This is a genomic window from Collinsella sp. LCP19S3_A6 (genome assembly GCF_052122015.1).
In the GTDB taxonomy this organism is placed as follows: Bacteria; Actinomycetota; Coriobacteriia; order Coriobacteriales; family Coriobacteriaceae; genus Collinsella.
The window spans coordinates 57,511-106,297 of the sequence record NZ_JBQKDD010000008.1; the positions used below are offsets into that span (position 1 = coordinate 57,511).

Consider the following 48,787-nt stretch of genomic DNA (forward strand, 5'->3'; position numbering starts at 1 on the left):
GATGCTGCCGTTGGCGCGGGACCAACCCGTGGGATAGAATGGCACGGTACGAACAGGAGAGCCTGCGGGAGGGGAGCGCGATGTCTGAAACCGGTCTGCTGCCGGCATATCTGATCGTCGGTACCGACGGAGTCAAGCGCGACCACGCCGTCTCGCGTATGAAAGCACGTCTGGAAAAGTCGGGTATGGTCGAGTTCAACCTCGACGAGCGAGACATGACCAAGGACCCCGATATCGAGTCCATTATCGGATCGCTCAACACTTTTCCCATGGGCAGCGAGTTTCGCTTGGTAATCCTTGACGGCTGCTCAAAGCTCGCCAAGGCGGTCTCGGAGCCGCTTGTCGAGTATTTAGCGAGTCCAAGCCCCACAACGGTCTGTCTCATCATCGCCGACTCGCTTGCCAAGAACACGCGCCTGTATAAGGCGATCGCCAAGATCGACAAGAAGGCCGTGATCGATTGCTCCGGCACCAAGCGCTGGGAGCTACCGCGCCGCGTGCAGCAGATGGCGACGCAGCACGGCAAGTCGATCTCGACGGCGGCCGCCGAGGAACTCGTCTCGCGTTCGGGTGAAAACACTCGCATGCTCGATAACGACTTGGCCAAGCTTGCCCAGATGGTCGATGCGCCGCAAATTGAGCTTGCCGATGTGGAACGCTGGATCGTGCGCACGGCCGAAGTTCAGCCCTGGGATTTTCTCAACGCGGTCTCGGCTCGTGATATGCGCCGCTCGCTTGAGCTCTTTGGGCTGCTACCCGCCAAGAGCTATGTGTGGACCTACACGCTGCTGTGCGGACGCATTCGCGAGCTTATCGTCGCCAAGGCGCTCGATGCGCGTGGGCAGGGTCGCGAGCTTGCCGCGACGCTCAAGCTTCAACCCTGGCAGGTTAAGAATCACCTGACCTGGGCACGCCGCTTTTCGATGGCGGAGCTCGTCGCGGCGCTCGAGGGCGCGGTCGATGTTGAGCTCGCTCTTAAGGGTTCGGCCGATTCTCAGAACGCGCTTTTGCTCTGGATTACGAACATCTTGAGAAAATCGTGATGATACCTGTCTATTTGACAAATTCGTTCTATCCCTTTGAGGGGGAGCGTGCTATAGTAGGCGCTTGCATGACCTCACCGTGTCTCAGAGGTGTCATACATTTTTTGCAAGGAACTCGAAAGGAACTCCAGAAGTGGCAAACATCAAGTCTCAGAAGAAGCGTATCCGCACCAATGAGGCAGCTCGCATGCGTAACAAGGCTGTCAAGTCCGAGCTCAAGACGCTGACCAAGCATGTCCAGTCCGCCGTCGCCGAGGGCGACGCCGAGAAGGCCCAGGCTGCCCTCAAGACCGTCACCAAGCGCCTCGACATGGCTGCCGCCAAGCATGTTATCCACAAGAACCAGGCTTCCAACCGCAAGTCCGGTCTTGCCAAGCTCGTGAACAGCATCAACGCCTAAGTTGTAAATTTCACACCACATAGATTACGCGCATAAATGGAGCCTGTTTTATGGAACAGGCTCCATTTTTTGTACCGCTCGGGTAAGATAGTCCGCATGAATACTTCAATTGACATTTCCCACATCCGCAACTTCTCGATCGTTGCGCACATCGACCATGGCAAGTCCACGATCAGTGATCGCATCCTCGAGCTCACCCATACCGTCGACGAGCGCGACATGGAATCGCAGCTGCTCGACACCATGGATATCGAGCGCGAGCGCGGCATCACGATCAAGTCCAATGCCGTTCGCGTTTCCTATGACGCCGACGATGGCGAGACGTATCAGTTCAACCTGATCGATACGCCGGGCCACGTGGACTTCACCTACGAGGTCTCGCGTTCGCTTGCCGCCTGCGAGGGTGCGGTGCTCGTCGTCGACGCCACGCAGGGCGTCGAGGCGCAGACCGTCTCCAACGCGACGCTCGCCATGAACGCCAACCTGGATATCGTGCCCGCTATCAACAAGATTGACCTGCCGTCGGCACACCCCGACGAGGTTAAGACCGAGATCGAGGATGACCTGGCGATTCCTGCCGACGATGCCGTGTGCGTATCGGGCAAGACCGGCGAGGGCATCCATGATCTGCTGGAGTCCATCGTCTTTTTGATCTCACCGCCCAAGGGCGATGCGACGGCGCCGCTCAAGGCGCTCATCCTGGATTCGTATTTTGACGAGTACCGCGGCGTCGTCGCCACGGTCCGCGTCTTTGACGGCTCCATCAAGAAGGGCGATACCCTGCGCATGATGCAGGCCGAGGGCGACTTTTTGGTCGATGGCGTGGGCGTCAAGCGTCCCGCCGAGACTCCGGTCGACGCGCTGACGGTCGGTGAGGTGGGCTACGTGGTCACGGGCCTGAAGAACCCTGAGGCCGTTCGCGTGGGCGATACCCTCACGTGGGCGTCGAATCCCTGCCCTGAGCCGCTTCCCGGTTACCGTGAGGCCAAGCCCATGGTCTATACGGGCTTGTTCCCGATCGACAACAAGGATTATGAGAACCTGCGTGACGCTCTCGATAAGCTGCATGTCAACGACCCGTCGTTGGTGTGGGAGCCCGAGACCTCGGTGGCGCTCGGCTTTGGCTTCCGCGTTGGCTTCTTGGGCCTGCTGCATATGGAGGTCGTTAAGGAGCGTCTGGAGCGCGAGTTCAACCTGGACCTCATCGCCACGAGCCCTTCGGTGGACTACCACGTCTACAAGACCGACGGCGAGATGATTGATGTCCGCAGCCCGCAGGACCTGCCCGAGGCTACGCGCATCGAGCGCATTGAGGAGCCCTACCTCAAGGCCAAGATTATCTGCCCGCCCGAGTATACGGGAGCCGTCATGCAGCTCGCTATCGAGCACCGCGGCATTACGACCGACATGATCCACCTCACGAGCAAATCGGTCGAGATGCGCTTCGACATGCCGCTCGCCGAACTCATCCTGGACTTCTTTGACCAGCTCAAGAGCCGCACCAAGGGCTATGCGTCGCTCGATTATGAGTTCAACGAGTATCGTCCCTCCGAGCTCGTCAAGCTCGATATCCTGCTTTCGGGCGACGAGGTGGACGCGCTTTCGTTTATCGTGCACAAGGACAAGGCCTATGGCCTGGCCCGCGGATTGTGCGACAAGCTTAAGGAAATAATTCCGCGCCAGCTGTTCGAGGTGCCCATTCAGGGTGCCATCGGCAACAAGATCATTGCCCGCTCGACCGTCAAGGCGCGCCGCAAGGACGTTTTGGCCAAGTGCTATGGCGGCGATATCTCGCGTAAGCGCAAGCTGCTCGAGAAGCAGAAAGAGGGCAAGAAGCGCATGAAGGCCATCGGTTCGGTCGAGGTCCCGCAAGAGGCCTTTATGGCGATCCTCAAGGTGGACGAGTAGTTCCATGGCGCTTTCCGAATACAGTACGCGGCTGCTGGGTGCCTATGCCGAGCAGCCGTTCCTTATGGCTCCCATGGCCGGCGTGACCGATCCCGCCTATCGCATCATGTGCCGCCGCCGCGGCGCCAATCTTGCCTATAGCGAGATGGTGAGCGTGGCGGGCCTTGCCTATGCCAGCAATAAGACGTGGCGCCTGGTGCTGCCGGCCGACGAGGAGCGGCAGATCTGCGTACAGCTCTTTGGCTCCAAGCCCGATCAATTTGCGAGCGCCGTCGCTGCCGTCGAGGAACGTGTGGGCGATCACCTGTCGCTGATCGATATCAACATGGCCTGCCCGGCTCGCAAGGTCGTCACCAAAGGGGAGGGCTCGGCGCTCATGCGCACGCCCGAGCTGGCCGAAAAGATCGTCGAGGCGGCGGTGGGCGCAGCGCACGTGCCCGTGACCGTTAAGATCCGCAAAGGCTTTTACGCCGAAGATCGCAATGCCGCGACGTTTGCCCAGATGCTCGAGGGGGCGGGCGCCGCTGCTGTGGCGGTGCATGGTCGCTGTGCCACGCAGCTCTATACGGGTCAGGCCGATTGGTCGGTCGTCGATGAGGTGGCCGATGCCGTCGAAATTCCCGTTATCGGTTCGGGCGACGTGTTCTCGGCCGAGGATGCCGCGGAGCATCTGCGCAACTCGGGTGCCAGCGCGGTGTTTATCGCACGCGGTATCTACGGTAATCCCTGGGTCTTTGGTGATGCTCGCGCCCTTGCGCTCAATGGCGTACCGGTGCCGGTGCGCAGCTCTGTCGAGCGCCTGGACGCCCTGCGCGAGCATCTCACGCTGACGCATGAGCTTCTGCCGCTTATGTCGCGTGCCCGTACGTACGCGAGTTGGTATCTAAAGGGCATGCCCCATGCCGCCGCCTGGCGCGCCCAGGTGGTGCGTTGCTCCACATATGAGGAGTTCATGGCATTGGTCGATGATATCGAGCGCGATGTGGTGGCCTGCGAGGCAGCGCTTGCCGCTGGCGAGTCGGTGCCCGCTCATCCGCTGGAGGCCTAACGGTGGCCGTTAGCGCGCTGTACGTGCATGTGCCGTTTTGCGCTCAAAAGTGTCGGTACTGCGACTTTGACTCACGCAGTTTTGCTCCGTGCGACCTGAGCGCTGCACTCGATGCCTATTTTGAGCAGCTGTATGCGCGCCTTGATGCCTTTGGAGACACCGGGGCGCTTGCGCAAGTCCGCACCGTCTATGTTGGCGGCGGCACACCGTCGCTGGCGGGAGAGCGTCTGGTGGAGCTTGCCCGGCGTATTTGCATGTGGTGCAAGCCCGTTGAGTTTACCTGCGAGGCTAATCCTGAGTCGCTGACCGCCGAGCTTGCCGCTGCGCTTGCCAAGGTTGGTGTCACACGCGTCTCTCTGGGCGTGCAAACGCTCGATAACACCGAACTCACTGCCATCGGCCGCATTCACGATGCCGATCGGGCGCTCGCTGCCATCACGACGGTTAAGGACGCTGGGCTCGACGTGTCGTGCGACCTTATGTGCGGCCTTCCCGGGCAGACCGCAGCGAGTTGGAAGCGCACGCTCGATGGCGTGTTGACGGCGGCGCCGCAACATGTGTCGGTGTACCCCCTCACGCTCGAGCAAGGCACGCCGCTCTACCGCATGGCGTGTTACGACGAGTCGCTCGAGCCCGACGAGGATTTTCAGGCTGCGTGCATGGAAGCGGCGCGCGAGCGTCTGGGCGCGGCCGGCTATCACCCGTATGAGGTGGCAAGCTATGCACTCGACGGACATGAGTGCTCGCATAACATCGCCTATTGGACCGGACGGGGCTATCTGGGCCTGGGTCGCTCTGCCGCCGGTATGCTCGACGCCGAGGATTTCGATCGCTTGGCCGGGCTTTATCCCGACGTGCCCGCTCGCGGCGATGCGTATCGCGTGCGTCTGGTACAACGCGACGATGCCGCGACGACGTTTGATGCCGAGTATCTGTCGCAGCGCGAGGCGGCGGCGGAGGATTTGATGCTTGCCTGCCGCATGACGCGTGGCATTGGGCCCGACCTGTTGGTTCGCTCGGCAAGCGTGATTCCTGCAGACGAGCTGGCGGCGTCCTGCGACCGTGCGCTCGAGTTGGGCCTTGCCACCTGGGTACCCGATAATGTCGAGGGGCATGCGGGGCGCATCACCTCAAAAGATGTTGTAGCGGGTCGCGCCCGCGCCCGTTTAGCGCCCACCCACTTGGGCTGGCTCGATGGAAATATGCTGTTCGAGCTGTTTTGGGGTCTAGCTTAGGCCGCTCGGGTAGAATTACCGCAATATATACGCTGCTGTGAGCAGGAGGTTGCCGCGCATGGCGACGATGAACGAAAAAGATTACTACGAGATCTTGGGTGTCTCCAAGGACGCCACCTCGCGTGATATCCAGAAGGCCTTTCAGCAAAAGGCCCGCAAGCTCCATCCAGACGTCAACAAAGAGCCGGATGCCGAGGAAAAGTTTAAAGAGGTTTCCGAGGCCTATGCCGTGCTTTCGGACGAGCAGAAGCGTGCGCGCTATGATGCCATGCGCTCGGGCAACCCCTTCGCCGGCGCTCCTTCTGCTTCGCCCTATGGCGGCGGCTACGCCGGCAGCGCAGGCTATGGCAATCCCTTTGAGGGCGGCTTTCCCTTTGGTGGCGCCTGGGGCCAGCAGCGTCGCAGCCAGGCTGCCTATAATCCCGAGAACGGCGCCAACGTGGTCGTCGATATTAGGCTCGACGCCAAGGAGGCCAAGGGCGGTGCCCGCAAGACCGTCCGCTATACGCGCTTCGATACCTGTGGTCATTGCGGAGGCTCGGGCTCTGTCTCGTCCGAGCATGCACATACCTGTCCGAGCTGCGGCGGTCGCGGCCACATCGACGTCGACCTGTCCTTCCTGTTTGGTGCCGGCACGTTCCAGTCGGTCTGCCCCGAGTGCGGCGGTTCCGGTAAGGTCGTCGCCGACCCCTGCCCCGATTGCGGTGGCAGCGGGCGGACCCGTGTGACCTCCGAGCAGACGATTGAGTTTCCTGCCGGCACGCATGATGGCGACGAGGTCCATATTGACGGCATGGGTCACGCCGGCACCAACGGTGCCTCGGGCGGCGATTTGGTCGGGCGCGCCCATGTCGAGGCCGAACGCCTGGAGGGCAAGGCTCGTACCGGTTTTTACCTGATGGGCATCGTGGCGCCTTTTTTGGTGCTGTCGGCCATCTCGGGCGTGTTCTCGGCCTTTGCCATGATGTGCTTTGTTCCGTTTGCTATGGGCTTGTTCATGGTGCTCTCGGACGGCGTGCTTCACCGCAGCCTGCTGTGGTGGAAGCGCGGCGCGATGCAGTTTGCCAACGGTTTTGCCAACGGATTTATGTTTGCTCTCGTGTCGGTTTGGTTTGCGAGCTGCTCGCAACGTGCCATGCTTTCGCCCTACGCAATGCAATAACATCAAACCCTTTGTTTGCGGTCGGCCCAGCTTGGGTATAGGACGCACTGTGACAATAATGAAAGTCGGAAGGATTCGGTCGTGTCGGAAAATAGGGATTACTACGAGGTACTTGGCGTCGACAAGGATGCCGACGCGCGGACGATTAAGCGCGCGTTTCTAAAGAAGGCCCGTATCGTACACCCGGACGTTTCGGACGACCCCGATGCCGAGGCCAAGTTCAAAGAGCTCAACGAGGCATATTCCGTTCTTTCCGACGAGCAGAAGCGTGCAAACTACGATCGCTACGGTTCGCCCGACGGCCCCGGTGGCTCCGGCTATGTCGACATTAACGATATCTTTGGCGGCATGGGCATGGATGACCTCTTTTCGTCGTTCTTTGGCGGCGGTGCCGGCGGTGGCGCCCGAAATCGCCGCGAGCGTCGTCGCGGCCGCGATATGGCCATCTCCCTTTCGGTGACCCTTGAGGAGGCGGCGCTCGGTTGCAAAAAGACGATCAGCTATGACCGCCTTGCCCCCTGTGATGATTGCAATGGCACCGGTAGGGCGGAGGGTGCGGCCGAAAAGCAGTGCAGCCGTTGCCACGGCACGGGCTATGTCACGACGGTCCAGCGCTCGTTCCTGGGTCAGGTTCAGTCCTCTTCGCCCTGCCCCGACTGCCATGGCGAGGGCACGGTCATCGACCATCCCTGCGAGACCTGCGACGGTCAGGGCCGCACGCCTTCGCACGAAAAGATCGACATCGATATCCCTGCCGGCGTCTCGACCGGTCGCCAGCTGCGCGTGAGCGGCTTTGGCGAGGCAGGCCTTCGTGGTGAGCCCTCGGGCGACCTGATCGTCAACGTGCGCGTCGCCGATCACGAGCGTTTTAAACGCAACGGCGACGACCTGTACCTCGTGAGCGATATCTCGATTGCGCAGGCTGCGCTCGGCTGCGAGATTAAGGTTGAGGGCATTTTGCCCGACGAGGTCGTCAAGGTGTGCGTCCCCGCCGGTACGCAGTACGGCGACACCGTGAGTGTCAACAACTACGGTATGCCCCGTATCGGCGGTGGCGGCTCGCGTGGACGCTTGATCGTTCAGCTGCGCGTGCTCGTCCCCACGAACCTTTCCGCCAAGCAGCGCGAGCTGCTCGAGACTTTCGCCGCCGAGTCGGGCGACGATGTCGCTTCCGGCAAGAAATCGGTGACCGATCGCATTAAGAGCGCTCTCGACGACATCCTCGATTAAGGAGCCCGCGTGCTCGCACCTCATATCTCTGTTGTCAACCTCGGCTGCCGTGTCAACCGGGTTGAGTCCGACCGTATCACTGCCGATCTTATGCGCCTGGGTTTTGCAATGGTGGAGCCTCAGGATGCGGAGCTGATCGTCATTAACACCTGTGCCGTTACGGGCGAGGCCGAGGCCAAGACCCGTAAGGCCGTCCGCCATGCGCTGGCTCATCCAAAAGAGCCCTATGTGGTCGTGACCGGGTGCGTTGTCAATTTGCACCCCGAGGAGCTTCTGGAGCTTTCGGACCGCGTGATCGCGGAGCCGTCTAAGATCGATGTCGCCGAACGCGTCTGCGAGGTGCTGGGCGTTGATTCCGATAGCGTGGCTGCCTGTAGCGACGGCGACGTGGTCGACGCGCTCGGTCGCTCGCGTCTGGGTGTGAAGATCCAGGACGGCTGCAACCATCGTTGCACCTATTGCATTGTGTGGAAGGCCCGCGGCCCCGAGCGCTCCGTGCCGGTCGAGTCTGTGCTCGAACAAGTTCGTGAGGCTCAGGAGGCCGGCGTGCCCGAGGTGGTGCTGACAGGCGTGAACCTGGGCGCCTACGATGGCAAGAGTGCGACCGACGAACACGTCGAGATCGACGAGCTGCTCGTGGCCATCATGGAGCGTACGTCTATTCCGCATGTGCGTTTTTCCTCGGTCGAGCCCATGGATATCTCCGAGCCCCTGCTTAAGGTCATGGCGCGCTATCCGCAGCGCATCGCCCCGTTTTTGCACCTGCCCGTGCAGTCTGGCTGTACGGCGACCCTGCATCGCATGGGCCGTCCCTATAGCGCCGAGGCATTTGAGGAGACGGTGCGTATGATCCGCGCCAACTTGCCTCAGGCGTCCCTTTCGTGCGACGTCATCGTCGGTTTTCCCGGCGAGACGGACGAGGAATTTGAGGAGTCGCTGGCGTTGTGCCGTCGCGTGGGCTTTTCGCGCATGCATGTCTTCCGCTATAGCAAGCGTCCCGGTACCCTTGCTGCCGATATGCCCGACCAGGTGCCGCCCGAGGTTATGGCTGAGCGCAGCCGTCGTATGCGAGCCGCGGCGCAGGAACTCGCCATTGCCGACGCCCGCCGTCGCGTGGGCACCGTCGAGCGTGCCGTGCTCGAGTATGGCGACAACCTGACGCTCGGTTCGTTCCATCATGCCCGTCTTGACGATACCTGCGGACTCACAGCCCCGTGCCTGCTCGATGTTGCTATCATCGGAGTCGATGATTCCGGCTTGGTCCATGCACGCAGGGAGGTTCATGGAAGCCTCGAAGATTAGACTTACCGTTCCCGATGGAATTGATCCCTCGCGCGTTTTGGGTGCCGGCGACGGCGTCCTTCGTGCGCTCGAGAGCTTGGTTCGCGCCCACGTGGTCGCCCGTGGCGACCGTATCGCCGTGTGCGGTGACCCGGACGAGGTCGAGCTCGTGGCGCGCTTTTTCGAGCATGCTTTTCGCGAGGTTGCCGCCGGACGGACGCTGTCTGTCGACGATGTCTCTCGCTGCCTGGCCGTCTTGCGCGACGGTGAGTACGGGGCTACGTCGCTTCGCGATGATGTGCTGCTGTCGTATCGCGGTCGTGCCATTCGCCCCAAGACGCTCGGTCAAAAGCGCTATGTGGATGCCATCCGCTCGCATACCATCACGTTTGGCTTGGGTCCTGCCGGTACCGGTAAGACCTATCTGGCCATGGCACTCGCCGTTGCCGCGCTCAAGCGTCACGAGGTGGGCCGTCTGATCTTGACGCGTCCGGTTGTCGAGGCGGGGGAGAACTTGGGCTTTTTGCCCGGTACCCTCGAGGAAAAGATCGATCCCTACATGCGTCCGCTCTACGACGCCCTTTTTGACATGATGGATCGCGAGCGCACCGATGAGCTTATGGAGCGTGGCGTGATCGAGATCGCCCCGCTTGCCTACATGCGCGGTCGTACGCTGAGCGATGCCTTCGTGGTGCTCGACGAGGCTCAAAATACCACGCCCGAGCAGATGAAGATGTTCCTGACGCGCTTGGGCTTTAACTCCAAGTTTGTGATTACCGGTGACCTGAGCCAGCGTGACTTGGTAGGTCGTCGCGGCGGTCTTGCCGACGTTGAGCAGATTTTGGGTCGTGTCGACGATGTCGCGTTTTCGCACCTCGAGCGTGCCGACGTGGTGCGTCACGCCTTGGTGGGGCGAATCGTCGAGGCATATGATGCTTATGATGACGTGCGCGAGAAACGCGTGCGCGACCGAAAGGAGTCCCGTTGAGTGTATTGATCAGCAACGATGCCGAGCTCGATACGCTGCTTGACGCGCAGGAGGTAGAGCATATCTGCGAGGTCGTGCTTGCTGCCGAGGGCGTTGAGCGAAAAGTCGAGATTTCCCTTTCGTATGTCGATGAGGATGAGATGCACGAGCTCAACCACGAGTGGCGCGGTATCGACCGTACCACCGATGTCCTCTCGTTTGAATGCGACTCGGCCTTTGACGAGGATATCCCAGCCGACGAGACGCTCGAGCTCGGCGATATCATCTTGGCCCCGCAGGTCATTGCCCGTCAGGCCCCCGGCTTTGGCAATAGCCCTGCCGATGAGTGCCGCCTGATGCTCGTGCATGGCATGTTGCATTTACTGGGCTACGATCATATCGAGGACGACGAGGCCGAGGTCATGGAGGCCCGCGAGGACGCCATCCTGCGCGATCTGGCGCTCGAGCGCGGCGAGGACCCCAAGCTGGTTCACGTCGGCCCCATCACCAACCATGCCCACGACTAGGAGCCGTCTATGATTCCCGGATCGAACAAGGACCATCCGTCCTTTTTAAAGTCGTTCTCCTACGCCATGGAGGGCTTCGTTACCGCCGTCAAGACCGAGCGTAACATTAAGGTCATGCTCGTGGCGGGTGTGTGCACTGTCATTGCCGGCTGCATCGTGGGGCTCGACATTGCCGAGTGGGCTACGATTATCATTTGCTGCGGCCTGGTGATTCACGGCGAGCTGTGCAACACCGCCATGGAGGCGATTGTCGATTTGGCGACCCAGGAGTTCCATCCGCTGGCAAAGCGTGCAAAGGATATCGCCGCCGCCTCCGTATACGTTCTTTCCATCACCGCCGCGATTGTGGGCTTGTTGGTATTTGCCCACGCGCTCGGCTTTATTTAGAAAGGGATCTTCATGTCCGACAATATGCAGCCTATCGATGAAACGCTGGACGACGAGCCCCTGGATGCTGTGGATGCCGAAGCGACTGAGGCTTGCGAGATCGAGGAGTCCGACCCGTTTGAGGGCATGAGTGACGAGGAGCTCGACGCCCTGTGCGACGAGGGTGACAGCCTTGCGGGCTTTGGCGACGTTGAGCCCGGTTTCCGCAGCGGCTTCGTGGCCCTGGTCGGTCGCCCCAACGCCGGTAAGTCCACGCTGCTCAACGCCTGCTATGGCAAAAAGGTCGCCATCACCTCGCCGGTGGCCCAGACGACCCGCCGTCGCATGCGCGCCGTCGTCAATCGCCCTGGCTACCAGCTGGTTTTTGTCGATACCCCGGGTATTCACAAACCCAAGGACGGCCTGGGGTCCGAGCTCAACAAGAGCGCGCTGTTCGAGCTGAACGATGTCGATGTCGTCGCGTTTTTGATTGATGCCACCAAACCGATCGGCAGGGGAGACGCCTGGGTTGCCGAGCGCGTCAGATGCGCCCGTTCCAAGAAGGTCCTGGTGCTCACCAAGGCCGATGAGGCCGATCCCGCACAGGTCATGGAACAGCTTAAGGCCGCCCACGAGCTCATGGAATATGACGATGAGATCGTGACGTCGTCGGTCAAGAACTTTAACGTCGATGCCTTCATCGAGACCGTTGCGCACTTTTTGCCCGAGGGCCCGCGTTGGTTCCCCGAGGACATGGGTACCGACGCTTCCGACGAGACGCTCGTTGCCGAGTTTGTGCGCGAGAAGGTCTTGCGCCGCACCCGTGATGAGATTCCGCACTCCGTTGGCGTAATCTGCGATGCGCTCGAGCAGACCAAGAAGGTGCTGCGCGTGCATGCCACCATTTACGTCGAGCGCGAGGGCCAAAAGGGCATCATCATCGGTAAGGGCGGCGAGATGATCAAGCATATCGGCATCGACGCCCGTCGCGATCTTGAGCGCATCTTTGGCACGCAGGTCTTTTTGGAGCTGGATGTGAAGGTAAAGGCCGGCTGGCGTGACGACGAGGCCCAGATTCGCCGTTTTGGCTACAACGCCGAGGACTAAGGGCGCGCGGCGCTCATGGCAGGCTCACGGACATATCGCACAAAGGTACTCGTTCTCGATAAGACCAAGCTCAAGGAGACCGATCTGATCTTGACGATGCTCGATGAGCGGGGTCGGCAGGTCCGTGCCGTGGCAAAGGGCGCGCGCAAACCCGGCGGGCGCCTGGCGGCGCGCTGCGAGCTGTTCTGTACCGTCGATATGCTGCTCGCGCACGGACGGTCGCTCGACGTGGTTTCCCAGGCCGAGCTTATGGAGGCGCCGCTCGGCGCCGCGCCCGATTACGAGACGACCTGCGCCGCAAGCGCGATCGCCGAGGTCGCGCGCGTGTGCTCGTTCGAGGACGCCGAGGACCCGTTTACCTTTGCCATTACGCAGCGAGCACTTGCCCTGGTGGGCAGCAGGCTCGACACGGCACATATGGACCTGCTTGTGGCGGCATATGTCTTTAAGCTGTTGTCGCACGTTGGCTATCGACCCGATTTTTCGGCCTGCGTACTGTGCGGAGACCCCATGCTGTCGTATTTTTCGCCCCAGGCGGGCGGGCTCATGTGCGGGTCGTGCGCGTCGAGCGTTCCGGGTGCCGAGCTGGTGTCGACCGGCGAGGTCGCATGGCTGCGCGCCCTCATGTCCATGACCTTCGATGCGCTCATGGCCGAGAGGGTCGATCCCCATACTGCCGCCTTTTTGCTGGGGCTTTCGCATGTTTGGGCTGCGACGCACACCGACCAGCGTCTTCGCGCGATGGAATTCATGTTGGGTCGGTGATGATGGGCATACGCGGTCCGCTTGTGGTAACATACCGACCTGTTGGTACCTCGACCTTGGATGCTCGCTCCACCGGCGGCTTCCCAGTCCGAGGCGAATAGAGTCGCCCGCGGGCGACGCGAAACGAAAGGTGAAACAATGACTGTTTCCAAAGAGCGCAAGGCGGAGCTGACTGCCCAGTTCGGTAACACCCCGGTCGACACCGGCAACCCCAAGGTTCAGGTCGCCATCCTGACCGAGCGCATCAAGGAGCTGACCGAGCACATGAAGTCCCACCAGAAGGACTTCCACACCCGTCGTGGTCTGCTCATGCTCGTCGGTCGCCGTCGTCGTCTTCTCTCCTACATCAAGAAGAACGACGTCGTCGAGTATCGTGAGCTCATCAAGGCTCTGGGCATCCGCGACAATATCCAGTAAGGATTTGTACATGCTAAGAGCGTCCTGCGCAGCGGGGCGCTCTTTTTGTGTAAGGGCGTGAACAATCACGCTCTGAAGCGTGGCGGGGGCAGGGGGCCCGCGTCACATGAGAAGCCCGCAGGCAAGGGGCCTGCGGGGTAAAGGAGAACAATGACACTCGTATCCAAGACCTTTGAGCTGTACGGCAAGACCTACACCTTTGAGTCGGGCGAGCTTGCCAAGCAGGCCACCGGCGCCTGTCTGGTCAAGCAGGGCGACACCACGATGCTCGACACCGTGGTCGTCTCCAAGGAGCGCAAGAACTACGACTTCTTTCCGCTGACCGTCGACTTCAACGAGAAGATGTACGCTGCCGGCCGTATTCCGGGTGGCTACCTCAAGCGCGAGGGCCGTCCCAGCGAGAAGGCCACGCTCACGGCCCGTATGATCGACCGTCCTATTCGCCCGAGCTTCCCGGACGGCTTCCGCAACGAGGTGCACATCGTCGCCACCTCGCTCGTCGCCGACCAGGTCAACCCCTTCGACGTCATCAACGTCATGGGTGCCTCCCTGGCCATGACGCTCGGCGGCGTGCCCTTCGAGGGCCCGCTTGCGTGCGTGCGCATCGGCCGCAACGTGGAGACCGGCGAGTTTATCGTCAACCCCACCTATGAGGAGCGCGAGAACTCCGATCTGGACCTGGAGCTGGGCGGCTCTGCCGACTTCATCTCGATGGTCGAGGCCGGCGCCGATGAGATCTCCGAGGACGATATGCTCGCCGCCATGAAGTTTGGCCAGGAGGCCCTCGCTGCCTTCTGCCGGGCTCAGGACGAGTTCGTTGCCGAGTGGGAGCAGGTCAACGGCGCTATCGTCAAGAAGGAGTACCCGCTCGACCAGCCCGTCGAGGAGGTCCAGGAGCGCATCTTCGCCCACTACGACGAGATGGCAGCCGCCCTTCGCGACGCCGACAAGCTCTCCCGTATCGGCAAGGTCGAGGCTCTGAAGGAGTCCATCCGTGCCGAGTTCACCGAGGAGGAGCAGGCCGCTTGGGAGCGCGAGATCCCCGTGGCACTCAAGAAGCTCGAGAAGAAGGCCATGCGCACCATGGTCGTCGAGACCGGTGAGCGCGTCGACGGCCGTGCCGCCGATGAGATCCGCCCCATTATGGTGAAGGACAACTACCTGCCGCTCGTTCATGGCTCCGGCCTGTTCCAGCGCGGCCAGACCCAGGTACTCTCCGTCCTGTCGCTCGGCATGCTCAACGAGGGCCAGCGTCTGGATACCATCGAGCCCACCGAGGGCAAGCGCTACATGCACCACTACAACTTCCCGCCGTTCTGCACCGGCGAGACCGGCCGCATGGGTAGCCCCAAGCGCCGCGAGATCGGCCACGGCAACCTGGCCGAGCGCGCCCTGCTTCCGGTGCTCCCCGACGAGAACGAGTTCCCCTACGCCATCCGCGTGGTCTCCGAGGTCATGGAGTCCAACGGCTCCTCTTCGATGGCTTCGACCTGCGGCTCCACGCTCGCCCTCATGGACGGCGGCGTGCCCATTAAGCGCCCGGTCTCCGGTATCGCCATGGGTCTGATCCAGGAGGAGGGCAAGACCGTGGTCCTGTCCGACATCCAGGGTCTCGAGGACTTCTTGGGCGATATGGACTTTAAGGTCACCGGCACCACCGAGGGCATTACCGCTCTGCAGATGGACAACAAGGCCACGGGCCTTACCTTCGACATCCTTGCCCGCGCCCTGCAGCAGGCCAAGGAGGGTCGCGCCTTCATCCTGCAGAAGATGCTCGATGTGATCCCCGAGCCGCGCCACACCACGCGCAGCACCGCTCCGCGCATCGTCTCCATCCAGGTTCCGACCGACAAGATCCGCGACGTCATCGGTTCCGGCGGCAAGGTCATCCGCGGCATCCAAGACGAGACCGGTGCTTTGGTCGACATCCAGGAGGACGGCACCGTCTTTGTCGGCGGCACCGGCGAGTCCGTCGACCAGGCTGTCGAGCGCATCAAGCTCATCATCAAGGTTCCCGAGCCGGGCGAGGAGTACACCGGTCGCGTGGTCTCCATCCAGCCCTTTGGCGCCTTTGTCAACCTGCTGCCCGGTAAGGACGGCCTGCTGCACATCTCCCGCGTCGCCAAGGGCCGCGTGGAGAAGGTCGAGGACGTCCTCAACGTGGGCGACGAGGTTAAGGTCGTCGTCATCGAGGTCGATGATCGCGGCAAGATCTCGCTCGATCGTCTGGATAAGCCCGAGGTCCCGGCTCGTGCCGAGGGTGCCCCCGAGGGCGATGGCGAGCACTTCCAGCGCCGTGAGCGTCCGCGTCGCGAGCGCTCCGAGCGCAGCGACCGTCCGCGTCGTCCCGGCGACAACGGAGGCCGCAAGCCCCGCCGTCACCACGACGCCGAGTAACAGCTACACATAAGCAGCTCAACAAGGGCGACCCCTGTCCGGAGTCGCCCTTTTGCTATTCCCGGCGGGGTCCGCGGGTAAAGTTTCCTGCTCTACAGTCCTGCTCGCACGGAGAGCACATTAAGTGCTCTCCGGCTCGTGCGGAACTCGCGATAAACTTTACCCGTGGCCCCCGCCGGGAATAGCAAAAGGGCTGGTGGGTGCGGGTTTCGATTTTGTCAGATAGTCTATTCAGTTATCTGAATTCAGATCTTTAGATAATCGCATGTGCGGCATTACCCCAGATAAAACCGACCAAAATAAACCTGTCCCTTTTTGGCTGGTCTGGGGCCATCGGGGGCCGGGGCGGGTTAAGTTTGTCGCGAGTTCCGCACGCAAAGGAAAGCACTTAATGTGCTTTCCGTCTTGCGCAGGACTGTAGAGCAGCAAACTTAACCCGCCCCGGCCCCCGATGGCCCCAGACCGGCGGGATGGACCGGTTTGGATGGGGCTTTGATGCATGGGTGGTCTGTTGGTGGGCAAATGGGTATCATAATGCGGTTACTGCATCGACTCCGTGATGCATGTTTGTACGTTCCCGGCGGTCGGTTTGCCAGAAGCGCCCCGTCGGTTGTTCCAGACCCGTTTCGAAGAAAGGAAACCGCACGAACCTATGGCAGCTAAAAAATCATCTCCCTTGAAGATCATTCCGCTCGGAGGCCTTGACGGCATCGGCAAGAATATGACGGTCTTCGAGTGCGGCGACGACATGGTGCTCGTCGACGCCGGCCTTATGTTCCCCGACGATTCCCAGCCCGGTATTGACCTGGTGCTTCCCGACTACACCTATGTTCTGGAGAACGAGGAGAAGCTCCGCGGCATCATCGTCACCCACGGCCACGAGGACCATACCGGTTCGCTTCCGTACCTGCTGCAGGACCTCAACAACAAGGTGCCCATCTTCTCGAGCAAGCTGACGCTTGGTTTCATCGAGGGCAAGCTTTCCGAGTTCCGCATCCGCGCGCCAAAGTTTCGCGAGGTCAAGGGCGGTAGCCATGTTAATCTTGGTGGCATTTCGCTCGACTTCTTCTCTATGACGCACTCAATTCCGGGCGCTTTGGGCGTATTCATTCGCACCAACCAGGGCACCGTTATGCACACGGGCGACTTTAAGCTCGACCAGACGCCCATCGATGGCGTCACGCCCGATTATGCCGCCATCAGTCGCTTTGCCAAACAGGGCATCGACCTGTTGCTTTCCGACTCCACCAACGCCACGGTTCCGGGCTTTACCAAGTCCGAGGCCGAAGTCGGCCCCAACTTGCTGCACGCCATCAAGAATGCCCCGGGCCGCGTGTTCGTCGCGTCGTTCTCGAGCCATATCCATCGCCTGCAGCAGATTTGCGACGCCGCCCGCAAGTGCGGCCGCAAGGTCGTCGTGACCGGACGTTCCATGCTCACCAACACCCGCGTGGCGCGCGAGCTGGGCTACCTCAACATCGACGATGCCGATATCATCGATGCCTTCGATATCGATAACCTGCCTGACGACAAGATCGTCGTCATGTGCACCGGCTCTCAGGGCGAGCCGCTGTCGGCGCTGTCCCGTATGGCCAACGGCGAGCACAAAACGCTCTCCATCCACGAGGGCGATACCGTCATCCTCTCGGCGACCCCTGTTCCCGGCAACGAGAAGGCCGTCCAGCAGGTCGTCAACAGCCTGGCCAAGCTTGGCTGCGACGTGTGGGATAAGAATCGCGCCCTCGTCCATGTCTCGGGTCACGGCAGCCAGGAAGAGCTCAAGCTTCTGATGGCCATGGCCAAGCCCACCCACTTTATGCCGGTTCATGGCGAGGCCGTGCACCTGCGAGCCCATGCCCAGCTTGCCCGTAAGATGGGTATTAAGGATGATCACATCTTTATCCTCGATAACGGCGACACGCTCGAGATGCGCGGTGGTATTGTCAAGCGCGGCACGCCCGTCGAGTCCGGCGTCGTCTACGTCGACGGCCTGCGCATCGGTGATACCGACCCCATCGTCCTGCGCGATCGTCAGAAGCTCGCCAATGACGGTATGGTCACGGCTGTCGCCATCGTTTCGCTCAAGCATAAGAAGATCGAGGCTATTGAGTTCTCGGGCCGCGGCGTTTCATTTGCCATCGACGATCAGTTCTCCGAGGATGCCTCCGCATCCATCATGAAGACGATCGAGAAGGGCAAGTTTAGCTTTACGAGCAGCGGCTCCGATGCCATTCGCAAGGCCGTGCGCGATTCGCTCTCCAACTTCATTTGGAGCCGTACGCGCACCCGTCCGATGATCATCCCGGTCGTCATGGAGGTTTAGTTTGGCGCGCGGATCTGCACAAAACGCCAAAGGCAATAAAGCCAACAACCAACCGGCATCTACTAAGGGTGCCGGTTCCCATCTTCGTGCCAATAAGGGCCACGAGGCCGAGTTCGACGATGTTGAGCCCCTGGTCGAGCCTTCGGCCAACCGCGATATCGCCGGCGTGGTTATTGCCGTTTTGGCGATTGCGTCTTTCATTGCCGTGATTTCTCCGGCAACGGCACCCGTGACGGCAGTGGTTGCCGGTTTCTACCATCTTGGCTTTGGCCTGGGCGCCTACGTGCTGCCGATCGTCATTTTGCTGTTTGCCGCCACGCTCTTTTTGGGTGAGGACTCGCCGCTCAACATTCGCTCGGTCGCGGGTGGCGCCGTTGTCTTTATCGCCGTCGTCTCCATTCTTTCGTTGATGGTGCCGGGCACGAGCGATTCGTGCGACCTCATGTTTGTGCCGCAAAACCTGTCCGCTTCGGGCGGCTACATTGGTGCGTTTATTGCGAGTGCGCTGCAGAATGCCCTGGGTAAACCTATCGCGATGGTGGTCCTGTTGGGTTTGGCCGTCGTTGGCTTTGTCATCATCGGCTTTTCGGTGGGCGGCGTTTTGCGCTCTGCGCGCGATCGCGCTGCCAATTTCGCCGAGCGTCGTCGTGCCGATGTCAATGCGAGCCCGTGGGGCGACGAAGAGGCCCTGTCGGTTCCCGGCGTCGCCCGTCCGCACCTGAGCATTCTTCGTCAGAAGGGCTCCGATATGGCCGTGACCACGGTCATGGGCAATGATGCGGACCCTGTTCTGGACGATGACGACGAGGACGATGACCCGTTTGTCGACGTGTCCGAGGCTGTGGAGGCCGAGCGCGCCAAGACTACGCTGCTGCCGCGTCGCCATGCCAAGAATGGCAAGTCCGCGCCTAAGCTCAACACGAGTGAGCCCGACCCGTCTTGGTCCGATAGCGAAATCGAACTCACCGCGGGCGATGACGAGGATGACGAGTGTCCGCTCGATACCGCCAAGACAACTTTGCTGCCGCGTCGCCAAGACAGGCGAGGACAGGTCACCGGACAGCTTTCGATGGAAGACGACCCGGACAAGGTCGACGAGTCCGAGCCGCCGTTTGCCGTGAACCCCGTGTCTGCTGCCCCGCAGATCCCCGATTTCCTGAAGCACCCCAAGGTTGCCGACGCCTCCACCCCTACGGCTTCCGCTGCTCCTGTTGCAGCCGGCGATGGGGGAGCTGACGGCACTGCTGCCGATGTCGAGGGCGAGCAAGAGGATGGCCTCAAACTCCCGCCGCTCGAAATCCTGCACGCCAACCCGCAGTCGGCGTCCGCCGCGTCTTCTGACAAGGAGTTGGAGCAGACTGCCGAGTCGCTGCAGTCCACTTTGTTGGAGTTTGGCCGTAGCGCTCGCGTCGTCGGCTGGATTGCCGGTCCCACGGTGACGACCTTTAAGCTGCAGCCCGGCGAGGGCGAGCGCGTGAGCAAGATTTCGAGCCTCGAGGACGATATCGCGCTTTCGCTTGCCGCCCAGTCGGTGCGTATCTTTGCGCCGATTCCCGGCACCTCGCTTGTGGGTATCGAGATTCCCAATCGCAAGCGCCAGAACGTTAACCTGGGCGACGTGCTTCCCTATGTGAAGGGCGGTCCGCTCGAGCTGGCCATCGGCCGCGATGCCGAGGGTACGCCGGTTGTCGCCGACCTCGCCAAGATGCCCCACCTGCTTATTGCCGGTACCACCGGTTCCGGTAAGTCGGTCATGATCAACTCCATCATCACGACCCTGCTCATGCGCGCGCTTCCCGAGGACGTTCGCTTGATCATGGTCGATCCCAAGCGCGTTGAGCTTGCCGGCTATAACGGCCTGCCCCATCTCTATGTGCCCGTGGTGACCGAACCCAAGCAGGCTGCGAGTGCCTTGCAATGGGCTGTTTCCGAGATGGAGCGTCGCCTGAAGGTCTTCGAGCGCCTCAACGTTCGCAAGATCTCGACGTATAACGAAAAGCAGGCCGCCGGCGAGTTCGAACACTACGATAACCCGCCGCAAAAGATGCCCTATCTGGTCATTATCATCGACGAGCTATCGGACCTGATGATGGTTGCCGGCAAGGATGTCGAGGCCTCGATCGTTCGTATCGCCCAGCTGGGGCGTGCCGCCGGTATTCACCTTATCGTGGCTACGCAGCGCCCCAGCTCCAACGTGGTGACGGGCCTCATTAAGGCCAACATCACCAATCGTATCGCCTTTAACGTGGCCACGGGCATCGATTCCCGCGTCATTATCGACCAGATGGGCGCCGAAAAGCTCACCGGTTTGGGCGACATGCTGTTCTCCAAGGTCGACTGGGGCAAGCCCCGCCGTATCCAGGGCTGTTTTGTCTCGGATGACGAGATTAACGAGATCGTCGAGTTCGTTAAGTCGCAAAGCGAGCCCGACTACCACGAGGAGATTCTGTCTGCCGTGGCGCCTGCTTCCATGTCCACGGCTGGTGGCGGCATTGTTCGCACGGGCGTTGCCGAGCCGCAGGATGACGACCCGCTTATCTGGGAGGCCGCCCATATTGTGGTGGAATCGCAGCTGGGCTCCACATCTGGCCTGCAACGCCGCCTCAAGGTTGGCTATGCGCGCGCCGGGCGTATTATGGACATGCTGGAAGAAAAGGGCGTCGTCGGCCCGCCCGACGGTTCCAAGCCGCGCGAGGTCCTGCTGGATGACGAAGGGCTTGCCGCGCTGGAGTCTGTCGACGCCGAGATGGTACGTGAAGATCGTGAGTTTGGAGGATTCTGATGGCTGCACGCTTTGGTGACATGCTGCTCGAGCAGCGTCGCCGGATGGGCCTTTCCATCCAGCAGGTCGCCAACACCATCAAAATCAGGCCGCAGATCATCGAGTTTTTCGAGACTGGTAACTTTGCATCGATGCCCCCGCGTGGCTATGCGCAGGGCATGATTTCGAGCTACGCTCGCTTTTTGGGGCTTAACCCGCGCGAGGTCGTCAACGCTTATTTTGACGACCTCATGGCATATGAACGCGATACCTCGCAGCAGGGCGGTCGTTTTCAGGATGCTGCCGGCTACGTTAACTCGCGTTCTTCGGTCGATAACGGTCGTTTTTTGATGGTTCAGGGTGGTCGTACGACACGGTACGGCCAGCGCCCTCCGCAGGCGGGCTATATCACCGAGACGGGCTCCAGCGAGGAAATTCGTTCTCAGCGAGATCGTTTTCGCAGTACGCCCCTGCCAGATGACCGTGCGCTTCCCGCCGCTCGTGGGTTGAGTCGCGATCCTCGCGCCGGTTACGGCGACGGCGGATACTCCGGTCGTAGCTATCGCGGAGTATCCGCCGGGCGTTCCCGCGATGGCTATTCCGACGCCGATACCACGCAGGTGACGCCGCGCCTCCGTTCGCAATCCCAGCCCTATGGGCAACGCTCTTCGGCGCCTCGCTCTGGTCAGCGCGGCTATCAGGGCCGTGGCGAGCTTGCGCCGCGTCCGGGCCAGCGGGGTTCGCAGCGCCAGAGTAGCTATCGTGGTCGTCCCGATAGCGGTCGCGGCCGCATACCGCAGGGTAATGGTCGTGGTAGCTCCAATCGCGGACGCGGCGTTGGGCGCGCCTCTCAATACAACACGATCGATCCGCGCATTATTTACGTCGGCATCGGTGCCGTGGTGCTACTGTTGATTTTGCTCATCGTGGTACTCCTGCGTGGTTGCGGCTCTGCTGCACCCGAGTCGACGCCCGAGACACCCGTGGCTACCAAGACGACGACTAAGAAATCTTCCAAGAAGACCGAACCCACTGACGAGGATGAAGACGCCGACGAGGCGACGGATGCGGCCAGTTCCGATGCCGCCAAGGCGACGGTGGAAAAGGAAGAGGACGAGGTCACCAAGGTCAAGGTCTCTGTTGCCAAGGGCAAGACCGCCTGGATCGAGGTCAAGGTCGACGGTAAATCGGTCTATGGCGCTCAAGCGACCGGTCCTTTTGAGCAGGAGTACACGCCCGAGTCCTCGATTGAGATCACCACGTCCAAGCCCTCCGATGTCACGGTCACCAAGAATGGTGAAAAGGTTCGCTATGACACCAAGACATCGGGTGTGGCGCGCGTGACCATTACCGTTCCCAAGAAGGAGACCGCCGACTCCGCGAACGGCGATAATGCCGGCGGTACCGATAATGCCGACGGCACCGATGTCCAGTCTACCGTCGGCACCGACACGGCATCCGACGGCCAGACAGTGAACGATTCAGATGACTATTCGTACGACAGCTACTAAGGCTCCCCGTACCGAAAGGAAGAACCATGGCTAAAGATTCCAGCTTCGACGTTGTGTCCGAGGTTAACATGCAGGAGGTCGATAACGCCTTCCAGCAGACCGCCCGCGAGATTTCCCAGCGCTATGACCTTAAAGACTCCGGCGCCACCATCGAGCTTTCGAAGGGCGACAAGCTCTTTACGATTAACGCTCCGGCCGATTTTGTCTCCAAGCAGATCATCGATGTTTTGAGCTCCAAGCTCATCAAGCGCGGTATCGACCTCAAGGCTGTCTCTTGGGACGCCCCGCAGGCGGCTTCGGGCGGTACCGTGCGCGTGCTCGGTCATATCGTCGAGGGCATCGACCAGGCGACCGCAAAGAAGATCAATAAAGACATCAAGGATCAAAAGCTTAAGGTCAAGGTGACCATCGAGGCCGATAAGCTGCGCGTTTCCTCGGCTTCTAAGGACGCTTTACAGACGGTGATTCAGTTCCTGCGCGACCAGGACTACGGCCAGCCGCTGCAGTTTACCAACTACCGCTAATTTACTCGAAAGGACCGCTCTCCAACATGGATACTCCGTTGGGTTCCGTACTCTATATCACGCTTGGCTGCGCCAAGAACGAGGTCGATACCGACCGCATGCGTTCGCTGCTGGCCGCTGCGGGCTACGAGGAGGCATTCGATCCTCAGGATGCCGATATCGCCATTGTCAATACGTGCTCGTTTCTTACCTCGGCGACGTCTGAGAGCATCGAGACCACGCTCGAGCTCGCTAACGAGGTGCAGGACGGCGTTCGCTCCTGCCCCATTGTCATGTGCGGTTGCGTGCCGTCTCGTTACGGCGACGACCTGCCCGACGAGCTGCCCGAGGTCGCGGCATTTGTGAAGGCCGATGAGGAAGACGGTATCGTCTCTGTCATCGATGGCGTTCTTGGTGTGGAGCGTGAAATCGCTGCCTATATCCCGCAGGTCAAGCGTACCGTCGAGGGCGCTGTCGCCTACGTCAAGATCTCCGATGGCTGCAATCGTTTTTGCAGCTTCTGCATGATTCCCTACATTCGCGGTCGCTATCATTCGCGCAATGCCGAAAGCATTATCTCCGAGGTGCGCGACCTGGTTGCCGGCGGTGTGCGCGAGATCGTGCTGATCGGCCAGGACACGGGCATTTGGGGCACCGACTTTGCCGATGAGGACGCCGCCGAGGCTTCACCGCGCAATCTGGCTCAGCTGCTGCGCGCCGTCGCCGAGGCTGTACGCCCGCACAACGTCTGGGTTCGTGTGCTCTATCTGCAGCCCGAGGGCATGACCGACGAGCTTATCGAGACGATTCGCGATACGCCCGAGGTATTGCCGTATATCGATATCCCCGTGCAGCACTGCGACGCGCGCATCCTCAAGGCCATGCGTCGCTCCGGTTCGCGTCAGGAGCTCGAGGAACTGTTCCGCGATCTCCGTGATCGTATTCCCGGCATCGTGATTCGCTCCACGGCCATGGTCGGCTTTCCGACCGAGACCGACGACGAGTTCCGTGATCTTATCGACTTTATGGACACCGTCGGCTTTGACTATACGAGCGTCTTTGCCTACTCGCGGGAGGAGGGCAGCCTGGCCGCCAATATGGAGGGCCAGGTCGATGAGGAGGTCAAGCTCGAGCGCGCCCAGGAGGCCATGGATCTGGCCGAGTCGCTGGGTTTTGCCGCCACAGCGGCCCATGTGGGCGAGCGCGCCCAGGTAATCGTCGACGGTATCGAGGAGACCGAGGACGGCGCCGAGCTGATCGGTCATGCCTGGTTCCAGGCGCCCGATTCCGATGGCGCGGTGCATCTGGACGCCAGCGAGGCGTCCGTGGGCGATATTTTGACCGTCGAGTTTACCGATAGCTTCTGCTATGAGCTTATCGGCCATGTTGTGGAGTAGGAGAGCGTCGTGGCAAACGAGAGCAATAAGGAACTGACGAGCGTTTGGACGCCCGCCAACATCGTGACGTGCGTGCGCATCGTCTTTATTCCGGTGTTCATGATCGTCTCGGCCCTGTCTCACGGGGGCGTTGCCGGTACGGACTGGAGCACCTTCGACGGCCCGCTCGCCGCCGCTGCCTTCATTCTGTATGTGATCCTGTCGTGCACCGATAAGGTCGACGGCTATCTGGCGCGCTCACGCAACGAGATCACCGATTTCGGCAAGTTCTTGGACCCCATCGCCGACAAGTTGCTGGTGTTCTCGGCCTTGCTGTTGTTCTTGGATTTTGGTGCGGTGACCGTGTGGTCCGTGTTCATTATCCTGTTTCGCGAGCTGTTGGTGAGCGCACTTCGCATGGTCGCGAGTGCTGCCGGTGTGGTCGTTGCCGCCGATAAGCTCGGCAAGTACAAGACGGCGACCACGATGGTCTCCATCTGTGGCTATCTGTGCGTCTTTGCGATGGCCGGTCTTCAGCTGGGGCCGGCGTCGCTGCTGCTCGGTGTCTATTCGGTGTCGCGCTTCCTGTACGTCATCGCCGTCATTTTGACCATTATCTCGGGTGCCCAGTACTTCTGGAACTGCCGTAAGATCGTCTTTTCGGTCTAGGTCCTGGTGGGTATGACGGAGCCTTATTTGCAGATCGCCGCAAACAACGAGGAGCTGGCGCGCGATATTGTCGAGCGCGCGAGTGCCCGTGGCGTGACGGTGTCGACGGCGGAGTCGCTGACGGCGGGCATGATCGCCTCGACGATTGCCGATATCCCGGGTGCCTCGGCGGTGCTTCGTGGCGGTGCGGTGACCTACTGCGATGAGATCAAACATCGCGTGCTCGGCGTCGAGCGGGAAACGCTCGATCGGTTTAGCGCCGTGTCGCATCAGACGGCGCGTGAGATGGCCGCGGGCTCGCTGGACCTCTATCAGAGTGATGTCGCCGTGAGCGCAACGGGCTACGCTGGGCCCGGCGGCGGTACCGAGCAAGACCCCGCCGGCACGTTCTATATCGGCTGGGCGTATCGCGCGGCCGATGGGGGAGCGACGGTCGTTGAGTCTGCGCGCTGTCACTACGAGGGTGATCGGTCGTGCGTCCGCGCCTATGCGGTCGCTGAGGCTTTGGAGCGCATTGTCCGCGTGCTCAATTCCATGGAATAGACGTGTTTTAAGGGGCCTTAGGGCCCCTTAATTGTGGAGATAGGGACCTTTGGCAAGGAATGCGCTTGCGCTGGCACATGTCTTTAATTTGTACGAGCACTCGTATTTGCGATTGGCATGGTCAAGCGTTTGGTCGGCGTTTGGTCGGCGTTTGGTCGGGTTTTGGAATGGACGGGTGCATATGATGAACCTGAACGGTTGACCACGAACAGCCGTTCGTTTATCATCGATTCAGGTTGTTAAGAGGAGGGCTATTCATGGCCAAGAATTCAGGTCCCGTACGTACCGTTCATACGCGCACGACGGGTAAAGAGCGCGACGAGATGATCGCCACTACCAAGGCCGAGATCGAGAAGAAGTTCGGCCAGGGTTCTATTATGAGGTATGGCGACGGCGGTCCCGAGCTCGAGGTCGAGGCTATTCCGACGGGCTCTCTGGCGCTCGATGCCGCCTTGGGTATCGGCGGCGTGCCGCGCGGCCGTATCGTTGAGATTTATGGGCCCGAGTCCTCCGGTAAGACAACGCTTTCGCTCGAGATTCTTGCAGAGGCGCAGGCCATGGGCGGTGTCGTGGCTTTTATCGACGCTGAGCATGCACTTGATCCCACCTACGCCGCGCGCATCGGCGTCGATATCGACGAGGTGCTGATTTCCCAGCCCGATACGGGTGAACAGGCGCTCGAGATCGTTGACATGCTTGTGCGTTCCGGTGCCATCGACGCCATCGTCGTCGACTCTGTTGCCGCTTTGACTCCGCGTGCCGAAATCGAGGGCGAGATCGGTGACACGACGGTGGGTCTGCAGGCTCGCTTGATGAGTCAGGCGCTCCGCAAGCTCGCCGGCTCGCTTGCCAAGTCCAACACAACCTGCATCTTCATTAACCAATTGCGCGAGAAGATCGGCGTCATGTTCGGCAACCCCGAGACCACCACAGGCGGCCGCGCACTCAAGTTCTTCTCTTCCGTGCGTATCGATATTCGCAAAATCGATACCATCAAGCTCAAGGACGAGGTTATCGGCAATCGCGTACGTGCCAAGGTCGTTAAGAACAAGGTGGCTGCTCCGTTCCGCTCGGCCGAATTTGACATCATGTATGGCACCGGCATTTCTAAAGAGGGCTCGATTCTGGATATGGCTGTCGAGTGCGGCATATGCAAAAAGATGGGGTCTTGGTTTGCCTATGGTGAGGACAAACTCGGCAACGGTCGCGAGGCCGCTAAGACGTTCCTGCGCGAGCATCCCGATTGCGCCGACGAGATCGAGCACAAGGTTCGCCTTGCCTGCGGTCTTGAGTATGACGATGATGCCCCCTCCGAGGTTGAGTTGACCGATCAGCCCGCCCCCGAGGAGTTTGACGAGCTGTATGCCATCGATGGCTCCGCGATGCTCGACGATGACGACGAGTAACGGATGGCGACATGTCGTATACGGTGACCGAGGCTAGGGTCGTTTTTCCGGATAAGAAGACGGCCTCCTCGTTCTCGAGCGGTTATGCGTCTAAAAAGCCCTGTGCACATATCGATTGCGATCTGGAGGGCGGTTTTGAACGATCCATTTGGATTCCCGTGCGTGTGGCACGTGTGTACGTTCAGAACCGTCTCGATCTTCCCTGCGACTGGGATGACTTTCGCGAGGCGGTGCAGCTTATCGAATGCAAATGTGCGCTCACCATGGTGACCGAGATGCTTTCGCGTCGTGATCATGCTACGGGCGAGGTGCGCGATAAGTTGGCGCGCTATGGCTTTCGACAGCCCGCGATCGACTTTGCCGTCAATCGTGCCATCGAGTATCGTTTTTTAGATGAGAACCGCTTTTGCTCGTACTTTATCGAGGAGCGTAAGCGTCGTGGTTGGGGACAGCGCAAAATCGAGACTGAACTCAAGCGTCGCCATGTTGCACTTGATGAGATTCCAGGGTATCCCGAGGCTTATTTTGCCGAGGATGACGACTTGGCTCGCGCATCGGCTTTGCTCGCTAAGCGTCGCGTTCCCGAGGCACGTGCATTCGAAAAGCTCGTCAGATTTTTGATGGGCAAGGGCTTTTCCTATCACATTGCCGCGGATGCCGTTAAGGCGCGCCTCGATGCCTTAAGCGAGAAATGCGATGTTTAAGCATGCGCACGTTACGCTCCTGCCGTTCACCGCTCGATAGGCGCCGTGCTGGGTGCGTCAATTTGACAGTTGTTGCGGTTCAACGTAGGATAATTACTGTCATTTGCATTGTGATATGTGCTCATCTGCGATGAGTTTGTTTATATGTTTATCTGTATCCGACCCGCATAAGCTGCGCCCATATTACTCAAATGTCGCGAGCCGTTCGTATGGACGGTTCGCTTTGTTGTGTAACGAATCCATAAAAAGGAGTGAGCATGCCGACTATCATTGCAGCGCTCGTTGGCATTGTTTTGGGTGCCATCGTCGCCATTGCCTACATGCGCACCGCCAAGCAGGGTAGTCTTCACGAGGCCGAAGAAAAGATTCAGTCGGCACACGCGCAGGCAGAGTCCCTGATCGGTGATGCTAAGCGTCAGGCCGAGACCCTCAAAAAAGAGGCTCTGCTCGAGGCTAAGGAAGAGATCATCAAGAACAAACAGGCCGCCGAGGCCGAGGACAAGCAGCGTAAGAGCGAGATTCGCGCGCTCGAAAATCGCGTGATGCAGCGCGAGGAATCGCTCGACCGACGCAACGATGCACTCGATAAGCGCGAGCATCAGCTGTCCAGCCAGGCCGGTCAGGTCGAGAAGCGCTCTCGCGAACTTGAGGAGCTTTGCGCCAAGCAGACCTCCGAGCTCGAGCGTATTGCCGACCTTACGCGCGAGGATGCTCACAAGGAGCTGCTCGATAAGGTCCGCGGCGAGGTTACCCATGAGGCGGCCACCATCATCCGTGAGTCCGAGCAACAGGTCCGCGCCGAGTGCCACAAGACCGCTCAGGAGATTCTCTCCCTGGCGATCCAGCGCTGTGCCGCCGACCATACCGCCGAGGTCACCGTCACGTCCGTTCATATTCCCTCCGATGATCTTAAGGGCCGCATCATCGGTCGCGAGGGTCGTAACATCCGTACTTTCGAGCAGGTTTCCGGCGTCAACCTTGTGATCGACGACACCCCCGAGACTGTCGTGCTTTCGAGCTTTGATCCGGTCCGTCGTGAGACCGCCCGCGTGGCGCTCGAGAACCTCATTGCCGACGGTCGTATTCACCCCGCCCGCATCGAGGAGATGTACCACAAGGCCGCTGACTTGGTTCAGCAGCGTGTGCTCGAAGCCGGCGAGCAGGCCGCCTTCGATACCGGAATCCACGACCTGCATCCCGAGATCGTCAAAACCCTGGGCGCTCTGCGCTACCGCACCTCGTTTGGTCAGAACGTGCTACAGCACTCACTTGAGGTCTCCGACCTGTGCGGCATCATGGCCTCCGAGCTTGGTCTGGATGTTGTGACCGCCAAGCGCGCGGGTCTTCTGCATGACCTGGGCAAGGCCATCGACCACGACGTTGAGGGTCCGCATGCTGTGATTGGCGCCGAGCTTGCCCGCCGTTATGGCGAGAAGCCCGTTATCGTCCACGCAATCGAGGCCCATCATGCCGATGTCGACCCCAACACGGTGCTCGACGTTCTGGTCCAGGCTGCCGATGCTGTTTCCGCTTCTCGTCCCGGCGCCCGTCGCGAGTCGGCCGAGAGCTACATCAAGCGCCTTGAGAAGCTCGAGGAGATTGCCAACTCTCATGACGGCGTCGAGCGTACCTATGCTATGCAGGCCGGTCGCGAGGTCCATGTCATGGTTCAGCCGGACAAGATTTCCGATGCCCAGTCCACGGTGCTTGCGCACGATATCGCCCATCAGATCGAGGAAGAGATGGAGTATCCCGGTCAGGTGCGCGTTGTCGTGATTCGCGAGAGCCGTGCCGTCGATATCGCTAAATAACATGAACGACGCGAACGAGCTCATCTCATTTATCGCGTCGATGTCGGGGGAGGGCAACCTTCGCGTCGAGGAAAACCTTGGCGAGGGGTATGTCCGCCTCCGCGTTTCGGAGGCCGAGCGCCGTCAGGCCAAGCATGACATTCAGCATGTAGAGGACATTGTCATCGAGATGCTGCGTAATGCTCGCGATGCCGGAGCCGATAAGGTCTATCTAGCCACGACCAAGGAGGAGGGTGTTCGTACCCTCCTCTTCCTGGATAACGGTTCGGGTGTGCCGCAGGATATGCAGGAGCGTATCTTCGATGCCCGTGTCACCTCCAAGCTCGAGAGCATGAAGATGGACCGTTGGGGTGTTCACGGTCGTGGTATGGCGCTGTTCTCTATCAAGCAGAACACCGATGAGGCACGCGTTGTTACATCGGGCGTCGATTTGGGCTCAGCGTTTAAGGTGTGCGTTGATACCGATCGCTTGGCTGAGCGCGCCGACCAGTCGAGCTGGCCTCAGGCGGTTAAAGACGAAGACGGCCGCTATGTATGCGCTCGCGGTCCTCACAACATCATTCGCGCAGCCTGCGAGTTTGCCCTTGAGGAGCTGCGCGACTGCGACGTGTATCTGGGCTCTCCGTCCGAGATCGCGGCGTCCCTGTACGCCCAGGCTTCCAGTCGTCTCGATACGTCACGCCTGCTCTTTATCGATGACGAGTGTGAGCTTCCGGTTATCGATCGTTTAGGTCTCGCTTCGGATGCCGAGGATTTTATCCGGATTTGCTCCGGGCTGGGTCTCGAGATGTCCGAGCGTACTGCCCACCGTATTCTTTCGGGACAGATTAAGCCCGTTCGCGGTGTGTGCGCGCGTCTGCTGCGCGAGCGCGATTCCACCTCGCAATTGCCGGCTCCAGTCGATCTTGCCAAGGACCGTCGAGGCCTCCGCATTGCCAAGGATGACATGGCGCAGTTTTCGCGTGCTGTCGAGCGCGACTTCAATGACCTTGCCGCCCGGTATTACCTCAATCTGTGCGGCGACCCTAAGATTCGCGTTTCACGTGATCGCATCACCGTGACGTTCGATCTTGCCAAAGAGGAGTAGCATCTTTACCGAGTCCGCTCGGTACGATACAGTTATTGCAGTTAAAACGTACTTTTAAACGCAGGAGTTTCTTCATGGATTGCCTGAAGGTATCAAGCAAATCATCGCCCGCGTCCGTTGCCGGCGCCATTGCCGGTATGGTCAAAGATGGCGTTCCCGTCAACATTCAGTGCGTCGGTGCCGGCGCCGTCAACCAGGCCATAAAGGCCGTTGCCATTGCGCGAGGTTTTTTGATTCCGACTGGCTTTGATGTCTCTTGTGCGCCGGTGTTCTCTGACATCCTCATTAACGGGGAGTCTCGCACGGCAATCCGTCTCTCTATCTACGTTCACCAGATTAATCGGGCTGCTATGGACAATGTCGTCATGGACGACGTTAAGCCTGTTGCGTAAGCGAGTTTTCGCACGTTTGTAGCACCTTTGTGCCCCGTCGATATCATCGTTAGGATGTAAGCTCATGGACCAGCGCTTCGTACGCGATATTCTTGCCGGTAAAACATATTTTATCCGCACATTCGGCTGCCAGATGAATCAGCACGACTCCGAGCGCGTGAGCGGTTTGCTCGATTCCTACGGCTGTCTTATGGCGCTCGATCCGGAGCATGCCGATATTGTCGTATTCATGACGTGCTGTGTGCGCGAGGCTGCCGATACGCGCCTGTACGGTCAGTGCAATTCCTGCAAGAGTCTTCCTCCTTCTCCTTCGGGCAAGCGTGTGGTCGCCGTGGGTGGATGCATCGCTCAGCGCGATGGCGAGGGCCTGCTCACCAACGTCGATAACGTCAACGTTATTTTTGGTACGCATTCGATTGCGCACGTGGCGGAGCTTATCGCCGAGGCGTTTATGGATGGCAAGCGCCATATCCGCACGAATGAGCATGAAGATACGGACGCCATGAGTATGCCGTGGCATCGCGAGACGCAGTATCATGCATGGGTTCCCATCATGACGGGCTGCAACAACTTCTGCACGTACTGCATCGTGCCGTACGTCCGTGGTCGCGAGAAGAGCCGCCCCTTCGAGGAGATTGTCGACGAGGTGACGGGTCTGGTGCGTCAGGGTGTGCGCGAGATTACGCTGCTGGGACAAAACGTTAACTCCTACGGTCGCGATCTCTTTGGCAAGCCGCGCTTTGCCGACCTGCTGCGCGCCGTGGGTGATACGGGCGTCGAGCGTATCTTCTTTACTTCTTCGCACCCCAAGGATTTGCTTTCCGAGACCATCGATGCTATGGCCGAGACACCTGCCGTTATGCCGCAGCTTCACCTAGCAGTCCAGTCGGGTTCCACGCGTATCCTTAAAGAGATGAATCGTCGGTACACGCGCGAGGATTATCTGGGCCTGGTCGATCGCATTCGTAACCGTATGCCCGAAATTGCGCTTTCGACCGACATCATTGTGGGCTTCCCGGGCGAGACCGAGGAAGACTTTGAGCAGACGCTCTCGCTTGCCGAGACGGTGCGCTATGCCCAGGCCTACACGTTTATTTACTCCAAGCGCGCCGGTACCCCGGCAGCTGAGATCTATGATCCCACCCCGCATGAGGTTATCCTTGAGCGCTTTAACCGTCTGGTCAAGGTTATCGAGACGACGGCATACGAGTATAACCAGGGCGAGCTTCACACCGTGGTGCCTGCACTTATTGAGGGCACGAGCAAGAAAAACGACGCTGTCCTTCTTGGTAAAAGTCCTAAGAACCAGACAGTGCATGCGCCGATTCCCGCTGGCTATAGCATCGATCAGCTTATCGGCAAAATCGTCGACGTCGATGTGGATGTCGCCAAGACGTGGTATCTGTCTGGCTCCGTTGTGGGTGAGCCTCGCTAATGGTTTTCCCCGGCACAAACCTTTCTGCCGTAGCGATCGTCGGTCCGACGGCGGTCGGCAAGAGTGATGTTGCCGACCGCCTGGCCTCTCGTCTGTCGTCTGAAGTGTTATCGTGTGACGCGATGCAAATCTATCGCGGTATGGATATCGGTACGGCCAAGATGATGCCCGAGGAGTGCTCGGTGCCCCTGCGTCTTGTCGATATCGTGGACCCGGGCGTCGCGTATTCTGCTGCGCTCTATCAGTCTGATGCCCGGGCGCATATCGAGCGTTTGCTTGGTGAGCAACGGCTTCCGGTCTTTTGCGGTGGCACGGGCTTGTATCTTAAGGCTGCACTCGATGAAATGGATTTTCCTTCGGGAGAGCTCGAGGACGAACGTCGCACGGGTTATCAGGAGCTTGCCGAGCGTATTGGCGAGAAAGCTATGCATGCCCTGCTTGCCGAGCGTGATCCGGAATCCGCTGCCGTGATTCATCCTCATAACGTGCGCCGCGTGATCCGTGCGCTCGAGATGCACGATGACGGTGTGTCGTATGCCCAGCAGAAGTCGAAATTCAGCGTTCCACGTGAGCGTTATCATGCCTTGTGGTTTGGTCTGACGCGTAGCCGTGAAGTGCTGTATGAGCGCATTAACCTGCGTGTCGACCTTATGTTTGAGCAGGGGCTGGTTGATGAGGTCCGTGGCCTTATGGACCAGGGCCTGGGTGATGCACTCACGTCGATGCAGGCAATCGGTTACAAAGAGATTATCGATGCCTTGCGAGGCGCTATTACCATGGATGAGGCCCGCGAGCTTATCAAGATGCGCTCACGTCGCTATGCCAAGCGCCAACTTTCCTGGTTTAAGCGTGACGATCGCATCGTGTGGTTCGATATGGATGAGTTTACGATCGATGAGGTCGTCGATGATATCTACCGTCGTATTGAGGCTGCCTAATGGCGCGTTTTCCCTTGGTTCCCACGGCGCCTGAACCTGAGCGTGCCGTCTTGGTTGGTGTTGAGTGGCGCGATAACGCTTGGCCGCTCGACCGTTCGCTCGACGAGCTCGAGCGCTTGGCTCACACTGCTGGAGCCCAATGCGTGGCACGCTTGTCTCAGCGTCTGGTCAAACCTTATCCCAAATCGTTTATCGGCTCCGGTAAGGTCGATGAGCTATGCGGTTTGGTGCATCGTATGGATGCGGATGTTGTAATCTTCGACGACGACTTGACTCCTTCACAGCAGTCATATCTTGAGAAAGCCGTGGGCGAACCGGTCAAGATTATTGACCGTACGGCGTTGATTTTGGATATCTTTGGCCTGCATGCTCAGACGCGTGAGGGTCGCTTACAGGTGCAGCTGGCTCAGTTGCAGTATCTGCTGCCTCGTCTGCGAGGTATGTGGAGCCACCTTGCTAAGGAACAGACGCGTGGCGGCATTGGATCGCGTTTTGGCCAGGGCGAAAGTCAGCTCGAGGTCGACCGTCGCCTGATTCGCGATAAGATCGCTGCGCTTCGCCGCGAATTGAAACAGGTAGAACAACGTCGTGATGTGCAATCGAAAAGCCGTATTGAATCGCCGGCGTTTCGCGTGGCGTTGGCTGGCTACACCAATGCCGGTAAGTCGACGTTGCTTAATCGATTGACGGGATCCACGGTACTTTCGCAGGATAAGCTGTTTGCCACGCTCGATCCTACGACGCGTTCGTATCGTTTACCCGGTGGCCGTGGCATGACGATCACTGATACCGTTGGCTTTATTCAAAAGCTGCCCCATGGCCTGGTCGACGCGTTTAAATCTACGCTTTCCGAGGTGCTCGGCGCCGATTTGGTTCTTAAAGTTGTGGATGCTTCCGATGAGGATTACGGGCGTCAGCTTGAGGCGGTTGATCGTGTCCTTGACGAGATTGGTGCCGGTGAGCGCCTGACGCTTACCGTGTTCAATAAAATCGATCTGCTCGATAGCGTCGACCGCTTGAGCTTTCGCCGGCGCTATCCCGAGGCGGTATTGTTCTCGGCTCAGACGGGTGAGGGCCTTGATGACTTAGTCGATCGCATCGCTCGTGAAGCGGCCGCTACGGACGTGTTGCTCTCGGCCGATATCCCGTATCGAGAGGGCGCGTTAATCACGCTTGTGCACGAACAGGGAACCCTTCTGCACGAGGAATACCTCGAGGACGGCGTTCGTATTGTGGCAAAGCTTCCAGCCCGTATCGCACCGCGTCTCGAGTGTTATCGAACAGAGTAAATCAGCTCCAGTACACCCAAGATAACCGGTTGATGAAGCAGGTAGAACGGCAGCGCATGGCGCCCGAGACTTGCGAGCGCCGGGATGGGATTCGCATAGGCCCATCCCGGCGCCTCATAGTTTGCTTCCTGAGTCGTGTGGGCGGCAAAGAAGCCTGCAAGGTACATAAATAAGAATGGTATGACTGGATAGTAATCACCAGAGACAAAGTCTGGACTTGGGAAACCCAGCCAAGCTAAATAGGGGATAGGATAAACCGTTTTAGGAATGCTCCAGGTAAGGGCAAAAAGTGTGAGGCAAATTGCTATACCCCATACCGACGGCACTTTAACGATCACCGGACGCGCGAGCGCGACAATGGCGGTGCAGGCCGCCATGCAGAACATGATGCCGAAGTTCACCGAGTCATCGACTGAGACGAGCGTCGTCGCGACCCATACAACAAAAGCGGCAGCGGCATATTTGACGGCACGCTTGATGTTGTTGCGCGAGAGGGTGCACATCCAGCCGGCAATAAACAAAAATACCCAACTGATGCTGGCACGCCAGATGTCTTGGAAGATGGTCTGAGTAAACCACGGCATATCCCAACCATAAAGATAGGCAAGATCGTAGCAAGCATGAAATCCTGCCATCGACAGCATGGTAAATCCGCGAATGGTATCAAAGACCGTGATGCGGTTTTGCATTACGAGAACCGGCGCATCAATCCAACAACCTTGCCCAGGATCGTCGGATTTGTCGCATAGATGGGCTCCATGGTGTCGTTTTCGGGCTGCAAGCGAACTCGTCCCTGCTCCTTGTAGAACGTTTTGACCGTTGCGGAGCCATCGATCATGGCCACAACGATCTCGCCATTCATGGCGCTCTTCTGTTCGCGAACGATGATATAGTCGCCGTTAAGGATACCGACGTTAATCATCGAATTGCCGTGGACCTCGAGGATAAAAGACCCCTGGTCCGTTGCGATCTCGGTCGGGATGGTAAAGGTGTCCTCGATATTCTGCTCGGCAAGGATGGGGATCCCCGCGGCGACACGGCCCACGAGGGGTAGCGATACGGTTCCGCGGGGTGCCGTGGGCTCATCGGACTTTGAGATGGAGACGGAGGCTCCGTCCTCGTCAAAGAGCTCTAGGGCACGAGGCTTGGTGGCGTCACGTTTGAGCAGGCCGCGTGCTTCCAGTGCGGAGAGATGTGCATGTACGGTGCTAGGGGAGGAAAGACCCACAGCCGAAGCCATCTCACGCACGCTGGGCGGATAGCCCTTTTCCTGCTGATACTCCTTGATGAAGTCGTAAATCTGCTGCTGTCGCTTGGTAATTTTGCGAGCCATCAGGGATTCCTCTCTACCTAACTCAAACAAATGTTCTATGTTTGCTTGACAGGAACAACTGTTCGAAGATAATAATAACCGAACACTCGTTCCCGCGCTAGAATTTTTTGTCCTCGCGGCTTGATAAAACAGTTCTCGTCAAAAAACGCGAGAGGAGAACATGATGAATGCAACGGATATGGTCCAGGGAAACCTAGCCCTTAAGCTCGAGACGCCTGCGGCGCCGGCTTTCACGGTTGTCAAAGGCGGCCGATCTGGTTTTCAAACACTGCCTGGCAAGCCCGTCCGCAGCCAGTGCGTCGCCACGACTTCGGCCCCCGTTCCTCTGAAGGCCTCGACGATTGTCGCCCTGGCCGTTGCGCTCACGCTCTTCTTTGTACTTGCTACCTCGATCTTCAGCGCTCGTCACGCCGCATATGCCGAGTCGGCATCTAACGTTACCTATGAGACCGTCCGTGTTCAGTCTGGCGATTCCCTGTGGTCGCTTGCTCAGGAGCATTCCGTTGACGGTCTTTCTACACAGGAGACTTCTGACATGATTCGCAGTGTCAATCATCTGGAGCATGGGTCACTCGATGCGGGTGACGTTCTTAAAGTTCCTGCGCGTTCGTAAGATTTAAACTCCGGCACATGGTACCCTTGTTATCGTTTTTGAGGGAGGTACCATGCGCTGTCCCAGATGCGGCAATGCACATACCCGTGTTGTCGATTCCCGTATGCAGGAATCTAATAACACCATTAAACGCCGTCGTGAATGTTGTTCGTGCAACTATCGCTTCACAACATTCGAGCGATGCGAAGACCCCATCGAGGTCATCAAATCTGACGGGTCAAAGCAGCGGTTCGATCGCAATAAGCTGCTGGTCGGCTTAATGCGCGCTACGATTAAGCGCGACATCGACACGAAAAAGCTCAATGAACTCATCGATGACATCGAGGTGGAGCTGCGTTCCCGTACGCTGACGGCTGTTACGTCCCACGACCTGGGCGATATGGTGCTTAAGCGCTTGGCCAAGATCGACAAGGTGGCCTACATTCGCTTTGCCTCGGTCTATCGCGATTTCAAAGACATCGATGAGTTTTTGCAAGAGCTCGACAAGCTAAGGTGATTTTATGTCCAACATTACAGTCAACATTAAGCGTCTCGACCCTACGATCGAGCTTCCCAAATACGCCCATCCCACAGATGCCGGTTTGGATCTCCGTGCCAATGAGGACTGTACCCTTAAGCCCTTCGAGCGACGCTTGGTCTCTACTGGCCTTGCGATCGCGCTGCCCGATGGATACGCTGGCTTCGTTCAGCCTCGCAGTGGCCTGGCTATTAAGCAGGGTCTGTCTATAGTCAACACGCCCGGTCTTATAGACGCCCACTATCGAGGTGAGCTTAAAGTCATCCTTATCAACCTGGATCCATCCAATGAAATCCAGATCAACAAGGGTGACCGAATCGCTCAACTCGTCATCCAAGAAGTTCCCACGGTCAATCTCGTGGAGGTAGACGAACTAGACGAAACCGACCGAGGAGCCGGCGGTTTCGGTTCTAGCGGCGTCGCTTAGTCGTTTACGTACTGTCCGCTGACCGGCCCGACCCGCCTATATATCATCCCATGCTCAAACATTCTCGCGGGGGCGCTCGTATCCCTCCCGCCCGCCTCTCACACATATCATTCCATGCTCAAACATTCTCGCATCGCTTCGCTCGCTGCGAAACTGCGCGTGGAACGATATGTGTGATAGGCGGGCGGGCGGCTACTCGCTTGAAAAATATTTACATTCTAGTAAGCCAATGCGACAAAGGAACAGTCCCTTTGTCGCATTGGCTTACTACATTTGAATTTTCCGGCTTTGCCTTTGCAGATTCTAATGGTGGGGAATCTGGTATAGCTGCTAATACGTAAACGCAGCTTACCCGCGGGAGGCCCCTATATATCGTCCCGCGCGCAGTTTCGCAGCGAAGCGAGAATGTTTGAGCACGGGATGATATATAGGGGCCTCCCACGGGTAAGCGGACATTAAGACCCTAGCGGATATGGGCTGGTTTTCCGCCCCAGTAGAAGCGGCAGAAGGCTCGTTTGCGCTTTTGGGGCTTGCCTGTAAGTTCCATGGTTGCGATGGCGATGTCCTCGGCCGCGTGTGGACGGCGTAGCACTTCGCCATTGATGAGCAGTGCCTTGAGCGACTCGGGATGATCGTGGAGATGGCGCAGCGTCACAATGAGCTCGCGTGCGGTGGTGACATGCATACTGGCGCCCAAGTCGGTGAGCATGGTGGTGTTGGCCTTTTCCTGGCCATAGGACTTGCCCAACAGAATCATCGGCAGGTGTGCACACAGGCATTCGGTAACAGTGAGTCCGCCCGATTTGAGAATTGCCAGATCGCAGCCGTGCATGAGCGCTGCCATGTCATCGACATAGTCAAGGACCGTGACGTTTTCGAGTTTCATGGCTTCGAAGAGCGTTTTCAGGCGCGTGGCGTATTCCGTGTCCTTGCCCGGCAAAAAGACAAAGTGCATGTCCTCGAAGCTACGGAGGAAGGGGAGGGTTTGGTCCATCGCCGCGCGAAAGCGAACGTACGGTTGAGGTAAACTGGCGCCGGCCATTACCAGCACAATGGTCCTGTCGATAGGGAGATTGAACTTCTCGAGTTCTTCCTCACGATTGTAATCCGTGTCAAATCCAGCGCGAATAGGGATGCCCGTAATGCGTATCTTTGCCTCGGGAACCTTGCGTGGGCGGAGCGTCTCGGCCATAAACTCGTTTGCCACGCAGAATAAGTCAGTGTCCTTATGGGGCCACCAGCCCTCGACTTCGTAATCGGTCGGCACGCAAATGACGGGATAGTCGATGCCCGTAATGACGCGCGCACCAACCGCAACGTTGGCTGCCGTGATATGTGTGGCGACCACGGCAATAGGCCTACGAGTGCGAACGTATTCGTTAAATGCGGGAAACATAATGCGCGACCACGCCGTGCCGCCGCCCCAAAGCAGGTGTCCGGTAAGGGTATATCGCCAGGTCAAGTCATAAATTGGGCGTGTAGCGCCGGTAAACGATGCGGCCGTTTTGTTGCCGTCGAATTTTATGCGTCCAAAATCGAGGATATCCAAGACCTCAATCTCGACATCCTGCGGTATTCCCTTGGTGCCGCGTATAAGCTCGAATGCTTGTGCGATAGCGTTGGCTGCCGCCTTGTGTCCCGAACCAACCGATGCGTGGACAATGGTCACTAAGGGCTTTTGTTCAGGTGACGGCATCAATTGCTCCGATTGAGGGGCGCTTTGCGTGGGCAGGGGAGCGTCGTTGCCCATCTGCGTTTGATCCATCGATAACTCCCCTTCATCGTTGTTTCGCAACGTATCATTGTAGTGCATGACTGTCATGTTCTCCTAAATTTGGGTATGAGCGCAAAGAACGCCAATGTTTCGATGAGAGGACACTCCATGACTACCAATCAGCCGATCGATGTTGCGATTATCGGCGGCGGCCCAGCGGGCTATGCTGCAGCCATTTATGCTGCGCGATCCAATCTAACGACGACCGTGATTGAACAGGGCATGTCGGGAGGACAGATCGCCACAACCAATGAGGTCGAAAACTATCCGGGCATTCCGCTCTTGAGCGGTGCCGAACTCGGCGAGCGTTTTCAGCAACATGCGGAGGGCCTGGGAGCACAGGTTGCATGGAGCATGGTGACGGGTATCGATTACGATGCGGATGCGGCGCTGTTTACGGTGCATCACGATACGGGCGATACGCTGGCCTCGAGTGTTATCGCCTGTATGGGCGCCACGCCGCGCTCTGCTGGTTTTGTTGGCGAGGATACGTATCGCGGTCGCGGCGTTTCGTATTGCGCCACATGCGATGGCATGTTCTTTCGTGGCAAACAGGTCTTTGTCATTGGCGGCGGTAATGCTGCCTGCGAGGAAGCCCTGTTCTTATCAGAAATTGCCAGCAGCGTGACCATCGTCTTGCGCCGCGATCAGTTCCGTGCTCCCGATGGCGTGGTTCAAAAGGTACTCGCTAAAGATAATATTTCGGTTAGGTACCAAACTAGTATTGTGGAGCTATCGGGCGAGGCTATGCCTACAACTATCACGTTTAAGGACAACGCCACTGGTGATACCTATTCCGAGTCCTTCGATCCAGGTTCGTTTGGCATCTTTGTCTTTGCCGGAACACAACCCCATACTGAGCTTGTACAGCATCTGGTGGATCTGGCGCCTGACGGCGGTATCGTTACCGACGACTCGATGGCCACGCGCACGCCGGGTTTGTTTGCTGCCGGCGATATCCGTTCCAAGCGTTTACGCCAGGTTGTGACCGCCGTTTCGGACGGAGCCATAGCGGCTACCAGCGCATACGCCTTCTTACGAGGATAAGTACGATAATATATCTTATGTAAGGTTGCTATCTTTATACAAAGTGGTTGGACGGTGCGCCAATGTGCTGTCCAACCACTTTTACTTAGCCGCTATGTGGTATGCAAAACTAGATAATCTAGAATACAATATAGAAAACGAACGGAGGCCTCTTATGAACCACGTCAAACATGTTATCCCGATGTCCGATACATCGGTCAGCATTAAGCCGGAGGATATTCAGCCGACGGTGCTGCCGGATGCATTTATTCAGTCCGATATGGTGGGTAAACTCAATGCGTTGAGCCTGCCACGCTATGACCAGCTGCCCAACGTAACACTCTATCGTGATCAGGTTATTGAATATGTTGCACTGTGGATGGAGCCGCTTTCGATTTGCGTAGAGCAGCCCGTTATCACGCCTTCGATGATCAATAACTACGTAAAGGTCGGCCTCGTTCCTGCTCCGGTTAAAAAGCAGTATGGCCGCGAGCAGATTGCGCGTCTCATTGCCATTTGTATCTTTAAGCAGGTGCTGCCCATCGCTGCGGTTCAGGCGCTCTTTAATATTCAGCGCTTGAGCTACGACGCTCCGACGGCTTTCGATTATGTAGTCGATCAACTTGAGGCATCGATTCGTGCGGCTTTTTCCCTTGAGCAGACTCCCGTGCCCGATACCGCACATCAGGTTACGCGCGAGTCATTGCTCGTACGCAGTGCGGTTTCGTCTTTTGTATCGAAGGCGTACCTGATGAGCTACCTCAAGTTCAATGGGTTTAATAGCTAGGCGACGTATAACGCGGGCGGGATAATAATGAGGTGTGATAGCGATAGCGGCAAAAAGCTAATAAAATCAATGGTTTTGCGGACAGCGGATAGACAGGGAATGTGTTAAAAACTGAATACGCACACAAACGGCGTTACCTTAACCCCTTTGGGGGAGAAAGTAACGCCGTTTTTTTATGCCCGCAGGAAAGGAGGTGCAGCCGGAATGTATTTCACAAAGGGCAAGCAGCGGGCGTTTGAATTGCTCATGCAGCAGAAGCCGGGATTTGACCGCTATCAATCCGGTTGTGCCGGAGATGATGAAGATTGCGGCACTTGCTGTTTCTACCGCCCCGGGTGGAAATATGAGTTTTGCGTTTTCAAAGAGTGTCCCTATTGCCCCGGCAAAAGGACGCGGAAAACGCACGCCAGCATGGACAAATAGACGGGCAAAAGCCCTTGTGCCATGCGGCTTTGCAGACGCGAAAACGGCAAAGGGCATATTGCAATACCAAAACAGCCGAAAACGGCTTTCTAATTGTCCACGCATACCAAGAGAGGAAGTGAGGAAATATGGCAGTTTTCAGAGTGGAGCGAAATACGGGATATACCGTTATGAGCAACCACCACTTGCGAAACAAGGAATTGTCCTTAAAGGCAAAGGGCTTGTTGTCGCAAATGCTTTCGCTGCCCGAAGATTGGGATTATACCCTTGCGGGCTTATCCCATATCAACCGGGAGAAGATCGACGCAATCCGCGAAGCGGTAAAGGAACTCGAAAAAGCCGGATATATCGTGCGCAGCCGGGAGCGCGACGAAAAGGGACGCTTGCGGGGCGCAGATTACGTCATATACGAGCAGCCGCAGCCGCGAGAGCCGGAAGCAGCTACCAGCGGCGGACAGCCGCCTATATTGGATTTACCTACATTGGAAAATCCAACATTGGATAATCCAACGTTGGAAAAACCTACGCAGGAAAAACCTACGTTGGAAAATCCAACGCAATTAAATAAAGATATATTAAGTAAAGAACAATCAATTACTGATTTATCAAGTACCGATTCCATTCCTTTCCATTCCCTAAACCCCTTGCCCTTTGCGCATGGCGAAGCGGCTACGCCGCCGGAAAGGAAAAGAACGGAAGCGAAAAGCAATAGCGCAGTAGAGATTTACAGGGAGATTATCAAGGACAATATCGAATACGACCATCTCATTCAAAACTGCAAAATTGACAAAGACCGTTTGGACGAGATTGTTGACCTTATGCTGGAAACCGTCTGCACAGCCCGAAAGACAATCCGTATTGCCGGGGACGACTACCCCGCCGAATTGGTGAAATCCAAGTTTTTGAAGCTGAACAGCAGCCATATTGAGTTTGTTTTGGATTGCATGAGGGAGAACACAACCAAAGTGCGCAACATCAAGCAGTATCTAAAAGCGGTGCTGTTCAACGCGCCGAGTACCATTGACAGCTACTATACCGCCCTTGTCAATCACGACTTATACGGCGGCGAATGAGCATAGCCGCACTTTACCGGGAAAGGAGTTGATACCTTGCAGGAGGAAGTAACCCAAAAAACGATTGCCCTATACGTCAAAGTGGGAAAAGGCGCGGCGCGGCTTACCGAACAGGCGTTACAGAAAGCAATCCAAAAGTTTTTGGAGCAGAAAAGCAAACCCGCGCATGGGAAACAGACCATGCGGCAGCTTATGAAGCAGAACGCGGGTGTTTCCAACATCGAGATCACCGACAGCAATATTAAAGCCTTTGAGAGTACGGCGAAGAAATACAACATAGATTTTTCGCTAAAAAAGGTTAAGGGCGAGCAGACCCGTTACCTTGTGTTTTTCAAAGGCCGGGACGCGGACGTTATGACCGCAGCGTTTCAAGAGTTTTCCGCAAAGAAGCTGAACCGGGAGAAAAAGCCCTCTATCCGCAAAGCCCTTGCCGCTGCAAAGGACAAGGCGAAGCAGCTTAACGCCGCCCGCGACAAGGTAAAGAAAATGGACAGGGGGCGCGAGATATGAAGCAGATCAACTACAAAAAGCTGATACTTCCGAATATCCCCTATGTGTTCTTTGTCTATCTCTTTGATAAAGTCGGACAGGCGGTGCGGCTTGCCCCCGGCGCGGATATTTCTGCAAAGATACTGAATATCACACAAGGATTTTCCGCAGCCTTTGAAAACGCCTTGCCGAGCGTTTACCCGTTGGATTTGCTTGTCGGCATTGTCGGTGCGGTGATTATCCGCTTGATAGTCTATGTCAAAGGGAAAAACGCGAAGAAATACCGCAAGGGCGCGGAGTACGGCTCTGCCCGATGAGGTGCATAATCTTAACTGTAAGCAACACATATATTGACGCAGGAGGGTATGCACATGAATGATTACAGCAAAATCACAGCCCTTTACTCCCGCTTATCAGTGGGGGACGAGGACAGGGACGGCGGCGAAAGCAACTCCATACAGAACCAGAAGAGCCCATTTTTTTGTGTAAAAAGGACGAGTGAAATATAATGCTTAAAAAATATTGGATAAAATGTCCGATTTGTAACGGAAAGACGAGAGTTCAAGTATTTCATAATACTGTATTAAAAGATTTTCCTCTTTTCTGCCCTAAATGCAAATTGACGCATATCATTGATGTAGAAAAATTAGAGATTGTAATCAAAAATACAGAAAAACAAACTTTTATTATTTAGAAGAAAGGATATAAAAATGAAACGTTTACCTAAATATACGCCTGCGGAAGTACGGAATGATCCATACGGATTTACTTACAAAGAAATGTCGGAAGTTATTGGCGAGAATGAAGCAAAAGCCTTATATGAAGAATTATATAAGCAATTACCACGCAAAAAAAATCTATCAATGTTGGTAAAAAATATTTGCAAAAGCAGTGATACTGAAAAGTATGTTTACGAACTGAAAGACAACAAATACATTGAAACGGTTTTTATCAAGCGGCGAGATGGTGGAACTGTTTGCGTGAGCACACAAGTCGGTTGTCCTGTTGGTTGTATTTTTTGTGAGTCCGGGCGAAATGGCTTTGTTCGTAATCTAACATCGTCAGAAATCGTACAACAGATTATATTGTTGCGTCGAAAAGTAAACCGTATCGTTTTTATGGGTATGGGAGAGCCTTTATTCAATTATGACAACTTGATAAAAGCAATCCATATTCTCCGAGATAGATATGGGCTCAACTTTCCAACCGACGGCATTACCATATCAACAGTTGGTCCGGTCGATCAATTAAAAAAATTGCGCGAGGAACATCTTAAAATTCAGTTGACAATATCTTTACACGCAGCAACACAATCTGCAAGAAATCGTATTATTCCTCACATGCGCATATATGCTATTGAAGATGTTGTTAAGCAAGCCTTATCCTATTCTGAAAGGCATAATCGCAAAATTGTCTTTGCGTATTTGCTTTTACCGGGTATAAATGACCGGCCCTCAGATGTAAGACGACTTGCAAAATGGTTTCGGGGCAAAAAAGTTATGATTAACGTGTTACAATACAACCCAACAAGCAATTCAAGAATTAAAGCACCACAGAAACGGGAAATAGTTGCATTCAAACATCAATTAGAGCAAGCAGGACTTGAAGTTACTATAAGAGTTTCTCATGGCAGAGAGATTAACGCGGCTTGTGGACAGTTAGCTAACACATATAATAAATTCAAAAAAAAATGATTAAAAGTGCCAGACGCATAGACGCAGAGCCGATAACGCATTAGGTCAAAAAACCTATGTGTTATCGGCTTTTTTAGAGGCTTCGGTAGTTTGTGTGACAAGGGGCTAGCCTAGGCAGCAACGCTCTTCGCTCCCTTCACGCCCTTCTTCCTCGCCTTCACCGGGCGACCCGGGAGCTGGGGCTGGCAGTCGCCGCACCTGAGCATGAGCAGGGCCACGAGGTTGTCGGTGTTGCGGAAGCCGTAGCCCATCCTCACCGTCACCTTGATCTTGTTGTTGATGGCCTCTACGCGCCCGTTGCTGATGCCGAGCTCGACTGCGGCGATGATGTCGTCGCGCCGGCGGCGCACCTTCTTCTCCACGGCGACGACCTTGGCGATCTTGCAGTAGGCGGCCCTGTGCATCCAGTCGTCGAGCAGCTCGGCGGCCTCGGAGCCGTCGGCTGCCCGGAAGACGGCCCGCAGGTCCTCCTTGAGCTCCCAGGCCCTGACCAGCCGCGAGCCGGCCCTCTTCTTGAGCGCCTCGAGCCTCGCCCTCTGGCCGTCGGTGAGGTCCTCGGGGTTCTTCACGAGCGCGTAGCGGCTGCCCTTGATGGAGGCCGCCTCCTCCTCGAGCGCCCTGACCTCCTCGGGCGGCAGCTCGCCTTTGGCAGGCCTGCCGCGCTTGCCCTCGGGCCTGGGCCTGGCGGCGGCCCTGGCGGCGTTCCACTCCTCGCAGCGCACGGCGTCGAGCGCGTCGTTCATCCACTGGACCACGTGGAAGGGGTCCATGACCCACCTCGCGTTGGGGCAGCGGCGCTTGACCAGCTGCCTTATCCACCTCGCGCCGTCGGCGGTCACCACCTCTATGGCGCGCCTCTGCTCGCGCGTGAGCTCGTCGAGGAACAGGTTGAGCACGTCCTTGCCGGTGCCCTCGTGCGCCCAGATGAGGCAGCCGCGGTCGTGGTCGACGACCACCGTGACGTACTTGTGGCCCTTCTTGTACGACGTCTCGTCGATGCCGATGCGGCGCACGCCGTCGAACCTCGAGGCGCCGCGCGCGGCCTCCAGCTCGGCGTAGACGCGCCTGCACACGCCGCCCACGCTGTGCCACTCGACGCGGGCGAGCTCGGAGACCGCCGAGGCGGTGCAGCGGACCGCCAGCCACGCCACCCAGTCCTCGAAGTCGCGCGTGAAGCGCGCCCCGTGCCGCGCCCAGGGGACGGCCTCGGTGCGCACGCCGTGCTCCGGGCAGCGCACCCTGCAGGGCGCGTACTCCAGGTAGCAGGCCGAGCGCGCCAGGTCCATCGCCCTCCACAGCCTGGGGGCCCCGCGGTTCGCCATGTCGTAGAAGTCGCAGGCCCTGCCGCATACGGGGCAGCGGCGCTGCTCGCGCTTGTAGGGCCGGACGCTCACGACGATGCGCTCGGCCTCGATGCGCGCGCCCAGGACGACCGTGCGGGCCAGACCGAGGGCGAGAAGTAGTAGACTCTTCATGCGTCACACCTCTTCGGTTGTCTGAATTTGGCTTAGCAATCATAGGCGGATGACGCGGAAACGGCCCCTCCCGGGGCCGTTTCAGTTCCAGATCGTTGTTTTCGCCCGCTGAGCTGGGCCTATGCCGGAATCTCTCCCACAGAAACCACCGAAGAGCCAGATTTCTTCTGGGGCGGTTGACAAGGGCTGTCCTTCAGCCCTGCAATTAAGAGGATGATGAGCTGGCTGAGCTCATGAAGGGCCTTGGGAGCGAGGGGTGCCCACCAGCAATTCAGCCTCGATGGTGATGCTTTTCACACGCGATAGATTTAGGGACTCCGCGTCGATGCCGAACAGCAGCGGCGTCATCTCGGCGAACACGCGGACGTCCCTTTCGGACATCTCGAAGGTGCGCGTCACCTTGATGCGGTCGGTCATCTTGAAGTGCTTCTCAAAGCAATCGGTCACCAGCTGGTTTGAGTATTCCTTGCTGCGCAAAGATCCTTCAGCAAGGTGGCGCAGCTCCGTAAGATGATTGCTGCCTGGAACCACTTTGACCAGCACTCCTGGCGCGGAGGCGTTTCTGGTTGGGGTGAGAACGCGCTTGAATTCGTCGTAGTTCGAGGGAGCGAATACGTCCACCACGCAGTTGATGGAGCCTTTCAGCACGGGGATGTTCGTCAGGTCGCCAACCAGCCATTTGACCGCCTTTCTGGAATCGTGGCGGGCCGCCATCAGCATGGCGTCTTTTGAGAGGTCAAACGCCACCACGTCGACACAGAGGTTTTCTCGGATTGCACGTGCATAGAAGCCTTCTCCGCATCCCGCGTCGAGCACGCGGAATGGCGTCGCGTTCACAGCTGCAGGACCCTCGCTTGGGGAAAGGGCCCTTCCTACCGCGGTGAGGACGGCTTCTTTCACGTGGTCGTAATACCCTGCCTCCAGGATTGCCATGCGGCTCTCAAAGGATTCTTTGCTGTAGTGGGCTGACTGCCTGGAGGGCCCTAGAAGGTTTACGTACCCCTGCTTTGCGATATCGAAGCAGTGCCTCTTCGGACATACGAGGCTCCCTTCCTGCAGCTTCAGGGCGCTGTGGCAAAGGGGGCAAGAGAGCACGTCGGCGCTGTCAGCAAATCGCGCGTATCTGTCGAGTACCATTGCGTCTCCTTTCGTCCAAGCAATTCTAGCGGATGAGTCTTCCCCAGCAGTGCATGGCTAATCATAGCAGGCAGAACCGCACAGTGACAAATAGCTGAGCTATTTCAAGCTGGGATTTCGGTATTCTGCTGCCCTCTTTTGGGCCACTTCATTTCGCCACGCTTTTGACAGGAGCAACAGGGTCCTCGCGCGCAAAACGCATATGGGCAATGCAGCCGTCTGTCAGGGCATGCCTGCGCCCCCGAACCTGCCGAAAAGGCGCTGATCTGCCCGCCAGGGCATGCCTGCGACCCCGAACAAGCCGAAAGGGCGGTGGATCTGCCCGTCAGGGCATGCCTGTGCCCCCGAACCAGCCGAAAGGGGGGTGGATCTGCCCGCCAGGGCATTGGCAGAAGAAAGAATGCCGAGATACTCAATAAGAAGATTGATAACCTTCAGCAGGTGAAAAAAGGAGGCTTCGGTAGTTTGTGTGACAAGGGGCTAGCCTAGGCAGCAACGCTCTTCGCTCCCTTCACGCCCTTCTTCCTCGCCTTCACCGGGCGACCCGGGAGCTGGGGCTGGCAGTCGCCGCACCTGAGCATGAGCAGGGCCACGAGGTTGTCGGTGTTGCGGAAGCCGTAGCCCATCCTCACCGTCACCTTGATCTTGTTGTTGATGGCCTCTACGCGCCCGTTGCTGATGCCGAGCTCGACTGCGGCGATGATGTCGTCGCGCCGGCGGCGCACCTTCTTCTCCACGGCGACGACCTTGGCGATCTTGCAGTAGGCGGCCCTGTGCATCCAGTCGTCGAGCAGCTCGGCGGCCTCGGAGCCGTCGGCTGCCCGGAAGACGGCCCGCAGGTCCTCCTTGAGCTCCCAGGCCCTGACCAGCCGCGAGCCGGCCCTCTTCTTGAGCGCCTCGAGCCTGGATTGGCTACACTGATGTGGACAGTTCCGGGAGGGGCGCAGGAGACGGGAGGGCCGTATATGAGGGACCCCAGGCACCCGAGGCATTTCACCGACGAGTTCAAGAGGCAGATAGTCGACCTCTACAACGCCGGCAAGCCCAAGCGCGAGATCATGGACGAGTACGACCTCGGCAAGAGCACCGTGGAGAGGCGGGTCGAGTCGATAAACGCGACCGGCTCGCCGCGCGCCGCGGACAACCGCACGCCCGAGCAGAACCGGATCCTGGAGCTCGAGCGCGAGAACCGCAGGCTCCGGATGGAGGTCGACGTCTTAAAACAAGCGGCGCTGATATACGCTCGAAAGTGAGGGCCATAGCGGCCAACGAGGGCCGCTACCCCATATCAGCGCAGTGCAGGCTCCTCGGCGTCGCGAGGTCGACTATCTGCCTCTTGAACTCGTCGGTGAAATGCCTCGGGTGCCTGGGGTCCCTCATATACGGCCCTCCCGTCTCCTGCGCCCCTCCCGGAACTG

The 48,787-nt window shown here is 58.2% G+C and carries 48 protein-coding genes and 2 pseudogenes (1 of these 50 cut by a window edge); 42 read left to right on the forward strand and 8 right to left on the reverse strand.

Annotation, left to right across the window (positions count from 1 at the left end):
* The 31 genes from ACTQVX_RS06545 to hflX form a co-directional block, all read left to right on the forward strand.
* Positions 1-2, forward strand: a 2-nt sliver of a protein-coding gene (locus tag ACTQVX_RS06545) for a DNA internalization-related competence protein ComEC/Rec2 (protein WP_441560614.1). 2,302 nt of this gene lie to the left of the window's left edge; just 2 of its 2,304 coding nucleotides fall inside the window; its start codon lies off the left edge, out of view; its stop codon straddles the left edge of the window (only 2 of its three bases are visible, at positions 1-2).
* A 78-nt stretch (positions 3-80) separates the two neighbouring features.
* Positions 81-1,043 (forward strand): DNA polymerase III subunit delta, encoded by a 963-nt coding sequence (gene holA / locus ACTQVX_RS06550; RefSeq protein WP_427747932.1) that lies wholly within the window; start codon positions 81-83, stop codon positions 1,041-1,043.
* Positions 1,044-1,176: 133 nt separating this feature from the next.
* Entirely contained in the window at positions 1,177-1,443 is a 267-nt protein-coding gene (gene rpsT / locus ACTQVX_RS06555; RefSeq protein ID WP_022094714.1) for a 30S ribosomal protein S20, read from the forward strand.
* A 96-nt stretch (positions 1,444-1,539) separates the two neighbouring features.
* Positions 1,540-3,351 (forward strand): translation elongation factor 4, encoded by a 1,812-nt coding sequence (gene lepA / locus ACTQVX_RS06560; protein WP_441540760.1) that lies wholly within the window; start codon positions 1,540-1,542, stop codon positions 3,349-3,351.
* A gap of 4 nt (positions 3,352-3,355) precedes the next feature.
* A complete protein-coding gene (gene dusB / locus ACTQVX_RS06565) occupies positions 3,356-4,399 on the forward strand; it encodes a tRNA dihydrouridine synthase DusB (protein ID WP_441540761.1) in 1,044 nt (347 codons plus the stop codon).
* A gap of 2 nt (positions 4,400-4,401) precedes the next feature.
* Positions 4,402-5,634, forward strand: a complete 1,233-nt coding sequence (gene hemW / locus ACTQVX_RS06570; RefSeq protein WP_441540762.1) for a radical SAM family heme chaperone HemW — start codon at positions 4,402-4,404, stop codon at positions 5,632-5,634.
* Positions 5,635-5,692: 58 nt separating this feature from the next.
* Positions 5,693-6,796 (forward strand): DnaJ domain-containing protein, encoded by a 1,104-nt coding sequence (locus ACTQVX_RS06575; RefSeq protein WP_441540763.1) that lies wholly within the window; start codon positions 5,693-5,695, stop codon positions 6,794-6,796.
* 81 nt (positions 6,797-6,877) lie between these two features.
* On the forward strand, positions 6,878-8,026 hold the full coding sequence (gene dnaJ / locus ACTQVX_RS06580) for a molecular chaperone DnaJ (RefSeq protein WP_370450599.1): 1,149 nt from the start codon (positions 6,878-6,880) through the stop codon (positions 8,024-8,026).
* 9 nt (positions 8,027-8,035) lie between these two features.
* Positions 8,036-9,328, forward strand: coding sequence for a MiaB/RimO family radical SAM methylthiotransferase (locus ACTQVX_RS06585; RefSeq protein WP_441560615.1), 1,293 nt, complete (start codon positions 8,036-8,038; stop codon positions 9,326-9,328).
* Entirely contained in the window at positions 9,309-10,295 is a 987-nt protein-coding gene (locus ACTQVX_RS06590) for a PhoH family protein (RefSeq protein WP_427793473.1), read from the forward strand. Before ACTQVX_RS06585 ends, ACTQVX_RS06590 begins: the two co-directional genes overlap by 20 nt.
* Positions 10,292-10,801 (forward strand): rRNA maturation RNase YbeY, encoded by a 510-nt coding sequence (gene ybeY / locus ACTQVX_RS06595; RefSeq protein ID WP_427717500.1) that lies wholly within the window; start codon positions 10,292-10,294, stop codon positions 10,799-10,801. The genes ACTQVX_RS06590 and ybeY overlap by 4 nt, the downstream gene beginning before the upstream one ends.
* 9 nt (positions 10,802-10,810) lie before the next feature.
* Positions 10,811-11,188, forward strand: coding sequence for a diacylglycerol kinase family protein (locus ACTQVX_RS06600; RefSeq protein WP_427726826.1), 378 nt, complete (start codon positions 10,811-10,813; stop codon positions 11,186-11,188).
* Between the two features lie 12 nt (positions 11,189-11,200).
* Positions 11,201-12,274 (forward strand): GTPase Era, encoded by a 1,074-nt coding sequence (gene era, locus ACTQVX_RS06605; RefSeq protein WP_441560618.1) that lies wholly within the window; start codon positions 11,201-11,203, stop codon positions 12,272-12,274.
* A gap of 15 nt (positions 12,275-12,289) precedes the next feature.
* Entirely contained in the window at positions 12,290-13,039 is a 750-nt protein-coding gene (gene recO / locus ACTQVX_RS06610) for a DNA repair protein RecO (RefSeq protein WP_154516310.1), read from the forward strand.
* 138 nt (positions 13,040-13,177) lie between these two features.
* Positions 13,178-13,456, forward strand: coding sequence for a 30S ribosomal protein S15 (rpsO, locus tag ACTQVX_RS06615; protein WP_154516313.1), 279 nt, complete (start codon positions 13,178-13,180; stop codon positions 13,454-13,456).
* A gap of 150 nt (positions 13,457-13,606) precedes the next feature.
* Entirely contained in the window at positions 13,607-15,853 is a 2,247-nt protein-coding gene (locus ACTQVX_RS06620) for a polyribonucleotide nucleotidyltransferase (RefSeq protein WP_441560619.1), read from the forward strand.
* Positions 15,854-16,505: 652 nt separating this feature from the next.
* Positions 16,506-18,176, forward strand: coding sequence for a ribonuclease J (locus ACTQVX_RS06625; RefSeq protein WP_441560621.1), 1,671 nt, complete (start codon positions 16,506-16,508; stop codon positions 18,174-18,176).
* Between the two features lies 1 nt (position 18,177).
* Complete coding sequence (locus tag ACTQVX_RS06630) at positions 18,178-20,958, forward strand: DNA translocase FtsK 4TM domain-containing protein (RefSeq protein ID WP_441540766.1); 2,781 nt, start codon at positions 18,178-18,180, stop codon at positions 20,956-20,958.
* Entirely contained in the window at positions 20,958-22,448 is a 1,491-nt protein-coding gene (locus ACTQVX_RS06635; protein ID WP_441540767.1) for a RodZ domain-containing protein, read from the forward strand. The genes ACTQVX_RS06630 and ACTQVX_RS06635 overlap by 1 nt, the downstream gene beginning before the upstream one ends.
* Before the next feature lie 26 nt (positions 22,449-22,474).
* Positions 22,475-22,972, forward strand: coding sequence for a YajQ family cyclic di-GMP-binding protein (locus ACTQVX_RS06640; RefSeq protein ID WP_118079877.1), 498 nt, complete (start codon positions 22,475-22,477; stop codon positions 22,970-22,972).
* 26 nt (positions 22,973-22,998) lie between these two features.
* On the forward strand, positions 22,999-24,348 hold the full coding sequence (rimO, locus tag ACTQVX_RS06645; RefSeq protein ID WP_427748025.1) for a 30S ribosomal protein S12 methylthiotransferase RimO: 1,350 nt from the start codon (positions 22,999-23,001) through the stop codon (positions 24,346-24,348).
* 99 nt (positions 24,349-24,447) lie between these two features.
* A complete protein-coding gene (pgsA, locus tag ACTQVX_RS06650; protein ID WP_427793554.1) occupies positions 24,448-24,996 on the forward strand; it encodes a CDP-diacylglycerol--glycerol-3-phosphate 3-phosphatidyltransferase in 549 nt (182 codons plus the stop codon).
* Positions 24,997-25,023: 27 nt separating this feature from the next.
* Positions 25,024-25,539 carry a CinA family protein gene (locus ACTQVX_RS06655; RefSeq protein WP_441540768.1) on the forward strand — a complete coding sequence of 172 codons (516 nt, stop codon included), beginning with the start codon at positions 25,024-25,026 and terminating at the stop codon, positions 25,537-25,539.
* 257 nt (positions 25,540-25,796) lie between these two features.
* A complete protein-coding gene (recA, locus tag ACTQVX_RS06660; RefSeq protein WP_154516331.1) occupies positions 25,797-26,945 on the forward strand; it encodes a recombinase RecA in 1,149 nt (382 codons plus the stop codon).
* An 11-nt stretch (positions 26,946-26,956) separates the two neighbouring features.
* Entirely contained in the window at positions 26,957-27,649 is a 693-nt protein-coding gene (locus ACTQVX_RS06665) for a regulatory protein RecX (protein WP_154516334.1), read from the forward strand.
* Positions 27,650-27,906: 257 nt separating this feature from the next.
* Positions 27,907-29,460: a ribonuclease Y gene (rny, locus tag ACTQVX_RS06670; RefSeq protein WP_441540769.1), complete on the forward strand. Its 1,554-nt coding sequence runs from the start codon at positions 27,907-27,909 to the stop codon at positions 29,458-29,460.
* Between the two features lies 1 nt (position 29,461).
* Positions 29,462-30,547, forward strand: a complete 1,086-nt coding sequence (locus ACTQVX_RS06675; protein WP_441560623.1) for an ATP-binding protein — start codon at positions 29,462-29,464, stop codon at positions 30,545-30,547.
* 74 nt (positions 30,548-30,621) lie between these two features.
* Positions 30,622-30,939, forward strand: a complete 318-nt coding sequence (locus ACTQVX_RS06680; RefSeq protein ID WP_118079896.1) for a stage V sporulation protein S — start codon at positions 30,622-30,624, stop codon at positions 30,937-30,939.
* A 64-nt stretch (positions 30,940-31,003) separates the two neighbouring features.
* The gene (gene miaB / locus ACTQVX_RS06685) at positions 31,004-32,374 is read left to right on the forward strand and encodes a tRNA (N6-isopentenyl adenosine(37)-C2)-methylthiotransferase MiaB (protein WP_441540770.1); all 1,371 of its coding nucleotides are present in this window, start codon (positions 31,004-31,006) and stop codon (positions 32,372-32,374) included.
* Positions 32,374-33,312 (forward strand): tRNA (adenosine(37)-N6)-dimethylallyltransferase MiaA, encoded by a 939-nt coding sequence (miaA, locus tag ACTQVX_RS06690; RefSeq protein ID WP_441540771.1) that lies wholly within the window; start codon positions 32,374-32,376, stop codon positions 33,310-33,312. The genes miaB and miaA overlap by 1 nt, the downstream gene beginning before the upstream one ends.
* Entirely contained in the window at positions 33,312-34,601 is a 1,290-nt protein-coding gene (gene hflX / locus ACTQVX_RS06695; RefSeq protein WP_441540772.1) for a GTPase HflX, read from the forward strand. The genes miaA and hflX overlap by 1 nt, the downstream gene beginning before the upstream one ends.
* Here hflX and ACTQVX_RS06700 read toward each other — a convergent pair.
* Together ACTQVX_RS06700 and lexA are read right to left on the reverse strand one after the other, a co-directional pair.
* The gene (locus ACTQVX_RS06700) at positions 34,586-35,290 is read right to left on the reverse strand and encodes a heparan-alpha-glucosaminide N-acetyltransferase (protein ID WP_441041340.1); all 705 of its coding nucleotides are present in this window, start codon (positions 35,288-35,290) and stop codon (positions 34,586-34,588) included. The genes hflX and ACTQVX_RS06700 overlap by 16 nt on opposite strands.
* Complete coding sequence (lexA, locus tag ACTQVX_RS06705; protein WP_427717464.1) at positions 35,290-35,934, reverse strand: transcriptional repressor LexA; 645 nt, start codon at positions 35,932-35,934, stop codon at positions 35,290-35,292. Before lexA ends, ACTQVX_RS06700 begins: the two co-directional genes overlap by 1 nt.
* A 163-nt stretch (positions 35,935-36,097) precedes the next feature.
* Between lexA and ACTQVX_RS06710 the strand changes: the two genes are divergently transcribed.
* The 3 genes from ACTQVX_RS06710 to dut are packed head-to-tail and all read left to right on the forward strand — an operon-like array spanning position 36,098 to position 37,491.
* Positions 36,098-36,547: a LysM peptidoglycan-binding domain-containing protein gene (locus tag ACTQVX_RS06710; protein ID WP_441560625.1), complete on the forward strand. Its 450-nt coding sequence runs from the start codon at positions 36,098-36,100 to the stop codon at positions 36,545-36,547.
* 52 nt (positions 36,548-36,599) lie between these two features.
* The gene (gene nrdR, locus ACTQVX_RS06715; protein ID WP_154516361.1) at positions 36,600-37,043 is read left to right on the forward strand and encodes a transcriptional regulator NrdR; all 444 of its coding nucleotides are present in this window, start codon (positions 36,600-36,602) and stop codon (positions 37,041-37,043) included.
* Between the two features lie 4 nt (positions 37,044-37,047).
* Positions 37,048-37,491, forward strand: a complete 444-nt coding sequence (gene dut, locus ACTQVX_RS06720; protein WP_427717456.1) for a dUTP diphosphatase — start codon at positions 37,048-37,050, stop codon at positions 37,489-37,491.
* Positions 37,492-37,954: 463 nt separating this feature from the next.
* On the opposite strand, the gene ACTQVX_RS06725 is transcribed toward dut, so the two are convergent.
* Positions 37,955-39,256 (reverse strand): MGDG synthase family glycosyltransferase, encoded by a 1,302-nt coding sequence (locus ACTQVX_RS06725; RefSeq protein WP_441540774.1) that lies wholly within the window; start codon positions 39,254-39,256, stop codon positions 37,955-37,957.
* 117 nt (positions 39,257-39,373) lie between these two features.
* Here ACTQVX_RS06725 and ACTQVX_RS06730 point away from each other — a divergent pair, with 117 nt between their 5' ends.
* Both ACTQVX_RS06730 and ACTQVX_RS06735 read left to right on the forward strand, forming a co-directional pair.
* On the forward strand, positions 39,374-40,312 hold the full coding sequence (locus ACTQVX_RS06730) for an NAD(P)/FAD-dependent oxidoreductase (protein WP_441540775.1): 939 nt from the start codon (positions 39,374-39,376) through the stop codon (positions 40,310-40,312).
* A 154-nt stretch (positions 40,313-40,466) separates the two neighbouring features.
* Positions 40,467-41,078, forward strand: a complete 612-nt coding sequence (locus ACTQVX_RS06735) for a DUF1836 domain-containing protein (protein WP_427726793.1) — start codon at positions 40,467-40,469, stop codon at positions 41,076-41,078.
* 138 nt (positions 41,079-41,216) lie between these two features.
* On the opposite strand, the gene ACTQVX_RS06740 is transcribed toward ACTQVX_RS06735, so the two are convergent.
* Positions 41,217-41,558, reverse strand: coding sequence for a hypothetical protein (locus tag ACTQVX_RS06740; protein WP_068914282.1), 342 nt, complete (start codon positions 41,556-41,558; stop codon positions 41,217-41,219).
* Between the two features lie 71 nt (positions 41,559-41,629).
* Here ACTQVX_RS06740 and ACTQVX_RS06745 point away from each other — a divergent pair, with 71 nt between their 5' ends.
* From ACTQVX_RS06745 to rlmN, 5 genes are all read left to right on the forward strand, one after another.
* The gene (locus tag ACTQVX_RS06745) at positions 41,630-42,574 is read left to right on the forward strand and encodes a DUF6017 domain-containing protein (RefSeq protein ID WP_002604485.1); all 945 of its coding nucleotides are present in this window, start codon (positions 41,630-41,632) and stop codon (positions 42,572-42,574) included.
* A 36-nt stretch (positions 42,575-42,610) separates the two neighbouring features.
* Positions 42,611-43,084 carry a PcfB family protein gene (locus ACTQVX_RS06750; protein WP_002604484.1) on the forward strand — a complete coding sequence of 158 codons (474 nt, stop codon included), beginning with the start codon at positions 42,611-42,613 and terminating at the stop codon, positions 43,082-43,084.
* Positions 43,081-43,380: a hypothetical protein gene (locus tag ACTQVX_RS06755; protein ID WP_441055697.1), complete on the forward strand. Its 300-nt coding sequence runs from the start codon at positions 43,081-43,083 to the stop codon at positions 43,378-43,380. Before ACTQVX_RS06750 ends, ACTQVX_RS06755 begins: the two co-directional genes overlap by 4 nt.
* Positions 43,381-43,571: 191 nt before the next feature.
* Positions 43,572-43,757 (forward strand): cysteine-rich KTR domain-containing protein, encoded by a 186-nt coding sequence (locus tag ACTQVX_RS06760; protein WP_003431289.1) that lies wholly within the window; start codon positions 43,572-43,574, stop codon positions 43,755-43,757.
* Between the two features lie 16 nt (positions 43,758-43,773).
* A complete protein-coding gene (gene rlmN / locus ACTQVX_RS06765; protein ID WP_441560627.1) occupies positions 43,774-44,757 on the forward strand; it encodes a 23S rRNA (adenine(2503)-C(2))-methyltransferase RlmN in 984 nt (327 codons plus the stop codon).
* A 110-nt stretch (positions 44,758-44,867) separates the two neighbouring features.
* Here rlmN and ACTQVX_RS06770 read toward each other — a convergent pair whose 3' ends face one another.
* The 4 genes and pseudogenes from ACTQVX_RS06770 to ACTQVX_RS06785 form a co-directional block, all read right to left on the reverse strand.
* Positions 44,868-46,232, reverse strand: coding sequence for an ISL3 family transposase (locus ACTQVX_RS06770; protein ID WP_441560629.1), 1,365 nt, complete (start codon positions 46,230-46,232; stop codon positions 44,868-44,870).
* A gap of 231 nt (positions 46,233-46,463) precedes the next feature.
* The gene (locus tag ACTQVX_RS06775; RefSeq protein ID WP_052241580.1) at positions 46,464-47,165 is read right to left on the reverse strand and encodes a methyltransferase domain-containing protein; all 702 of its coding nucleotides are present in this window, start codon (positions 47,163-47,165) and stop codon (positions 46,464-46,466) included.
* A 63-nt stretch (positions 47,166-47,228) separates the two neighbouring features.
* Positions 47,229-47,369: pseudogene (locus ACTQVX_RS06780) on the reverse strand (putative RNA methyltransferase); the annotation flags it as partial.
* Positions 47,370-47,854: 485 nt separating this feature from the next.
* The gene (locus ACTQVX_RS06785; RefSeq protein WP_441560631.1) at positions 47,855-48,361 is read right to left on the reverse strand and encodes an ISL3 family transposase; all 507 of its coding nucleotides are present in this window, start codon (positions 48,359-48,361) and stop codon (positions 47,855-47,857) included.
* On the opposite strand from ACTQVX_RS06785, the pseudogene ACTQVX_RS06790 reads away from it, so the two are divergent.
* Positions 48,335-48,696, forward strand: a pseudogene (locus tag ACTQVX_RS06790) (IS3-like element ISBlo9 family transposase); the annotation flags it as partial. The gene ACTQVX_RS06785 and the pseudogene ACTQVX_RS06790 sit on opposite strands and share 27 nt — an antisense overlap.
* Between the last annotated feature and the right edge of the window lie 91 nt (positions 48,697-48,787).

Bases quoted from the DNA above. Each gene is read 5' to 3' on its own strand.
- rimO (WP_427748025.1), top strand. From the start codon at position 22,999: ATGGATACTCCGTTGGGTTCCGTACTCTATATCACGCTTGGCTGCGCC.
- era (WP_441560618.1), top strand. From the start codon at position 11,201: ATGTCCGACAATATGCAGCCTATCGATGAAACGCTGGACGACGAGCCC.
- lexA (WP_427717464.1), bottom strand. From the start codon at position 35,934: ATGGCTCGCAAAATTACCAAGCGACAGCAGCAGATTTACGACTTCATC.
- ACTQVX_RS06620 (WP_441560619.1), top strand. From the start codon at position 13,607: ATGACACTCGTATCCAAGACCTTTGAGCTGTACGGCAAGACCTACACC.
- ACTQVX_RS06775 (WP_052241580.1), bottom strand. From the start codon at position 47,165: ATGGCAATCCTGGAGGCAGGGTATTACGACCACGTGAAAGAAGCCGTC.
- ACTQVX_RS06770 (WP_441560629.1), bottom strand. From the start codon at position 46,232: ATGAAGAGTCTACTACTTCTCGCCCTCGGTCTGGCCCGCACGGTCGTC.
- ACTQVX_RS06755 (WP_441055697.1), top strand. From the start codon at position 43,081: ATGAAGCAGATCAACTACAAAAAGCTGATACTTCCGAATATCCCCTAT.
- ACTQVX_RS06700 (WP_441041340.1), bottom strand. From the start codon at position 35,290: ATGCAAAACCGCATCACGGTCTTTGATACCATTCGCGGATTTACCATG.
- ACTQVX_RS06710 (WP_441560625.1), top strand. From the start codon at position 36,098: ATGAATGCAACGGATATGGTCCAGGGAAACCTAGCCCTTAAGCTCGAG.
- ACTQVX_RS06725 (WP_441540774.1), bottom strand. From the start codon at position 39,256: ATGGATCAAACGCAGATGGGCAACGACGCTCCCCTGCCCACGCAAAGC.
- recO (WP_154516310.1), top strand. From the start codon at position 12,290: ATGGCAGGCTCACGGACATATCGCACAAAGGTACTCGTTCTCGATAAG.
- ACTQVX_RS06735 (WP_427726793.1), top strand. From the start codon at position 40,467: ATGAACCACGTCAAACATGTTATCCCGATGTCCGATACATCGGTCAGC.
- ACTQVX_RS06600 (WP_427726826.1), top strand. From the start codon at position 10,811: ATGATTCCCGGATCGAACAAGGACCATCCGTCCTTTTTAAAGTCGTTC.
- recA (WP_154516331.1), top strand. From the start codon at position 25,797: ATGGCCAAGAATTCAGGTCCCGTACGTACCGTTCATACGCGCACGACG.
- rlmN (WP_441560627.1), top strand. From the start codon at position 43,774: ATGAAACGTTTACCTAAATATACGCCTGCGGAAGTACGGAATGATCCA.
- ACTQVX_RS06760 (WP_003431289.1), top strand. From the start codon at position 43,572: ATGCTTAAAAAATATTGGATAAAATGTCCGATTTGTAACGGAAAGACG.
- ACTQVX_RS06745 (WP_002604485.1), top strand. From the start codon at position 41,630: ATGGCAGTTTTCAGAGTGGAGCGAAATACGGGATATACCGTTATGAGC.
- ACTQVX_RS06625 (WP_441560621.1), top strand. From the start codon at position 16,506: ATGGCAGCTAAAAAATCATCTCCCTTGAAGATCATTCCGCTCGGAGGC.
- lepA (WP_441540760.1), top strand. From the start codon at position 1,540: ATGAATACTTCAATTGACATTTCCCACATCCGCAACTTCTCGATCGTT.
- ACTQVX_RS06680 (WP_118079896.1), top strand. From the start codon at position 30,622: ATGGATTGCCTGAAGGTATCAAGCAAATCATCGCCCGCGTCCGTTGCC.
- dusB (WP_441540761.1), top strand. From the start codon at position 3,356: ATGGCGCTTTCCGAATACAGTACGCGGCTGCTGGGTGCCTATGCCGAG.
- holA (WP_427747932.1), top strand. From the start codon at position 81: ATGTCTGAAACCGGTCTGCTGCCGGCATATCTGATCGTCGGTACCGAC.
- ACTQVX_RS06675 (WP_441560623.1), top strand. From the start codon at position 29,462: ATGAACGACGCGAACGAGCTCATCTCATTTATCGCGTCGATGTCGGGG.
- dut (WP_427717456.1), top strand. From the start codon at position 37,048: ATGTCCAACATTACAGTCAACATTAAGCGTCTCGACCCTACGATCGAG.
- miaA (WP_441540771.1), top strand. From the start codon at position 32,374: ATGGTTTTCCCCGGCACAAACCTTTCTGCCGTAGCGATCGTCGGTCCG.
- hflX (WP_441540772.1), top strand. From the start codon at position 33,312: ATGGCGCGTTTTCCCTTGGTTCCCACGGCGCCTGAACCTGAGCGTGCC.
- ACTQVX_RS06590 (WP_427793473.1), top strand. From the start codon at position 9,309: ATGGAAGCCTCGAAGATTAGACTTACCGTTCCCGATGGAATTGATCCC.
- ACTQVX_RS06635 (WP_441540767.1), top strand. From the start codon at position 20,958: ATGGCTGCACGCTTTGGTGACATGCTGCTCGAGCAGCGTCGCCGGATG.
- pgsA (WP_427793554.1), top strand. From the start codon at position 24,448: ATGATCGTCTCGGCCCTGTCTCACGGGGGCGTTGCCGGTACGGACTGG.
- ACTQVX_RS06730 (WP_441540775.1), top strand. From the start codon at position 39,374: ATGACTACCAATCAGCCGATCGATGTTGCGATTATCGGCGGCGGCCCA.
- ACTQVX_RS06665 (WP_154516334.1), top strand. From the start codon at position 26,957: ATGTCGTATACGGTGACCGAGGCTAGGGTCGTTTTTCCGGATAAGAAG.
- ACTQVX_RS06740 (WP_068914282.1), bottom strand. From the start codon at position 41,558: ATGCCCTTTGCCGTTTTCGCGTCTGCAAAGCCGCATGGCACAAGGGCT.
- rny (WP_441540769.1), top strand. From the start codon at position 27,907: ATGCCGACTATCATTGCAGCGCTCGTTGGCATTGTTTTGGGTGCCATC.
- ACTQVX_RS06785 (WP_441560631.1), bottom strand. From the start codon at position 48,361: ATGCCTCGGGTGCCTGGGGTCCCTCATATACGGCCCTCCCGTCTCCTG.
- miaB (WP_441540770.1), top strand. From the start codon at position 31,004: ATGGACCAGCGCTTCGTACGCGATATTCTTGCCGGTAAAACATATTTT.
- nrdR (WP_154516361.1), top strand. From the start codon at position 36,600: ATGCGCTGTCCCAGATGCGGCAATGCACATACCCGTGTTGTCGATTCC.
- ACTQVX_RS06575 (WP_441540763.1), top strand. From the start codon at position 5,693: ATGGCGACGATGAACGAAAAAGATTACTACGAGATCTTGGGTGTCTCC.
- rpsO (WP_154516313.1), top strand. From the start codon at position 13,178: ATGACTGTTTCCAAAGAGCGCAAGGCGGAGCTGACTGCCCAGTTCGGT.
- ACTQVX_RS06640 (WP_118079877.1), top strand. From the start codon at position 22,475: ATGGCTAAAGATTCCAGCTTCGACGTTGTGTCCGAGGTTAACATGCAG.